This is a genomic window from Parvibaculum sp. (genome assembly GCF_049671045.1).
GTDB lineage: Bacteria > Pseudomonadota > Alphaproteobacteria > Parvibaculales > Parvibaculaceae > Parvibaculum.
This window is the reverse complement of the sequence record NZ_JBATUH010000018.1, coordinates 1-55,932: the sequence shown is the minus strand read 5'-3', so window position 1 is coordinate 55,932 and position 55,932 is coordinate 1. Positions and strand designations below refer to the sequence as shown.

The 55,932-nt window shown below is 65.0% G+C and carries 52 protein-coding genes, 1 tRNA gene and 1 pseudogene (1 of these 54 only partly in view); 26 read left to right on the top strand and 28 right to left on the bottom strand.

The window, feature by feature from the left end; genetic code table 11:
• Positions 1–1,305, top strand: partial view of an RtcB family protein gene (locus WBG82_RS02235; protein ID WP_424420827.1) — the 3' portion only. The gene continues 126 nt to the left of window position 1, outside the view; only the last 1,305 of its 1,431 coding nucleotides appear in the window; its start codon lies beyond the left edge, outside the window; its stop codon occupies positions 1,303–1,305.
• Between the two features lie 2 nt (positions 1,306–1,307).
• Here WBG82_RS02235 and WBG82_RS02230 read toward each other — a convergent pair whose 3' ends face one another.
• Positions 1,308–1,823 (bottom strand): hypothetical protein, encoded by a 516-nt coding sequence (locus WBG82_RS02230; RefSeq protein ID WP_424420825.1) that lies wholly within the window; start codon positions 1,821–1,823, stop codon positions 1,308–1,310.
• A gap of 147 nt (positions 1,824–1,970) precedes the next feature.
• On the opposite strand from WBG82_RS02230, the gene WBG82_RS02225 reads away from it, so the two are divergent.
• Positions 1,971–2,996 (top strand): hypothetical protein, encoded by a 1,026-nt coding sequence (locus WBG82_RS02225; protein WP_424420823.1) that lies wholly within the window; start codon positions 1,971–1,973, stop codon positions 2,994–2,996.
• Here the strand turns inward: WBG82_RS02225 and WBG82_RS02220 are convergent.
• From WBG82_RS02220 to WBG82_RS02205, 4 genes are read right to left on the bottom strand one after another with little or no spacing between them, the layout of a single operon-like run.
• On the bottom strand, positions 2,977–3,957 hold the full coding sequence (locus tag WBG82_RS02220) for a ribose-phosphate diphosphokinase (protein WP_424420820.1): 981 nt from the start codon (positions 3,955–3,957) through the stop codon (positions 2,977–2,979). The two genes, WBG82_RS02225 and WBG82_RS02220, sit on opposite strands and share 20 nt — an antisense overlap.
• A gap of 44 nt (positions 3,958–4,001) precedes the next feature.
• A complete protein-coding gene (locus tag WBG82_RS02215) occupies positions 4,002–5,156 on the bottom strand; it encodes a CapA family protein (protein WP_424420817.1) in 1,155 nt (384 codons plus the stop codon).
• Positions 5,153–5,824 carry a phosphoribosyltransferase gene (locus tag WBG82_RS02210; protein ID WP_424420814.1) on the bottom strand — a complete coding sequence of 224 codons (672 nt, stop codon included), beginning with the start codon at positions 5,822–5,824 and terminating at the stop codon, positions 5,153–5,155. Before WBG82_RS02210 ends, WBG82_RS02215 begins: the two co-directional genes overlap by 4 nt.
• Positions 5,825–5,837: 13 nt before the next feature.
• The gene (locus WBG82_RS02205) at positions 5,838–6,488 is read right to left on the bottom strand and encodes a dienelactone hydrolase family protein (RefSeq protein ID WP_424420811.1); all 651 of its coding nucleotides are present in this window, start codon (positions 6,486–6,488) and stop codon (positions 5,838–5,840) included.
• 238 nt (positions 6,489–6,726) lie between these two features.
• On the opposite strand from WBG82_RS02205, the gene WBG82_RS02200 reads away from it, so the two are divergent.
• Together WBG82_RS02200 and WBG82_RS02195 are read left to right on the top strand one after the other, a co-directional pair.
• Positions 6,727–8,178, top strand: a complete 1,452-nt coding sequence (locus tag WBG82_RS02200) for an MBOAT family O-acyltransferase (protein WP_424420808.1) — start codon at positions 6,727–6,729, stop codon at positions 8,176–8,178.
• A gap of 7 nt (positions 8,179–8,185) precedes the next feature.
• Positions 8,186–8,581, top strand: coding sequence for a hypothetical protein (locus WBG82_RS02195; RefSeq protein WP_424420806.1), 396 nt, complete (start codon positions 8,186–8,188; stop codon positions 8,579–8,581).
• Here WBG82_RS02195 and WBG82_RS02190 read toward each other — a convergent pair.
• From WBG82_RS02190 to gltB, 4 genes are all read right to left on the bottom strand, one after another.
• Positions 8,578–9,570 (bottom strand): Coq4 family protein, encoded by a 993-nt coding sequence (locus WBG82_RS02190; protein ID WP_424420803.1) that lies wholly within the window; start codon positions 9,568–9,570, stop codon positions 8,578–8,580. The genes WBG82_RS02195 and WBG82_RS02190 overlap by 4 nt on opposite strands.
• 61 nt (positions 9,571–9,631) lie before the next feature.
• Positions 9,632–12,268: an ATP-binding protein gene (locus tag WBG82_RS02185; protein WP_424420800.1), complete on the bottom strand. Its 2,637-nt coding sequence runs from the start codon at positions 12,266–12,268 to the stop codon at positions 9,632–9,634.
• A gap of 142 nt (positions 12,269–12,410) precedes the next feature.
• The gene (locus tag WBG82_RS02180; RefSeq protein WP_424420797.1) at positions 12,411–13,829 is read right to left on the bottom strand and encodes a glutamate synthase subunit beta; all 1,419 of its coding nucleotides are present in this window, start codon (positions 13,827–13,829) and stop codon (positions 12,411–12,413) included.
• Between the two features lies 1 nt (position 13,830).
• On the bottom strand, positions 13,831–18,495 hold the full coding sequence (gltB, locus tag WBG82_RS02175; RefSeq protein ID WP_424420795.1) for a glutamate synthase large subunit: 4,665 nt from the start codon (positions 18,493–18,495) through the stop codon (positions 13,831–13,833).
• Between the two features lie 532 nt (positions 18,496–19,027).
• Between gltB and WBG82_RS02170 the strand changes: the two genes are divergently transcribed.
• Positions 19,028–20,065: a threonine aldolase family protein gene (locus tag WBG82_RS02170; RefSeq protein WP_424420792.1), complete on the top strand. Its 1,038-nt coding sequence runs from the start codon at positions 19,028–19,030 to the stop codon at positions 20,063–20,065.
• 91 nt (positions 20,066–20,156) lie between these two features.
• Complete coding sequence (locus WBG82_RS02165) at positions 20,157–20,573, top strand: Hpt domain-containing protein (RefSeq protein WP_424420790.1); 417 nt, start codon at positions 20,157–20,159, stop codon at positions 20,571–20,573.
• A 27-nt stretch (positions 20,574–20,600) separates the two neighbouring features.
• Here WBG82_RS02165 and WBG82_RS02160 read toward each other — a convergent pair whose 3' ends face one another.
• Together WBG82_RS02160 and WBG82_RS02155 are read right to left on the bottom strand one after the other, a co-directional pair.
• Positions 20,601–22,331: a response regulator gene (locus tag WBG82_RS02160; RefSeq protein ID WP_424420787.1), complete on the bottom strand. Its 1,731-nt coding sequence runs from the start codon at positions 22,329–22,331 to the stop codon at positions 20,601–20,603.
• 175 nt (positions 22,332–22,506) lie between these two features.
• On the bottom strand, positions 22,507–23,415 hold the full coding sequence (locus tag WBG82_RS02155) for an alpha/beta hydrolase (RefSeq protein WP_424420784.1): 909 nt from the start codon (positions 23,413–23,415) through the stop codon (positions 22,507–22,509).
• A 128-nt stretch (positions 23,416–23,543) separates the two neighbouring features.
• Here WBG82_RS02155 and WBG82_RS02150 point away from each other — a divergent pair, with 128 nt between their 5' ends.
• Positions 23,544–26,246 carry a GNAT family N-acetyltransferase gene (locus WBG82_RS02150; protein ID WP_424420782.1) on the top strand — a complete coding sequence of 901 codons (2,703 nt, stop codon included), beginning with the start codon at positions 23,544–23,546 and terminating at the stop codon, positions 26,244–26,246.
• Positions 26,247–26,303: 57 nt separating this feature from the next.
• On the opposite strand, the gene WBG82_RS02145 is transcribed toward WBG82_RS02150, so the two are convergent.
• Entirely contained in the window at positions 26,304–26,765 is a 462-nt protein-coding gene (locus tag WBG82_RS02145) for an Hsp20 family protein (RefSeq protein ID WP_424420780.1), read from the bottom strand.
• 216 nt (positions 26,766–26,981) lie between these two features.
• Here WBG82_RS02145 and WBG82_RS02140 point away from each other — a divergent pair, with 216 nt between their 5' ends.
• The 9 genes from WBG82_RS02140 to msrA all read left to right on the top strand — a co-directional run bounded on the left by WBG82_RS02140 (position 26,982) and on the right by msrA (position 34,372).
• Entirely contained in the window at positions 26,982–28,205 is a 1,224-nt protein-coding gene (locus WBG82_RS02140) for an amino acid ABC transporter substrate-binding protein (protein ID WP_424420777.1), read from the top strand.
• Positions 28,206–28,212: 7 nt separating this feature from the next.
• Positions 28,213–29,115 carry a branched-chain amino acid ABC transporter permease gene (locus WBG82_RS02135; RefSeq protein WP_424420774.1) on the top strand — a complete coding sequence of 301 codons (903 nt, stop codon included), beginning with the start codon at positions 28,213–28,215 and terminating at the stop codon, positions 29,113–29,115.
• Positions 29,112–30,083: a branched-chain amino acid ABC transporter permease gene (locus WBG82_RS02130; RefSeq protein ID WP_424420771.1), complete on the top strand. Its 972-nt coding sequence runs from the start codon at positions 29,112–29,114 to the stop codon at positions 30,081–30,083. Before WBG82_RS02135 ends, WBG82_RS02130 begins: the two co-directional genes overlap by 4 nt.
• The gene (locus tag WBG82_RS02125; RefSeq protein ID WP_424420768.1) at positions 30,080–30,823 is read left to right on the top strand and encodes an ABC transporter ATP-binding protein; all 744 of its coding nucleotides are present in this window, start codon (positions 30,080–30,082) and stop codon (positions 30,821–30,823) included. Before WBG82_RS02130 ends, WBG82_RS02125 begins: the two co-directional genes overlap by 4 nt.
• Positions 30,823–31,680 (top strand): ABC transporter ATP-binding protein, encoded by an 858-nt coding sequence (locus WBG82_RS02120; protein ID WP_424420765.1) that lies wholly within the window; start codon positions 30,823–30,825, stop codon positions 31,678–31,680. The genes WBG82_RS02125 and WBG82_RS02120 overlap by 1 nt, the downstream gene beginning before the upstream one ends.
• A gap of 123 nt (positions 31,681–31,803) precedes the next feature.
• Complete coding sequence (locus WBG82_RS02115) at positions 31,804–32,151, top strand: hypothetical protein (RefSeq protein WP_424420763.1); 348 nt, start codon at positions 31,804–31,806, stop codon at positions 32,149–32,151.
• 173 nt (positions 32,152–32,324) lie between these two features.
• On the top strand, positions 32,325–32,675 hold the full coding sequence (locus WBG82_RS02110) for an SCP2 sterol-binding domain-containing protein (RefSeq protein WP_424420760.1): 351 nt from the start codon (positions 32,325–32,327) through the stop codon (positions 32,673–32,675).
• Positions 32,672–33,637: an alpha/beta fold hydrolase gene (locus tag WBG82_RS02105; protein ID WP_424420757.1), complete on the top strand. Its 966-nt coding sequence runs from the start codon at positions 32,672–32,674 to the stop codon at positions 33,635–33,637. Before WBG82_RS02110 ends, WBG82_RS02105 begins: the two co-directional genes overlap by 4 nt.
• Before the next feature lie 78 nt (positions 33,638–33,715).
• Positions 33,716–34,372: a peptide-methionine (S)-S-oxide reductase MsrA gene (msrA, locus tag WBG82_RS02100; RefSeq protein WP_424420754.1), complete on the top strand. Its 657-nt coding sequence runs from the start codon at positions 33,716–33,718 to the stop codon at positions 34,370–34,372.
• A 74-nt stretch (positions 34,373–34,446) separates the two neighbouring features.
• Here msrA and rpoH read toward each other — a convergent pair whose 3' ends face one another.
• A complete protein-coding gene (rpoH, locus tag WBG82_RS02095) occupies positions 34,447–35,349 on the bottom strand; it encodes an RNA polymerase sigma factor RpoH (protein ID WP_424420751.1) in 903 nt (300 codons plus the stop codon).
• A gap of 185 nt (positions 35,350–35,534) precedes the next feature.
• On the bottom strand, positions 35,535–36,542 hold the full coding sequence (locus WBG82_RS02090) for an RluA family pseudouridine synthase (protein ID WP_424420748.1): 1,008 nt from the start codon (positions 36,540–36,542) through the stop codon (positions 35,535–35,537).
• A 32-nt stretch (positions 36,543–36,574) separates the two neighbouring features.
• Here WBG82_RS02090 and WBG82_RS02085 point away from each other — a divergent pair, with 32 nt between their 5' ends.
• Positions 36,575–36,982, top strand: coding sequence for a hypothetical protein (locus WBG82_RS02085; RefSeq protein WP_424420746.1), 408 nt, complete (start codon positions 36,575–36,577; stop codon positions 36,980–36,982).
• Entirely contained in the window at positions 36,979–37,449 is a 471-nt protein-coding gene (locus tag WBG82_RS02080; protein ID WP_424420744.1) for a Mov34/MPN/PAD-1 family protein, read from the top strand. The genes WBG82_RS02085 and WBG82_RS02080 overlap by 4 nt, the downstream gene beginning before the upstream one ends.
• On the opposite strand, the gene WBG82_RS02075 is transcribed toward WBG82_RS02080, so the two are convergent.
• Positions 37,434–37,721, bottom strand: coding sequence for a hypothetical protein (locus WBG82_RS02075; RefSeq protein ID WP_424420741.1), 288 nt, complete (start codon positions 37,719–37,721; stop codon positions 37,434–37,436). The genes WBG82_RS02080 and WBG82_RS02075 overlap by 16 nt on opposite strands.
• A 223-nt stretch (positions 37,722–37,944) precedes the next feature.
• On the opposite strand from WBG82_RS02075, the gene WBG82_RS02070 reads away from it, so the two are divergent.
• Positions 37,945–38,020: transfer RNA gene (locus tag WBG82_RS02070), tRNA-Glu, on the top strand.
• Positions 38,021–38,125: 105 nt separating this feature from the next.
• Here the strand turns inward: WBG82_RS02070 and WBG82_RS02065 are convergent.
• Together WBG82_RS02065 and WBG82_RS02060 are read right to left on the bottom strand one after the other, a co-directional pair.
• Positions 38,126–38,962: a hypothetical protein gene (locus tag WBG82_RS02065; protein ID WP_424420738.1), complete on the bottom strand. Its 837-nt coding sequence runs from the start codon at positions 38,960–38,962 to the stop codon at positions 38,126–38,128.
• A 128-nt stretch (positions 38,963–39,090) separates the two neighbouring features.
• Positions 39,091–39,717 carry a DUF1134 domain-containing protein gene (locus WBG82_RS02060; protein ID WP_424420736.1) on the bottom strand — a complete coding sequence of 209 codons (627 nt, stop codon included), beginning with the start codon at positions 39,715–39,717 and terminating at the stop codon, positions 39,091–39,093.
• Between the two features lie 163 nt (positions 39,718–39,880).
• On the opposite strand from WBG82_RS02060, the gene WBG82_RS02055 reads away from it, so the two are divergent.
• From WBG82_RS02055 to WBG82_RS02045, 3 genes are read left to right on the top strand one after another with little or no spacing between them, the layout of a single operon-like run.
• Positions 39,881–41,518, top strand: a complete 1,638-nt coding sequence (locus WBG82_RS02055) for an intermembrane phospholipid transport protein YdbH family protein (RefSeq protein WP_424420734.1) — start codon at positions 39,881–39,883, stop codon at positions 41,516–41,518.
• 20 nt (positions 41,519–41,538) lie between these two features.
• Positions 41,539–41,739 (top strand): YnbE family lipoprotein, encoded by a 201-nt coding sequence (locus tag WBG82_RS02050; RefSeq protein ID WP_424420731.1) that lies wholly within the window; start codon positions 41,539–41,541, stop codon positions 41,737–41,739.
• 10 nt (positions 41,740–41,749) lie between these two features.
• The gene (locus tag WBG82_RS02045) at positions 41,750–42,097 is read left to right on the top strand and encodes a YdbL family protein (protein ID WP_424420729.1); all 348 of its coding nucleotides are present in this window, start codon (positions 41,750–41,752) and stop codon (positions 42,095–42,097) included.
• A 232-nt stretch (positions 42,098–42,329) separates the two neighbouring features.
• Here the strand turns inward: WBG82_RS02045 and cysQ are convergent, their stop codons facing one another.
• Positions 42,330–43,139 (bottom strand): 3'(2'),5'-bisphosphate nucleotidase CysQ, encoded by an 810-nt coding sequence (gene cysQ / locus WBG82_RS02040; RefSeq protein WP_424420727.1) that lies wholly within the window; start codon positions 43,137–43,139, stop codon positions 42,330–42,332.
• Positions 43,140–43,318: 179 nt separating this feature from the next.
• On the opposite strand from cysQ, the gene chpT reads away from it, so the two are divergent.
• Positions 43,319–43,954, top strand: coding sequence for a histidine phosphotransferase ChpT (chpT, locus tag WBG82_RS02035; RefSeq protein ID WP_424420725.1), 636 nt, complete (start codon positions 43,319–43,321; stop codon positions 43,952–43,954).
• 78 nt (positions 43,955–44,032) lie between these two features.
• Here chpT and ctrA read toward each other — a convergent pair whose 3' ends face one another.
• Positions 44,033–44,740: a response regulator transcription factor CtrA gene (gene ctrA, locus WBG82_RS02030; RefSeq protein WP_324298607.1), complete on the bottom strand. Its 708-nt coding sequence runs from the start codon at positions 44,738–44,740 to the stop codon at positions 44,033–44,035.
• A gap of 388 nt (positions 44,741–45,128) precedes the next feature.
• On the opposite strand from ctrA, the gene fliI reads away from it, so the two are divergent.
• The 3 genes from fliI (at position 45,129) to WBG82_RS02015 (ending at position 47,488) form a co-directional block, all read left to right on the top strand.
• Positions 45,129–46,463, top strand: a complete 1,335-nt coding sequence (gene fliI, locus WBG82_RS02025; protein ID WP_424420721.1) for a flagellar protein export ATPase FliI — start codon at positions 45,129–45,131, stop codon at positions 46,461–46,463.
• Positions 46,463–46,873: a flagellar export protein FliJ gene (gene fliJ, locus WBG82_RS02020; protein ID WP_424420719.1), complete on the top strand. Its 411-nt coding sequence runs from the start codon at positions 46,463–46,465 to the stop codon at positions 46,871–46,873. The genes fliI and fliJ overlap by 1 nt, the downstream gene beginning before the upstream one ends.
• A 129-nt stretch (positions 46,874–47,002) precedes the next feature.
• Positions 47,003–47,488: a YajQ family cyclic di-GMP-binding protein gene (locus tag WBG82_RS02015; RefSeq protein WP_324298601.1), complete on the top strand. Its 486-nt coding sequence runs from the start codon at positions 47,003–47,005 to the stop codon at positions 47,486–47,488.
• A 16-nt stretch (positions 47,489–47,504) separates the two neighbouring features.
• Here WBG82_RS02015 and WBG82_RS02010 read toward each other — a convergent pair whose 3' ends face one another.
• The 9 genes and pseudogenes from WBG82_RS02010 to WBG82_RS01970 form a co-directional block, all read right to left on the bottom strand.
• On the bottom strand, positions 47,505–47,819 hold the full coding sequence (locus tag WBG82_RS02010) for a hypothetical protein (protein WP_424420715.1): 315 nt from the start codon (positions 47,817–47,819) through the stop codon (positions 47,505–47,507).
• A gap of 157 nt (positions 47,820–47,976) precedes the next feature.
• On the bottom strand, positions 47,977–48,792 hold the full coding sequence (locus WBG82_RS02005; protein WP_424420712.1) for a MinD/ParA family protein: 816 nt from the start codon (positions 48,790–48,792) through the stop codon (positions 47,977–47,979).
• A 34-nt stretch (positions 48,793–48,826) separates the two neighbouring features.
• Positions 48,827–49,927, bottom strand: coding sequence for a hypothetical protein (locus WBG82_RS02000; RefSeq protein ID WP_424420709.1), 1,101 nt, complete (start codon positions 49,925–49,927; stop codon positions 48,827–48,829).
• A 31-nt stretch (positions 49,928–49,958) separates the two neighbouring features.
• Positions 49,959–52,016 (bottom strand): flagellar biosynthesis protein FlhA, encoded by a 2,058-nt coding sequence (gene flhA, locus WBG82_RS01995; protein ID WP_424420949.1) that lies wholly within the window; start codon positions 52,014–52,016, stop codon positions 49,959–49,961.
• Positions 52,017–52,139: 123 nt separating this feature from the next.
• The gene (locus WBG82_RS01990; RefSeq protein ID WP_424420706.1) at positions 52,140–53,513 is read right to left on the bottom strand and encodes a sigma-54-dependent transcriptional regulator; all 1,374 of its coding nucleotides are present in this window, start codon (positions 53,511–53,513) and stop codon (positions 52,140–52,142) included.
• 62 nt (positions 53,514–53,575) lie between these two features.
• Positions 53,576–53,929 carry a flagellar motor switch protein FliN gene (fliN, locus tag WBG82_RS01985; RefSeq protein WP_424420703.1) on the bottom strand — a complete coding sequence of 118 codons (354 nt, stop codon included), beginning with the start codon at positions 53,927–53,929 and terminating at the stop codon, positions 53,576–53,578.
• A gap of 9 nt (positions 53,930–53,938) precedes the next feature.
• Positions 53,939–54,616: a hypothetical protein gene (locus WBG82_RS01980; RefSeq protein WP_424420700.1), complete on the bottom strand. Its 678-nt coding sequence runs from the start codon at positions 54,614–54,616 to the stop codon at positions 53,939–53,941.
• Positions 54,617–54,656: 40 nt separating this feature from the next.
• The gene (gene fliG / locus WBG82_RS01975; RefSeq protein ID WP_324298588.1) at positions 54,657–55,682 is read right to left on the bottom strand and encodes a flagellar motor switch protein FliG; all 1,026 of its coding nucleotides are present in this window, start codon (positions 55,680–55,682) and stop codon (positions 54,657–54,659) included.
• Positions 55,683–55,693: 11 nt separating this feature from the next.
• Positions 55,694–55,932, bottom strand: a pseudogene (locus WBG82_RS01970) (flagellar basal-body MS-ring/collar protein FliF); the annotation flags it as partial.

Below are 55,932 nucleotides of genomic sequence, written 5' to 3'. Positions count from 1 at the left end.
GGTGAGCGGCTCGCCAATGTGGCGCGGCTGCCCGGCATCGTGCGCGCGGCCTATGCCATGCCGGATGCGCATTGGGGCTATGGCTTTCCCATAGGCGGCGTCGCGGCCTTCGATCCCGAGGAAGGCGGCGTGGTGTCGGCGGGCGGAGTGGGGTTCGATATATCCTGCGGCGTCCGCGCGCTCATCACCGGCGTCGAGGTGGCGCGAATCCGGCTGGTGCAGAAGGCGCTCGCCGATGATCTTTATACGAACATTCCGGTCGGGCTCGGCAGCACCGGCGCCATCTCGCTCGACCGGGACGCAATGGTGGCGATGCTCGAGGGCGGCGCGGGCTGGGCCGTCGGTGAGGGCTATGGGCGCGCAAGCGATCTCGAACGCATCGAGGAGGGCGGCACGATGCGCGGCGCGCGGGCGGACTGCGTTTCGGAACATGCGCGGGAGCGGCAGCGCCGCGAGATGGGCACGCTCGGCTCCGGCAATCACTATCTCGAAATTCAGGAGGTGCGCGAGATTTACGATGCGGACGTCGCCGCCGCCTTCGGCCTGCGCCTCGGGGAGGTGGTCATCTCCATCCATTGCGGCTCGCGCGGCCTCGGCCATCAGATCGGCACGGAATTTCTGCGCGACATGGCCGCCGACGCCGCGGCGCGGGGCTTTCAGCTTCCCGATCGCGAGCTTGCCTGCGCGCCCATCCGCTCGCCGATCGGCGAAACCTATCTCGGCGCGATGCGCGCGGCGACGAATTGCGCCTTCGCCAACAGGCAGATTCTCACCCACCTCGTGCGCCGCGTCTTCGGGCACTACTTTCCCGAAGCGCCGCTCGATCTTCTCTTCGATGTCTCGCACAATACCTGCAAGACCGAGATCCATCCCGTCGGCGGGCGGAAGCGCGAGCTCTACGTGCATCGCAAGGGCGCGACGCGGGCCTTCGGCCCCGGCCATGGGGACCTTCCCGAAGCGTTCCGGGTAACGGGTCAGCCGGTGCTGATCGGCGGCAGCATGGGCACGAGTTCCTTCGTGCTCGCCGGCACCGCGGCGGGCGAGGCGGCGTCCTTCAGCTCGGCTTGCCATGGCGCCGGCCGCAGCATGAGCCGCCATCAGGCGATGCGGCGCTGGCGCGGGCGCGCGCTTGTCGACGAACTGGCCGCGCGCGGCATCATCATTCGCAGCCCTTCGCTCCGCGGCATCGCAGAGGAAGCGCCCGGCGCCTACAAGGAATCCGGGGCGGTCGTCCAGGCGGCGGAGCGCGCGGGGCTTGCGCGGCGCGTCGCCCGTCTCGATCCCGTCATCTGCATAAAGGGATAGGTTCATCTGCCCTGCCGAGGTCTTGTCGCTTCGCGCCGGGCGGCTATGCCGCCGAAAATGCCGTCGACATCGATGGCGTTGCTCGAAAGCGGCGCGGCCAGCACCTCGATCCATTTGCGGCGCGTGCCGCTTCGCGCCTCGAACATGGCGGCGACGGGCTCGCCAGTCCGGGCCACGAATTCAAAGAGGCGCCTGAGCCGCACGGCGATGCGCGGCTCGGCGAGATCGGACAACGTGCGGCCGCGCGCCGTGAGGCCGATGAGGTCGGCGGCGTCGGCGCCAAGCTGCGCGGCTTCCCAATCCCGCCCGGGGCCCGGCAGGCGCCGGAAGAGAAAGGCATGAGCGGCGTGAGGTGGGGGCGGTGGCCCGAGATCGGCGGCCATGGGCAGGATGCGGGCGTTTCGCCGCGCAGCCCAGAAGTCGAGAAGCAGATGCAGCCGCTCGCTGCTCGCATCCGCCGCGTCGATGCGGGAGAAAAGGCGCGTCAGCCGGGGCGGCAGGACGGCGAATATGGTCATCTCGTGCCTCCGGGGACGGCCTTCCGCATATGGGCTTCAATGAGGATGGGCGCGCGGCGCGCCGCTTTCCTTGATCTGCGTCAACGATCCCGGTGCCAGATCGGCGATGCTCAACGGATCGGACAAACAGCGGAACACGTCGGAACATTGAACGGGCTTCCCGAAATCGCGATCGAGGACAAGGTGCGCTTCCTTCAGCGCCCGGAGGCTTATGGCCGCTCGGATGACGAAGTGCTCGCCGAGGAGACGCATATGTCCTGGGTCTTCCTCGTCGGCGACCGCGTCTACAAACTGAAGAAGCCGGTGCGCTATCCGTTTCTGGATTTCAGCACCATCGAGGCGCGCGAGCGAAACTGCCGGGAGGAAGTGCGGCTCAACCGGCGGCTGGCGCCTCACATCTATCTCGGTGTCGTGCCGCTGACCGCGACGCCGTCGGGCGAACTTGCGATCGACGGCGAGGGCGCGGCGGTCGACTGGCTCGTTCTCATGCGCCGCCTGCCGCGCGAGCGGATGCTCGACCGGGCGATCGGGGAAGGCGCGGTCCGCCGCGACGAGATCGTCACGGTCGCCGACCGGCTTGCGGCGTTCTACCGCGATGCCGAGCCCGCCGCGCTGACGGCCGAAGCCTTCGTGCAGCAATTCATCCATGAGCAGGCGACGACGAGAGCGGTGCTGACCAACCCGGCCTTCGGGCTCGACCACATGCGCGTTGCCGACATGCTCGGGCGCATCGAGGATGTGCTGCGCAACCGCGCCCACCTGCTCATGTCGCGGGTCGAGCAGGGGCGCGTCGTCGAGGGACATGGAGATTTGCGGCCCGAGCATGTCTGTCTCGGTCCGCCGCCCGTGGTGATCGATTGCCTCGAATTCAACCGCTCGCTGAGGCTCGTCGATCCGCTCGACGAACTCACTTTTCTCGGCCTTGAATGCAAGCGGCTCGGCGCCGGATGGATCGGCCCGCTGATCCTCGCGCGCTATGCCGAGCGCAGGAACGATCCGCCGCCGCAGCAACTCATCGCCTTTTACTGGCGCTACCGGGCCTGCCTGCGCGCGCGCCTCTCGCTCGTCCATATTCTCGAGCATGACCGGCGCAAGCCGGAGAAGTGGCTGCCGCTGGCGAAACAATATCTCGCGCTTGCCGAGGCGCCGGAACTCAGTCCTGCCCTTCCTTGAGGGCATTGATCGAGCCGCCTTCATGGAGCCTGCGAATGGCCCTGGAAAAGAGCGGTGCCGCGCTCACGATTTCGATGCGCCCTTCCTCTATGACGGATTTGGCAAGACGGAAGGGCGGCACCGTGTCGGAGATGCAGACGCTCGCAAGCGCCTGATTGCGCATGGCGGTGGACGCCTCGCCGGTGAAGAGCCCATGCGCGGCGAAGGCGTGCGTCGCGCGCGCGCCCGCTTCCCGGCAGGCTTCGGCGGCGCGCACCATCGTGCCGCCGCTGCTGATGAGATCGTCGATGACGAGCACATGCGCGTCCGCGACATCGCCGACGAGAAGATTTCCGCTCACCACGCCCGCGCTGCGGCGCTTTTCCATAAAGGCGCTGCCGACCGGGCGGCCGAGCGCCTCCTCCAGATATTCGCGGAATATCTGCGCGCGCTTGACCCCGCCCGGATCGGGCGATGCGACGACGACGGGGCCTGCGCCCGCGAGTTTCGCCGCCCGCGCGGCAAAGAGCCTTCGCGTATCGAGATGGATAGTCTCGCAGCGAAACGCATTCTGGAAGGCGACGACATTGTGCACCTCGAGCGTCATCACCCGGTCCGTGCCCACTGCCTCGAAGAGTTCGGCCATGTAGCGGTTCGTCACGGGATCGCGCGGCTTCGTCTGCCGGTCCTTGCGCGCATAGGCGAGATAGGGAATGGCGGCCGTGACACGGGCCGCCCCGTTCTCCTTCATCGTCGCTATGGCGAAGAGAAGGCGGCAGAGCTTGTCATGCGGCGACTGATCCGGCCCGCCATGAAGACTCTGGACGATATAGACGTCCTCGCCGCGCACACTGACGAGAGGCCGCGTCTTGTGCTCGCCATCCTCGAATTCGCGTTCTTCATGCGCGTCGAGCCGGACGCCGAGAGCGGCCGCGACCTTCTCGCCGAAAGCCCGGCTGGCATTGAGAGCGAAGAGCTTCATGTGGGAAGTCTAGGCCGCGGACCGGCGGCGCGGCATGATCTCGATCAATTTCGGCGCGGCTTTGCGTCCTGCTCCGGCCAGACGAGACGCAATGCCGCCTCGCCATTCTGTTCGACATCGGGGCCGAAGCGCGCACATTCGCGCGACAGCATGTTTTGAAGCCAGAGGCGCTCTTCGGCCGACGCCCGTTCGAGGCGGAACTTCCGCAGCCGGAAGGGAAGGAGAGAGAGCGCCTTGAGCGTTCCATCCGCCGGGTCGATCCGCGCCAGATAGCCGAGCACCAGATCGCCGCGAAACGCCTCGTAGCCGCCAATGCCTTCATAGTCGTTCACGAAATCGCCGCAGCCATAGAGAACGAGCTTGCCGTGGTGAACTTCGACCGCCTTAGGGTGATGAGATGAGTGGCCGTGCAGAATATCGACCCCGGCGCGGTCGATGAGGGCATGCGCGAAGGCGATTTCCTCGGGCGAGAGATCGTATCCCCAGTTTCCGCTCCAATGGAGCGAGAGCACGACGACATCGCCCGGCGCGCGAGCGGCGGCGATGCGCCGTGCGAGGCCATCGGCGCTCTCTTTGCTGAGATCGTCGATAAGGAAAAGGCCGGGGCGCGTCTCGCGTGCCGCCCAGCTATCCGGTGTGCCGCTCGACGCCATGGCGGCCGCGAAGAGAAGGACGCGCCCGCCCCGCGCCGGCATGAGGATGGCGGGGGCAACGGCCTCCGCCGCGCCGCGCCCCGCGCCTGCGGTTGCGATGCCGAGCCTGTGGAGCGTCGCCAGCGTTTCGATGAGGCCATCCTCGCCCCAATCGAGGGTGTGATTGTTGGCAAGCGAGCAGGCGTCGATCCTGAAGGCGCGGAGCGCCTCGGCGTTTCGCGGATGCATTCTGTAGTTGATGCCCTTGGGCAGCGCGCTGCGCGAGACAGTCACCGCGGTTTCGAGATTGACGATCCTGAGGTCGGGGGTGAGACGGTCGAGAGCCGCCGCCGCGTCTCCCCAGACATAGGCATGGCCCGCCCCGCGCGGGATCGTGCCATGCGCGGCTTCGGCGATCCGGACATATTCTTCGGCCGAGCGCATATGGCTTTCATAGATCCGTGGATCGCCGGGATGCGGCAGTATCCGGTCGACGCCGCGCCCAAGCATGACGTCGCCGGCAAGGAAGAGCCGGAGCGAGCCGCTGTCATCCGGCCGAGCGCTCATTTCGTTCCCGGCGCACCGCCCGCTCGCGGCGGCACAGGAGCGCGCGCCAGCAGCGTGTGCATCTCCTCGTCCTCGAGCTGACGGAAATCGCGATAATAGGGACTGATCGCCGTGAAATCGTCATGAGCCTCGAGGCAGACGACCTCGTCGGCTTCGTGCTTCAGCGCCGCGACCGTCTCGGTCGGCGCCACGGGCACGGCGAGCACGATCCTTTTCGGCTTCAGCGCGCGAATGGCGAGGATCGCCGCCTTGATGGTCGCGCCGGTCGCAATGCCGTCATCGACGATGATCGCGGTGCGCCCGGCGACATCGACGCGCGGCCGGCCGGCGAGATAGGTCTCCCTGCGGCGTCTGATCTCCTCGATCTGGCGCTGCTTCTCTTCCTCGATCCGGGCCTGTGAAATGCCGAGCTGCGCGACGATTTCGCGGTTGAGGACGAGTTGCGGCGGATCGCCATCGACAACCGCGCCGATGGCAAGTTCCGGCTGCCAGGGCGCGCCGAGCTTGCGCACGATGACGAGATCGAGCGGCGCCTGGAGGCGGATGGCGATTTCGAGCGCGACCGGCAGTCCGCCGCGCGGCAGGGCGAGCACGCAAGGGTTCTCGGTCTTGAAGCGCGCGAGCTTCTCGCCGAGCTTGCGGCCCGCTTCCTCGCGATTGGCGAACATGGGGCCTCTCCCCCTAGTGCAAATGAGTGAGGAACCAGTCCTGCGCCAGTTCGATGACCTGATCGAGCGTGCCGCGCTCTTCGAAAAGATGGGTCGCGCCGGGCACGATCTCGAGACGCTTCGTGCAATCGAGTTCTTCGAGTGCCGCGCGATTGAGCGCCAGCACGTCGGGATCGTGCCCGCCGACGATGAGGAGCGTCGGCGCCCTGACGCCGGAGAGACTCTCGCCCGCGAGGTCCGGCCGCCCGCCTCGCGAGACGACCGCCTTGAACATCTTGGGCTCGCCCGCTGCCGCAACGAGCGCCGCTGCCGCGCCCGTGCTCGCGCCGAAAAGGCCGAGCGGAAGCCGCTGCGCGGCCGTCCTTGCGGCGAGCCATTCGGCGGCTGCCGCCAGCCGCCCGGAGAGAAGGTCGATATCGAACACATGGGCGCGAATGTCGGCCTCCTCCTCGCTGAGAAGATCGAAGAGCAGGGTGCCGAAGCCCGCCTTTCGCAGCGCGCCCGCGACATGGATATTGCGCGGGCTGAGCCTGCTGCTGCCGCTGCCATGGGCGAAGATGACGATGCCGCGCGCCGCGCGCGGTATGTCGAGCGTTCCCGGCAGGCCGAGGGGCGGTATCCGCACCAGCTCGTGTGTCTCGGATGTGTCGCGATGGTCGGTCATGGCGGTGCCCATCTCGCCGCGGTTCCGGTGGAGAGAACGGCGAACCAATGACGCGCCATGACGGCGCTTGCCGCATTGATTTCGCTCAAGCGGCGCGGGGCGCGCGCCGTGGCGGCGGCGGCATTAACCAAAAATCAAGGCTGCGATTGAGGTTTTCAGGCCGCTGTCCGATATTGGCACATGCCGTTGAGCCTGCCCGGCGGGCGAGGCCGGGCGGGGCAAATGGGGCAATGGCGGCATGCTGTTTCCGACTCTTGAGTTCGGAATTTTCTTTCTGATCGTCTTCACGATCAGCTGGGGGCTGCGCTGGACGCCCGATCCCCGGAAATACTTTCTCGTCGGGGCCAGCTATTTCTTCTATGGCTGGTGGGACTGGCGCTTCACCGCGCTTCTCTTCGCGACGACGCTCATCAACTATCTGGGCGGCCTTGCGCTGGGCTCGCTCAGGCGGCCGGGGCTGAGAAAACTCGTCGTCGGGCTCACCGTGGCGGTCGATCTCGGCGTTCTCGCCTTCTTCAAATATTACGGCTTCTTCCTCACATCGCTCGACGAATTGCTGACGGCGCTGGGGCTCCAGCGCGATCTGCCCTTCATGGAAATCATTCTTCCGATCGGGATTTCCTTCTTCACCTTTCAGGGCATTTCCTATGTCGTCGATGTTTACAGGGGCCATGTGGCGGCCGAGCGGTCGTTGCTCGACGTGATGCTCTTCAAGTCGTTCTTTCCCCAGCTCGTCGCGGGCCCCATCGTGCGCGCGGCCGATTTCATTCCCCAGCTTCACGCGCCGGCGCGGCTCACGCGCGAGCATGTGGCCGTCGGGACCGTGCTCGTGCTGACCGGGCTCGCCAAGAAGATGGTGATCGCGAACTATCTCGCGACCGATCTCGTCGATCCGGTCTTCTTCGATCCGACGGCGGCAAGCTCGTTCGATCTGCTGATCGCGGTCTATGGCTATGCGATCCAGATCTATTGCGATTTTTCCGGCTATAGCGACATTGCCATCGGCATCGCGGCGCTTCTCGGCTATCGCTTCCGCGAGAACTTCAACCAGCCCTATCGCGCTTCGAGCCTTCAGGAGTTCTGGCGGCGCTGGCACATCTCGCTTTCGACATGGCTCAGGGACTATCTCTATATCCCGCTCGGGGGCAGCCGTTTCGGCGAAGCCAAGACCTATCGCAATCTCTTTCTCACCATGTTTCTCGGCGGCGTGTGGCACGGGGCGGCATGGAACTTCGTGTTCTGGGGCGCCTTTCATGGCGCCATGCTCGGCGTCGAGCGATGGGTGCGCGGCAGGCTCGACGAGCTGGCGCCGCCGCAGGCTGACTATCCCGGCCTGATGACGAAGCTCGGCAACCGGCTTCAGCATTGGATCGGTGTCGTCTGGACGTTCCACCTCGTCTGTTTTGCGTGGATCTTCTTCCGCGCCGACAGTTTCGAGACGGCGGGCGCCTATCTCGCCGGGCTCGCGGGCTCCGCCGCACAGAGCGCCCATGCGACGCCCTTCCTCGCCGGGCTCGTGCTTCTGGGGCTCGCCTTCCAGTTCACGCCGCGCGATCTCGGGCGCGAACTCGCGCTCGGCATCAGGCTTCTGCCGTCGCCGCTCCTCGGGCTTCTCCTCGGGGCCGGGATCGTGCTCATCTGGATGGTGGCGCCCGAAGGCGTCGCGCCCTTCATCTATTTCCAGTTCTGAGGTTCGGATGCTCGATCTTCTCGATGACCGGAACAGGGCCGATGAAAGGGTGGCGGCGGTGCGCGCCGCCGATCTCGAGGCCGAGGCGGTGACGCGCGGCAATGTCGCGCTTTTCACGCGCGCCATGTGGATCGCCGTTCTGATGCTGCTCCTTTTCAACAGCGCCGCCCTCGTCACCGTGGTCAACGGCTTCGGCGTGGGGCCGGTGCAGGATGGCGTCGTCGCGCTTTCGGCGACCTGGAACGAGCAGATGGAGAAGAACGGATTGTCGAAGCCCGGCACCGTCATCCGCAAGGCCGTCGAGCGCTGGCGGAATGTCGGCTGGGCCGAGCTTCAGGCAGGGCTCGACGGCACGCAGCCGCAACAGAACGCGCTCATGCTGCGGCGGGAGCCGCGAGGCTAGGCGGCCACGCGCAACTGTTCGATCAGGTCGGCCGGAAAAATGCTCTCGAAGGGGCGGATGCCGTGGCGGGCGCGGATCTCGGCAATGGGCAGGTGCCACTCCTTCTCCCATTCGATCGCCATGAAACAGGGCGCGGTGCGGCCATGCACCCATGCCTCGGCCGTGACCTGCATGATGAGGCTGAATGCCTCGCGCGAATTGAGAGCGGCGGAAGCCGCCGCCGTTGCCACGACCATGGCCGAATAATTGTGCCCGAACTGTGCGAGCTGAAAGGCCGAGATGCCGATCTCCTGCAGCACCGTCGTGCGGTAGCCGGCCATGAGGTGCCAGACATCGTGCATTTGCAGGATGCGCGTATTGAGGTAGCGCAACGCCGGCGGCAGGGTGGCAAGACCGATCGCCTCGCGGTCGAGCACTTCGAGATTGAAGCCATTGTCGAGAATGAGCCGATAGAAATCGTGGCCGAGCGAGCCTTCCGGTTGGGCGCCGAGGATGTCGAGCGTCAATGGCGGCGGAAGCTCGCGCGAGGCGGCGCCCGCCGCGCCGGGATGCGTTTCGGCGACCTTCAGCGCGCGGGCGCGGAAGCTCTCATGGAGAAGCCCGCCGAGCGATGCGATGCGCGCGGTCACTTCCTCGCCGCTGCCGGGGTTCGGATCGCCGACAAAGGCCCAGAAGGCCGCCCAGAAATCGGGATCCGGAAAGCCCGGCGCCGAAATCTCCGCAATCGCTTCCTCCGTCGCGGGTGTTCGGGGCAGGCTGCCCGGCGCGTGCTCCAGCCATGCCTCGGCAATGGCATCGAGAACGGGCGTGGCCGCGCCGGGTGTGACGAAGGCGATGCGCGCAATGGCGGCGGCAAGGCGCGTTGCGGCTCCTTCATCGCCTGATTTCGCCAGACGGGCCGTCTCCGCCAGCCGCTCTCCCGCGGCGCCGGCCGCGTCGAAACCTGCGACCAGCCTTTCAAATTCGCGCTGCCTTGCCGTCATGTCCATTGCCGCCCGCTTCTTTTCGGAGCGATGTTAGTCTTAAAATAGACCATGGTCTATTTTTATGTCAGGCGAAAAGCGCCTGCCGGATCTGGCGGGCGAGGTCGGCGCGGCGATAGGGCTTCGTCAGAAGCTGCACCCCCGCATCGAGCTTGCCGTTATGGACGACGGCGTTCTCCGTATAGCCGGTCGTGTAGAGCACCTTGAGGCGGGGATGCAGCGAGGCCGCCCGCTCGGCGAGATGGCGCCCGTTGAGCCCGCCGGGAAGCACGACGTCGGTGAAGAGAAGGTCGATCGAAGCCCCGTCCTCGCTCTCGAAGATGGCGAGGGCCGCTTCGGCATGAGGCGCCTCGAGCACGCGGTAGCCGAGGTCGCGAAGCTGCGCGCATACATAGGCACGCACGGCCTCCTCATCCTCCACGACGAGGATCGTTTCCTGGCCGTTGACATCCGTCTCCTGAACCGTCTCCGGGATTTCGCGGACCGCCGTTCCTTCGGCACTTTTCGGCAGATAGATGCGGATGGTGGTGCCCTGTCCGGGCTCGCTATAGATCTTGATATGGCCCTGCGACTGCTTGACGAAGCCATAGACCATGCTGAGGCCGAGGCCCGAGCCCTTGCCCGCGGGCTTGGTGGTGAAGAAGGGGTCGAACGCCTTCTCCATGACCGCAGGCGTCATGCCCGCGCCTGAATCCGAGACGGCGATGAGCACATAGTCCCCCGGCGCGGCAGCGGGATTGAGGGCCGCATAATCCGCATCGAGATGAACATTTCTCGTCTCGATCGTCAGCATTCCGCCATCCGGCATGGCGTCGCGTGCATTGAGCGCCAGATTGAGGAGGGCCGATTCCATCTGGGCGGGATCGGCGGACACATGCCAGAGACCGGGCGTGGTATCGAGCCGCACCCGCACATCCTCGCCGAGCGTTCGGCCGATAAGATCGGTCAACTGGGTGACGAGCGTGTTGACGTCAAGCTCGGACGGGCGCAGCACCTGGCGGCGCGCGAAGGCGAGCATGCGGTGCGTGAGTTCGGAGCCGCGCTGGGCGGCCTGTTCGATCATGCCCGCGAGATGGCGCAGATCCGGCCGGTCCGCCAGCCGCTCGACCAGAACTTCGGCATTTCCGAGCATGACGGTCAGCAGATTGTTGAAGTCATGCGCGACGCCGCCGGTGAGCCGGCCGATCGATTCCATCTTCTGCGCCTGCACGAGTTGGGCCGCCGTTTTCAGTTCCTCGGTCTTGTCGCGGCTGATCGCGATATAGGCGTGCGGCGCATCGTCGGCGAGGCGAATGGCGGCGGCATGGGATTCGATCCAGTGGCGCTCGCCATTGCAATCGACGAGCTGATAGGTGATCGATTCCTTCCTGCCGTCGATGACGGAAAGAATATGCGCCCTGAAGCGTTCGTGATCCTCCTCGGCGACGAAATCAAGGACATCGGCGCCGCGCACGCTTTCGATGTCGGGCGCGCACATGAGTTCGGCGCCTGCGCGGTTGATGTCGACGAAGCGCAGGTCGCGGTCGAGAATCTTCACGCAGCCGGGCTCGGTATCGAGTATCCGCCTGAGGCGCTCGCTCGTCTGGCGCAGATTGGTGTCGCGCTCGGCAAGGGCGCTGGCCATCTCGTTGAAGCTGTTCGAAAGAGTGCCGATCTCGTCTCTCCGGGTGGTGGCCGGAAGGCGGACGGAGAAATCGCCCCGCCGCAACTGACGCGCGGCTGCGTGTATCTGCCGAATGGGGCGCAGCATGGTACGCGAGAGAAAGACATAGGTGCCCGTCAGTATGAGAAGGAAGACGAGGCCGATTGCGGCGCCTGATGCCTTGAGCGGCGTCAGGAGCGTGGCGATGTCGCGCTTCGCCGGCACGCCGATGATGATGGATATGGACTTTGTCGGCTGCGTGGCGATGCCGGGGATGAGCGCGCCGCGCGCATAGATGCCGGTCGAGGCGTAGAACCGGCGAGCGCCGTCGAGCCCTGTGCCCTCCATGACGAAACGGGTTGCGGCGGCGGCGGCGCGCGCCGCGATAGGCCAATGGGTCATGTTCTCGCCCGGCGCCGCGGAACCGGCCGGGTGATCGATGAGCAGGTTTCCGTCCTGATCGATGACAGTCACGGTGGAGCCGGCCGGAAGGCTCGGCAGACGGATCACGCCCTCGATATAGGCCGTTTCGAGCGACGCGAAGATGATCTGGGCGATCGAGCCATCCGGGTTCTTCAGCGGCATGCTGAAGGTGATGATCTGCCTGCCGTTGACGGGGTTGGTCTGGAAATTGCCGACGGCGGGGGCGCCTGTCTCGATCGTGCGCCTGAACCAGAGGGAATCCCGGTGATTGACCGGGTGGGGGGCTGTGAGCGCGCTGCAATAGAGATCGCCAGCAGGCGTGACGGCGCCGATATTGGAATAGCCGAGCGAGCTGTTCAGAAAGAAGCGGGAGACATCGCTGCAATCCTTCGGGTTCATGCCCTGCACGCGCTGGAAGCCCGACATGGCCTGCAGCGTCGAGAAGCCGTTGCGCACGATTTGCGTGCCGATCGAGCCGGTGAAGTCGCCAAGGCGCTTCGAGGACTCGAAGGCCAGCTTCTCCGCGACCTGCTGGTACTGCTCGATGGTCCAGACACCGACAAGCCCTCCCAGCGCGAGACAAAGCCCGAGAAAGCCGAGAACCCTCGCCGTCACGCCCGCCTTGAAATATGCCAGCACCTTGCCCCCCGAATGCTGTCTTCCCCTCGTTAGTGAAGGCGGTTCGGGAGAAACTGTCCAGTGGGTCTGGGCAATCGCGTGGCGGCGGAAAAAAGCCCCGCCGTTTCCGGCGGGGCTTCGGCATTGTACGGACGGCCCGGGATCAGCGCGGAAGCGTCGTCTCGCCCATCAGAAAGAGATCGACCTCGCGCGCCGCCTGGCGGCCCTCGCGGATCGCCCAGACGACGAGCGACTGGCCGCGGCGCATGTCGCCCGCCGAGAAGACCTTGTCGAGCGTCGTCCTGTAGGTCGCCGTGTCGGCGGCCACATTGCCGCGCTTGTCGAGCGCGACACCCAGTTCCGCGAGCATGCCTTCATGGAGGGGATGGACGAAGCCCATGGCGAGCAGAACGAGATCGGCCTTGAGGTTGAACTCGCTGCCCGCGATCGCCTGCATCTTGTCGTCGAGGCGGACGCATTCGATTGCCGTCACCTGGCCGCCCTCGCCGATGAGGCGCCGCGTCATGACGGAGAAGTCGCGCCCCGCGCCCTCGGCCTGGCTCGACGAGGTTCGCATCTTGAGCGGCCAGTCGGGCCATGTCAGGAGCTTGTTCTCCTTCTCGGGCGGCGCGGGCATGATCTCGAGCTGCGTCACCGAGAGCGCGCCCTGACGGAACGAGGTGCCGATGCAGTCGGAGCCCGTGTCGCCGCCGCCGATGACGACGACATGCTTTCCGCCTGCAAGGATCGGCTCGATGTTCTGAAGCGGCTCGCCGGAATTGCGCCGGTTCTGCTGCGGCAGAAAATCCATGGCGAAGTGAACGCCGCGAAGATCGCGCCCCTCGATGGGGAGATCGCGCGGATGCTCGGAACCGCCGGCGAGGACGACGGCGTCGAACTCGTCCAGCAGCGTCTTCGCCTTCATGGTGACGCCGATATGCGCGCCATAATGGAAGCTCGCCCCTTCGGCCTCGATCTGGGAAAGGCGCCTGTCGATCAGGTGCTTTTCCAACTTGAAATCGGGGATGCCATAGCGGAGCAGGCCGCCGGCCTTCGCGTTCTTCTCGAAGACATGAACCTCGTGGCCCGCGCGGGAAAGCTGCTGCGCGCAGGCAAGCCCGGCAGGACCCGACCCGACGATGGCGACCCTCTTGCCCGACCGCCTGGCGGCAGGCTGCGGCGGAAGCCAGCCTTCTGCCCAGCCGCGATCGACGATCGCGCATTCGATCGTCTTGATCGTGACCGGCTGCTCGATGAGGTTGAGCGTGCAGGCCGCCTCGCAGGGGGCGGGGCAGATGCGGCCGGTGAACTCGGGAAAATTATTCGTCGAGTGAAGGTTGCGGCAGGCCTCTTCCCAATTGTCGCGATAGACCAGATCGTTCCAGTCGGGGATCTGGTTGTTCACGGGGCAGCCATTGTGGCAGTAGGGAATGCCGCAATCCATGCAGCGGGAGGCCTGATCCCGCACGGCCTTTTCGCCGAGCGGAATCACGAACTCCTTGAAGTGACGAATGCGGTCGGAAGCAGGCTGATACTTGCGGTCCTGCCGGTCGATCTCCAGAAATCCGGTAATCTTTCCCACGTTACTCTCCTGCCACGGCGATGGCTTCAGGGGCGCTTTGCTGCGCGCGTTCCATTTCCTTCAGGGCGCGCCGGTATTCGACCGGCATGACCTTTCGGAATTTGGGGAGCATTGCGGACCAGTTGCCGAGTATTTCCTTCGCCCGCGACGAATTGGTGTAGCGGGCGTGATTTTCGATGAGCTGGCGGAGCCGCTCGGCGTCGAAGCGCGTCATGTCGGACATGATGTCGACGAGGCCGTGGCTTTCCAGATCGCTGCGCTGGTGGTGGAGCTTTTCCATCAGCGCGAGTTCCGATTCCACCGGCTCCAGATCGACCATCGCCATGTTGCAGCGCTTTTCGAACATGCCGTCCTCGTCGAGGACATAGGCGATGCCGCCGGACATGCCGGCCGCGAAGTTGCGGCCCGTCTGTCCGAGAACGACGACGATGCCGCCGGTCATGTATTCGCAGCCATGGTCGCCCGTGCCTTCGACGACTGCGATGGCGCCGGAATTGCGGACGGCGAAGCGTTCGCCCGCGACGCCACGGAAGTAGCACTCGCCGGAAATCGCGCCGTAAAGAACGGTGTTGCCGACGATGATGCTCTTCTCGGGCACGATCCTCGTATTGGCCGGCGGGTAGACGATGAGGCGCCCGCCGGATAGGCCCTTGCCGACATAGTCGTTGGCCTGGCCTTCGAGTTCGAGCGTCACGCCATGCGCGGCCCAGGCGCCGAAGCTCTGGCCGGCCGTGCCGTTGAGCTTCACATGGACCGTATCGTCGGGAAGCCCCGCATGGCCATGACGCCTGGCGATGGCGCCCGAAAGCATGGCGCCGACGGTGCGATCCGTGTTCCCGACCGAGGTTTCGATCCGGACGTGCTTCTTCCGCTCGATGGCATCGCGCGCTTGCGTGATGAGCTTGCGGTCGAGCACGCTGGCGATCTTGTGATCCTGCGTCTCGGTCCGGTAGATGGCGACATCCTTGCCGGCTTCCGGCTTGTGGAAGAGCCGCGAGAAGTCGAGACCATGCGCCTTCCAGTGATCGACGACCTTGCGCTTGTCGAGCATCTGGAGTTGGCCGATCATCTCGTTGAAGCTGCGATAGCCGAGCGAGGCCATGTATTCGCGCACTTCTTCCGCGACGAAGAAGAAGTAGTTGATCACATGCTCCGGCATGCCGACGAAGCGCTTGCGCAGTTCCGGGTCCTGCGTCGCCACGCCGACGGGGCAGGTGTTCAGATGGCACTTGCGCATCATGATGCAGCCTGCCGCGATGAGCGGCGCGGTGGCGAAGCCGAACTCGTCGGCGCCGAGCAGCGCGCCGATGACGACATCGCGGCCGGTTCTGAGACCGCCATCGACCTGCACCGTGATGCGGCCGCGCAGGCGGTTCAGCACCAGGGTCTGGTGCGTTTCGGCAAGGCCGATCTCCCAGGGGCTGCCGGCATGCTTGATCGAGGTGAGGGGCGAGGCGCCCGTGCCGCCCTCGAAGCCCGAGATCGTGACGTGATCGGCTCGCGCCTTTGAGACGCCGGCCGCGACCGTGCCGACGCCGACTTCGGAGACGAGCTTCACCGAGACGAGGCCGTCGGGGTTCACGTTCTTCAGGTCGAAGATGAGCTGGGCGAGGTCCTCGATCGAATAGATGTCATGATGCGGAGGCGGCGAAATGAGGCCGACGCCCGGCGTCGAGTGGCGCACCTTGGCGATGACGGCATCGACCTTGTGGCCGGGTAGCTGCCCGCCTTCGCCGGGCTTTGCGCCCTGCGCCATCTTGATCTGCATCATGTCGGAATTGACGAGATACTCGGCCGTCACGCCGAAGCGTCCGGATGCGACCTGCTTGATGGAGGAGCGCATGGAATCGCCATTCGGCAGCGGCTTGAAGCGGTCGGATTCCTCTCCGCCTTCGCCCGTATTGGAGCGGCCGCCGATGCGGTTCATGGCGATTGCCAGTGTCGTATGCGCCTCGCGGCTGATCGAGCCGAAGGACATGGCGCCGGTGGCGAAACGCCTGACGATCTCCTTGGCGGGCTCGACCTCCTCCAGCGGCACGGGCTTGCGGCCGTCGGCTTCCGCGGTCTTGATCTCGAAGAGGCCGCGAATGGTCAGAAGCCGCCTGCTCTGATCGTTGATGCGCCGGGCGAACTCGCGATACTTGTCCTGGCTGTTGCCGCGTACCGCATGCTGAAGATCGCGCACCGAGTCCGGATCCCAGGCGTGTTCCTCGCCGCGGAAGCGGAAGGCGTATTCGCCGCCGACATCGAGCGCGTTGCGCAGGACCGGCGCGTCGCCAAAGGCGAGCTGATGGCGGCGGAACGTCTCCTCGGCGATTTCATGGCAGCCCGCGCCCTCGATCACCGAGGCCGTGCCCGTGAAATATCTGGTCACGAAATCGGAGTTGAGGCCAATCGCGTCGAAGATCTGCGCGCCGCAATAGGACTGATAGGTCGAGATGCCCATCTTGGACATGACCTTGAGCAGTCCCTTGTCGATCGCCTTGATGTAACGCTTGGTGATCTCATAGGCGGTGAGCTTCTCGTCGAGCGAGGGAAGCATCGCTTCCAGCGTCTCGAAGGCGAGATAGGGGTTGATCGCTTCGGCGCCATAGCCCGCAAGACAGGCGAAGTGATGCACCTCGCGCGCCTCGCCCGTCTCGACGACGAGGCCGACCGAGGTGCGAAGCCCCTTCGCGATGAGGTGGTGGTGCACGGCCGATGTCGCAAGGAGTGCCGGGATCGCCATCCGTTCCGCCGACACCTTGCGATCGGACAGGATGATGATGTTGAAGCCCCTGGCCACCGCTTCCTCGGCGCGCTCGCAGAGTCGGCCGAGCATGGTTTCCATTTCGTCCGCGCCGCGCTCGGCCTTGTAGGTGATGTCGAGCGTCTCCGATCTGAAGTGATTGTCCGGGACCTCGCCGATCATGCGGATCTTTTCGAGATCCTCATTGGTGAGGATCGGCTGGCGCACCTCGAGCCGCTTCACGCTCGACATGCCCTTGAGATCGAGCAGGTTCGGTCGCGGGCCGATGAAGGAGACGAGCGACATGACGAGTTCTTCGCGGATCGGGTCGATCGGCGGGTTCGTCACCTGCGCGAAGTTCTGCTTGAAGTAGGTGTAGAGCAGCTTCGGCTTTTCCGAGAGAACGGAGACGGGCGTATCCGTGCCCATTGAGCCGATCGCTTCCTGACCCTCGATCGCCATCGGCGACAGGAGGAACTTGATGTCTTCCTGCGTGTAGCCGAAAGCCTGCTGGAGATCGAGAAGCGCGGCGTCATGCGGCGGCTTTGCCGCCTTCGTGGCGGGCGGCATGTCCTCGAGCACGATCTGCGTGCGTTCGACCCACTTCTTGTAAGGGTTGAGCTTCGAGAGCTTCGCCTTGATCTCGTCATCGGCGATGATGCGGCCTTCCTCGAGATCGATGAGGAGCATCTTGCCCGGCTGAAGGCGCCACTTCTCGACGATGGATTCTTCCGGCACGGGCAGCACGCCCATTTCGGACGCCATGACGACGTTGCCCTCGTCGGTGACGAAATAGCGCGCGGGCCGCAATCCGTTGCGGTCGAGCGTCGCGCCGATCTGGCGGCCATCGGTGAAGGCGACCGCGGCGGGTCCGTCCCACGGCTCCATGAGCGCGGCGTGATATTCGTAGAAGGCGCGGCGATCCTCATCCATGAGCGGATTGCCCGCCCATGCTTCGGGAATGAGCATCATCATCGCATGGGCGAGCGAATAGCCGCCCATCACGAGGAGTTCGAGCGCATTGTCGAAGCAGGCGCTGTCCGACTGGCCTTCGACCGCGATCGGCCAGAGCTTCTTCAGATCGTCGCCGAGAATCTCCGACTGCATGGAGGAATAGCGCGCCTGAATCCAGTTCACGTTGCCGCGCAGCGTGTTGATCTCGCCATTGTGGCAGATCATCCGGAAGGGATGAGCCAGCCGCCAGGTCGGGAACGTGTTGGTCGAGAAGCGCTGATGGACGAGGGCGAGCGCCGTCACCATGCGCGGGTCGCGCAGATCCTTGTAGTAGGAGCCGACCTGCGCGGCGAGCAGCATGCCCTTGTAGACGATGGTGCGCGAGGAGAGCGAGGCGATGTAGAGATCCCGGGGCATCCTGCCCGTTTCGCGGAAGATCGTGTTGAAGATGCGCTTGCGGATCACGAAGAGCTTGCGCTCGAAGTGATCCTGATCGCCGATGCCGGGCCCCTGCGCCACGATGAGCTGACGATGGAACGGTTCGGTCGGCTTCACCGAATGGCCGAGATCGGAATTGTCGACGGGCACGTCGCGCCAGCCGAGGAAAACCTGACCTTCCTCGACGACTGTCTTCTCGACGAGTTCGACGATCTTGGTCCGTTCCGCCTTGTCGCGGGGCAGGAAGAAATGGCCGATGGCGTATTCGCCGGCAGCGGGAAGCGTGATGCCGAGAGCGGCGCATTCCTCGCGGAAGAAGGCATCGGGGATCTGTATGAGGATGCCGGCGCCGTCGCCCGCCTTGGGGTCCGCGCCTACCGCGCCTCGATGTTCGAGGTTCTCGAGGATCCTGAGGCCGTCCTCGATGATCTTGTGGGATTTTCGATTATGGATGTTCGCCACGAAGCCGATGCCGCAGGCATCGCGTTCATTGCGCGGATCGTAAAGACCCTGCGCATCTGGAAGCCCCGCCGGTACTGCCGCCATGTCCTCAAACGACGTGGCGACGACCGCGGGGCGCTCCCCGCTCTTGGGCGTCCGGCCTCGAGCCTTCTCCATCTTGTCCATCGTTCCTCGCCTATCCGCTCCCCATGCGCGGGAGACGGACCGTTCCTGTTCCGTCGGCGACTGGATCGCGCACCGGGCGCCCTTCAGGGCGCCAGAAAGCCACGTTTCGCTCAACGGATCGCACGTCTGGTTGTTAAATAAAGTCCCGCAGGGCAATGGGTCGCATCGCCGTGCAAGGTCGCCGGCCCGTCCCGGCCCGCCCGATGAGGCGCACCGCAAACGGGGCCTTTGCTTTCCATGGGCATTTTCTCTCGTCGGAACCCGATGCCCATCTTAGCCTGAAGATCATGCCGAAAGTCCGGGGCTGAATCAAGCAAATACGACAGGTATGCTGACCTAAAAAATTTGGGCCGGAAATCAGAGGGTTAGGCGGCGCCTGACGGGATCTCGCGCAGGCTTTCGTCATCTTTTCTATATTGTCCGCCCTATCGGGAGGCGGATGGCAGGTAGCATGATTTTCACAAGCGACAACGCGTTCGGCGTGGCGGCGGAAATTCTCGAGGCGATCGGGCGCGCGAATGAGGGCGCCGTTCCGTCTTATGGCGAGGATGAGATCACGGCGCGGCTTCAGCTGCGCTTTGCGGAGGTGTTCGAGCGCGAGGTCGCCGTCTTTCCGGTGGCGACCGGCACGGCCGCGAATGCGCTGGCGCTTGCGGCGCTGACGCCCTCCCATGGCGCGATCCTCTGCCATGAACAGGCCCATGCGCATGCCGATGAATGCGGCGCGCCGGAGATGTTCACGGCCGGCGCGAAGCTCATCGGCATTCCGGGCGGCGAGGGCAAGATCGACCCCGAGGCGCTCGAGGCCGTTCTGAACTCCCTTCCGGCAGGCGTCGTTCACCACGTTCAGCCCGCGACCCTGACGGTCACGCAATCGACGGAGGCCGGCACTCTTTATAAGGCGGACGAGCTTGCCCGCCTCGTCGCGCTCGCGCGGGCGCGGAATCTCGCGGTCCATATGGACGGGGCGCGGTTCGCCAATGCGCTCGCCGCGACGGGCCTCACGCCCGCCGAAATGACATGGAAGGCGGGCGTCGACGTCCTCTCCTTCGGCGCGACGAAGAACGGGGCGCTCGCCGCCGAGGCCGTCGTCTTTTTCGATCCCGGCCGCGCCGCCGACTTCGCCTTTCGCCGCAAGCGTTCCGGGCACCTTTTTTCGAAGATGCGATTTCTCTCCGCGCAACTCGAGGCCTATCTGGCCGACGGGCTTTGGCTGCGCAACGCGGCCCATGCCAATGCCATGGCGGCGCGGCTTGCGAGCGGCCTCCGCCTGCTCGACCGGGCGGCCATCCGCTTTCCGGTCGAGGCCAATGAGGTTTTCGTCCGGCTTCCGCGAGACGTATTGCGGCGCCTTCGGGAGGCGGGAGCGCGGTTCCACCCCTGGCCGATGGCAGGGGATGACGGGGAGGCCATGACCGTCCGGCTGGTCGCCTCGTTCGCGACGCATGAGAGCGATGTCGATCGCTTCCTTGCGGTTGCGCGGGGTTGAGTTCAATACGGAACAGGCTTCAGCCTTCGTTAAGCGTGATCTTCTAAACTTGCCCGAGGCTCCCCATTCGGAGCCGGAGATAGGGGATCGCATGGCTGGTGCGAAATCGACGCCCGACTATGAAGCGATGATCGCGCATGCGGAAGCCGCGGTGGCGGCCCTGCGCGACAGTTTCCGCGAGACGCTTGCCGAGGACATTGCGAGCCTCGAGGAAATCTTCTCGCGTCTGGACAAGGGTGTTCCGCCTGCGGATGTGCTCAAGGACATCCACTCCATCGCGCACAATATAAAGGGGCAGGGCGGTTCCTTCGGCTATCATCTCATCACGTCGATCGGTGCGTCGCTTTGCGACTATCTGCGCACGGGCGACCGGACGTCGAAGCGCTCGCTCGACATCGTGAATGCGCATATCAAGCTGCTGAAGCTTGTGAGCGACAACGACCTCTTCGGCACGGGCGGCGATACGGGCGCGCGCATCGTCGAGAAGCTCGCCACGCTGACGGCCTGACGCTTCCCTTTCTGGTCCGCTCCCCCGTCAGCCTATCAGGCCGTCGATCTCGTCCAGCATGTCGGAGAGCGCATTCCCCGGCCCTTGCGGATTATCCGCGCGGCTGGTGGCGACGACGCGGGTCATCTCGGCGATCAGCAGGTCGATCTTGAAGGGCTTGGCGACAAAGCCGTCCATGCCGGCCGAGAGATAGGTTTCGCGCTGGCTTTCGGCCGCATGCGCCGTCAGGGCGACGATCGGCACGTTCCGCCAGGCTTCATCCGCGCTTCTGATGAGCTTCGTCGCGTTGATGCCGTCGAGTTCCGGCATCTGAATATCCATGAGCACGACATCGAAGGTCTGGCGCTCGAGAAGGCGCAGCGCCTCGATGCCGTTATTCGCGATCGTCAGATGGTGGCCGAGCCGTTCCATGACGGCGATCATGAGTTTCTGGTTGACCGGCTGGTCCTCGGCGAGCAGCACATCGAGGCTCGTGGCTCCGGCGACCTGCGCCGCCGTCGCGCGGCCTTCCTGCTTGGCGGCCGGTTCTGCATCTGCCTGCGTATCGCTGGTGCGTCTTGCCGCAAGTTCGGTGTTTGCCTGCTGCAGGTCGTCGGTGCGTGCGCGCAGAAAACTCCGGCTCTCGTCCAGTTCGGCTTTCAGTTTCCTGGCTCGCGAGATGTCATATTCGATGACGATGAATTTGCCGTGTTTTCCGGCGGCCTCGGCGATCGGGTGAACCTCAATCGAGGCCCAGAAGTCGCGCCCGTTGCTCGCGTGATCGACGGTCTCGACCTTGTAGCCATGGTTGAAACGCACCGCCTGCCGCAAGGCCGACAGCGCGCCGATGGGCTTGCAGTGTCTCGAATAGATATTGTCCAGGCTGCGGCTTTCCATCTCGGCGCGGGAAAAGCCCGTCATGCGCTCGAAGCCCGCGCTCGCCCAGACGATCCGGCCCTCATCCGTCGCGATCAGCACGCCGGCGTCGAGCCTTTCGATGGCCTGAAGCAGCACTTCGTTTCGCTCCATGCAGCCATCGAGGCTCAGCAGCAACTCGTCGACCCGCTTTGCGAGCGCGCCGATTTCGTTCGGCGGCAGTTCGGAGGAAAGGTCGAGCGCGCCGCCCGCGCCGCTTCGCGCGAGCGCGTCGCCGAGACGCGAGATCGGCCGCAGAACGGACGATTGCACGAGCCAGTAGAAGGCGGCGAGAAGGGCAAGAAAAAGCGCGCTGCGCGCCGCGAGCGCGGAGACGATGGGGCCGGCTATCCTCTCGCGCGACACGCCCTGGTCGACCACAAAGAGTGCGTCGAGGCCGAGAGGCGCGACATAGGTGACATGCAGCCAGAAGGCGGGATTGCCACCCGAAAGGCCGATATTGCGGCCCGTCCGGCTTTCCATGCTCGTCGCCACACCGTCCCGGACGGCCGGGCTCTTCAGAATGGCGGCATCGATCATCTCGCCGGGGCGCATGGCCTTGTCGACGAGGCGGCCCTGCGGATCGACGAAATAGACGCCGACGAGATCGGAGAAGTACCGCGTCTGCCAGTTCACATGGCGGATCGCGTCCGGAAGCGAGAAGGAAGGTTCCCGCTCGGCATGCATGAGCAGGTTGCCGGAAAGCATCGCGGCCCGGTCGGCCAGATGATCCAGAAGTTCCCGCTTGGCATGAAGATATTCGAGAGAAAGCTGGCAGAGCGCCAGAAGCAGGGCCAAGGCGACAAACTTCAGCCCGAACTGACGCGTCAGGCTCCTGCCCTGGCCCTCGTTACCCATCAGCATTTTGCCGCGCCTCGTTTACACGACGCGGCGCAGATGATTTTCCATCTCGATGTCCGATCGACGAACTCCATCCGCCTTCTTCGCCTTCATACCCGGTTCAACATGATTTTCTAGCCTTCCGGGGGTTAAATCCCTCCTAAGGCGAAATTCGTGTTTCATCGGAAGTGGAGTGGCTTCAGGGCGCGGCCTTCATGCGCGCGTCGAGAAATTCTCCCAGTTGCCCCAGCGACGATCTTGCTTCCGGCAGGAAGCTCGCGGCCTGAAAGACATGGGGCAGGCCGTGCCAGACCTTCAGATCGACAGCGACCCCGGCGGCCCGCGCCTTTTCCGCCAGACGCAGCGAATCGTCGAGCAGGATTTCCCGGTCGCCGACATGGATGGTGAGCGGCGGCAGCCCTTCGAGGCGGCCGAAGAGCGGCGAGGCGAGAGGCTCGGTAGGCAGCGCGCCCTGAAGGTAATGGCGGGCGGCGAGCAGCAGCCCGTCCAGCCCGAGCATCGGGTCGAGGCGGGCATGGGTGACATGCGTCCAGCCGGAAGCGGCAAGGTCGGTCCAGGGCGAGAGAAGCGCGGCGCCGGCCGGCAAGGGCTCGCCCCTGTCCCGCAGGGCGAGAAGCAGGGCGAGCGAGAGGCCGCCGCCGGCGGAATCGCCCGCAATGGTGATGCGCGCGGGGTCCGCGCCCTGCGAGAGGAGCCAGCGATAGGCCTTGAGCGCATCCTCGACCGCGGCGGGAAAAGGGTGCTCCGGCGCGAGGCGATAGTCGATGACGAGTGCGCGCGTTCTTGCCGCTCTCGCCATGTTCGAGACGATGTTGCGATGGGTTCGCGGGTTGCAGAAGATGTAGCCGCCGCCATGCAGATAGAGCAGGAAGCGTCCCGGAATCTCCGTATCGGGAACAACCCATTCGGCGGCGATGCCCTCGACGTCGAGCGGCTCGGCGCGGGCGTGGCGCAGCGGCCGGTTGAAGCGCTCGATCAGGCGGTCGAGCCTCTGGCGCAGGAGGCGCGGATCTGCGTTGGGGTCGAGCCCGCGCGCCGTCAGGATGCGGAGCAGGCGGTTGAAAAGCTTGGCTCTCGTGCTCGACATGAAGCCTCCGCTGCCGGTGCGGCGAAATGGTGGAAGCGTTCGCCCCGTTCCTTCATATTCTTGGGGTAGTTTAAGGGCGATGCCGGTCTTTCGCCATATTGCAGGCCGCCAGGGGGAACTCTCCGCCTATGACCATCCGCAATCTCGACAAGATGTTTGCTCCGCGTTCCATCGCATTGATCGGGGCAAGCATGAGGGCAGGCAGCGTCGGCAATGTCGTGCTGAAGAACCTGACCGGCGGCGGCTATGGTGGAAAGATCTGGGCGGTCAATCGCCGCGCCGCGGAGTTTGGCGGACGCATGTGCGATGTCGACGCCGTCGCCAGTGTGAGCGATCTTCCCGCCGCGCCCGATCTCGCTGTCATCGCGACGCCGCCTCAGGGCATACCCGATCTCTTGGCGGAGCTCGGTTCGCGCGGCACGCGCGCGGCGGTGGTCATCACCGCGGGCTTCGGGGAGCTCGGCGAGGAAGGCAGGGCGCTTCAGGCGCGCATGCTCGCGGCCGCCCGGCCATCGCTCATGCGCATCGTCGGCCCGAATTGTCTCGGCGTCATGGTGCCGGGCGTGGGGCTCAATGCGTCCTTCGCGCATATCGCGCCGCTCAAGGGCAATATCGCCTTCGTGTCGCAATCGGGCGCGGTCATCACGGCGATGCTCGACTGGGCGGCGACGCGCGGGATCGGCTTTTCCCATATCGTTTCGCTCGGCGGCATGGCCGATGTCGATTTCGGCGACATGCTCGACCATCTCGCCCAGGATCCGCAGACGCGGAGCATCCTTCTCTATGTCGAGTCGATCGAGCACGCCCGCAAATTCATGTCGGCGGGCCGGCAGGCCGCGCGGCTGAAGCCCGTCATGGTGATCAAGGCCGGGCGGCATGCGGCGGCGGCGAGGGCGGCCGCCTCGCATACGGGCGCGCTTGCGGGCTCCGACGCGGTTTACGAAGCCGCCTTCCAGCGCGCGGGCATGCTGCGCGTGAAGGGGCTCGACGATCTGTTCGAGGCGATGGAAACGCTCTCCACCCGGCCCGAGCGCAAGCCGCTCGGCGGCGAACGTCTCGGCATTCTCACCAATGGCGGCGGGCTCGGCGTGCTGGCGACGGATTTCCTCATCGAGGAAGGCGGGCAGATGGCGGAGCTTGCGCCCGAGACGCTGGCCCAGCTCGATGCCGTGCTGCCGCGCACCTGGAGTCGGGGTAATCCTGTCGATATCGTCGGCGACGCGCCGGCGGAGCGTTACGCGGCGGCAATCGGCATCATGCTGAAGGACCCGAACACTGACGCACTGCTTGCCATCAATTGCCCGACGGCGGTGGTGGACAATGTGGCGGCGGCGCGCGCGGTGGCCGATGCGGCGGAGAAAAGCGGCAAGCCCGTCTTCACGAGCTGGCTCGGGGATCTGAGCGCGCGGGCGGGGCGCGAGGTTTTCCTCTCGCGCCTCGTGCCGACCTATGACACGCCGAGCCAGGCGATCACCGCTTTCATGCACCAGGTGCGCTATCGCCAGAACCAGCGGCTCCTGATGGAAATTCCCCCGGCGGGCCCGGCATGGCCGGATCGCGATCTCTCTCGCGCGCGCGAAATCGTCGGCCGCGTGCTTGCTGAAGAGCGCGAATGGCTCAACGAGCCCGAAGCGAAGGCGTTGCTTTCCGCCTATGGCATTCCGGCGGTCGATACCCGTATCGCGCATGACGGAGAGGAGGCGGCGCGGATCGCCGCCGAAATCGGCTTTCCGGTGGCGCTCAAGATTTTCTCGCCCGACATTACACACAAGACCGATGTCGGCGGCGTCGCGCTCGGCCTTGAAAGCGCCGATGCGGTGCGCGAGGCGGCGGGCCGCATGCTCACCATGGTGAGCGCGGCGGCGCCGGGTGCGCGCATCGAAGGCTTCACGGTTCAGCGCATGGTCAGCCGTCCGAGCGCTTTCGAGCTCATTCTCGGCGTGGTGGACGACGCGACCTTCGGTCCGGTCATTCTCTTCGGGCAGGGCGGCACGGCGGTCGAGGTCATTCGCGACAAGGCGATGGCGCTGCCGCCGCTCAATCGCGTGCTCGCCGAAGACCTGATACGGCGGACGCGCATCTCGCGGCTGCTCGAGGGCTATCGCGACCGGCCGCCCGCCGATTTCGATGCCATCGCCGGCACGCTCATGGCGCTTGGCGATCTCGTCGCAGATCTGCCGGAAGTGCTCGAACTCGACATCAATCCGCTATGGGCGGACCATCGTGGCGTCGTCGCGGTCGATGCGCGCATCCGCGTGCGGCCGGCGGTTTCCGTCGGCACCGAGCGGCTCGCCGTGCGTCCCTACCCTTCGGATCTCGAAGGCGTCATCCGCGACCGCAAGGGCAAGACCTATCCCATGCGGCCGATCAAGCCGGAGGATGTGACGCTCATCGACGATCTTCTCGCGCATACGGACCCGGAAGATCTGCGCATGCGCTTTCTCTCGCCGCTGCGTCAGCTCCCGCGCCAGCTCGCCGCGCGCCTGACACAGATCGACTATGACCGGGAGATGGCCTTCGTCATCTTCACCGACGCCTCCATGCGCGAGATTGCGGCCGTGGGGCGTCTGTCGGAAGACCCGGACCGGGAACGCTCCGAATATGCCATCCTTGTGCGGACGGATCATCAGGGGATCGGGCTCGGCTACACGCTGATGCAGCATCTCATCAACTATGCGCGCATGCGAGGGGTTGGCATCGTCTTCGGCCATGTGCTGCGCGAGAACCATCACATGATCGATCTCTGCGCGGCGCTCGGCTTCGTGCGCGAGCATATCGAGGGCGAGCCGGGCGTGGTCGAGATGCAGCTTCCCCTGCGCCGGACGGCGTAAGAAAAGCGCCCCCGGGCTTGTCCCGGAGGCGCTCTCATTCATCTGCCTGGTGTGGCGTTATTCGGCAGCGGCGAGGTTGCCCTCGATCGTCCGCGCGTTCGACACCGAGGACTTGATCGCGATCTGGCGCGGTTTCAGTTCCTCGGGAATGCGGCGTACGAGATCGACATGGAGCAGCCCGTTCTCGAGCTGCGCGCCCTTCACCTCGACATGGTCGGCAAGCTGGAAACGGCGCTCGAAGCTCCGGCCGGCAATGCCCTGGTAAAGGTAATTGGTGTTCTCGGGCTCGGTGCGCTTGCCGGAAATGGTGAGCACGTTCTGCTTCACCTCGATCGAAAGATCGTTCTCGGAAAAGCCGGCAACGGCCATGGTGATGCGATATTCAGCCTCGCCCAGACGTTCGATGTTGTAGGGGGGATAGGTCGGGGTTGCGTCCCGGGTCACCGAGTCGAGCAGCGACTGGAGCTGGTCGAAGCCGACCGTGGAGCGGTAAAGCGGGGAAAAATCGAAGGTTCTCATGGGCGTTACATCCTTTTAAAGCGATGGAAAACCAGCGGACGAAAGGCTTTAATGCCGCCTCGGCGAGGCCGGCCGGAGCCCTTCACCCCCGGACCCGCACATGCGGCGTCCGGCGTTCTGGAAGTAGGAATTGCGGTCCGCCAGTTCAAGATGGGGATATCTTCCGCGCCGCCTGCCGGAGAGGCGTCACGGAGGCGGGTGCCAGAGGGGATGATGATGAAATTGCGATCATGGGCGCGGGCCGTTCTGATGGCCGTGGCGGGCTTTGGGGCCCTAGCGCAAGCGGCGCAGGCGGAGGAAGCCGGCACGATCAGGCTCGGGGCGGCCGTCTCGCTGAGCGGCAAGTACTCGACCAATGGCGTCTATACGCGCAATGGCTACGACCTCGCCGTCAAGGCCATCAATGAGCGCGGCGGCGTGAAGGTCGGCGGCAAGAGCTACAGGCTCGAGATCCTCTATTACGACGACGAATCGACCCCCGCGCGCGGCGCGCAGCTTGCCGAACGGCTCATCCAGCAGGACAAGGTGCAGTATCTGCTCGGGCCCTATTCCTCCGGGCTCGCCGAGGCCATGGCGCCGGTAAACGAGAAATACGGCGTGCCCATGGTCGAGGCGAATGGCGCGGCCATCTCGCTCTTCCGCAAGGGCTACAAATACCTCTTCGCCGTCCTCTCGACCACGGATCAATATCTTCAGCCTGCGGTGCAGCTCGCCGCTTCGCGCGCCGCCGACCCGACGAAGCTCAAGGTCGCCATGGCCTTCGAGAACGATCCCTTCTCGCAGGATGTGCGCGAGGGCGTGACCGCCGATGCGAAGCGCTATGGCATGAAGATCGTCATCGACGACAAGCTGCCGCCCGAGCTCAACGACATGTCGGCGACGCTGACCAAGGTGAAAGTCCTGAAGCCCGATCTTCTCATCGTCTCCGGCCATGAGAAGGGCGCGGCGACCGCCATCCGCCAGCTTGCCGATCAGCGCGTCTATGTGCCGCTTCTCGCCATGACGCATTGCGACTCGGCGCAGATCGCGGAGAAGTTCGGCAAGATCGCCGAATACACGCTTTGCGGCGCGCAATGGGCGCCGTCGCTCTCCTATTCGGACGCGCTCTTCGGCAAGGCGAGCGATTATGCCGCGCTCTATCAGAAAACCTATGGCGAGCCCGCGCCCTATCAGGCGGCGGAATCGAGCGCCGCCGTGCAGGTCTATGCCGATGCCTTCGAGCGTGCGGGCAGCCTCGACCCCAAGGCGGTGCGCGACGCGCTCGCGGCAACGGACATGCAGACCTTCTACGGGCCGATCAAGTTCGACGAGACGGGCAAGAACGCCGGCAAGCCCATGGTGCTCTTCCAGGTGCAGGACGGAAAATATGTCGTCGTGTGGCCGGAGAAATGGGCCGAGGCGAAGCTGCGCGCGCCAGCGCCCGGCTGGGACGAGAGGTGAACGCCAAGTGATCGACAATCTTCTCCTCCTCGTCCAGAACCCTTCCTTCGCGCTCGATGTCGTGCTGAACGGCCTTCTCGTCGGCGCCATCTTCGCGCTCGCCGCCTATGGCATGTCGCTCGTCTGGGGCGTGCTCAACATCGTCAACATCGTGCAGGGCGAACTCGTCGTCCTTGGCGGGTTCATCGCCTTCGCGCTGGCGAGCCATGGCGTGCCGCCGCTCGCGGCGCTGCCGCTTTCTGCCGCCCTGATGTTCTGCGTCGGCTGGCTTCTCTATCGCGTCGTCGTGTTCCGCGTGGTGGACAAGGATCTTTTCATTTCCATTCTCGCCACCTTCGGCCTTTCCATCCTCATCCAGCAGCTCATGAACATGGTCTTCGGCTCCGATGTGCGCAGCATCGACACCGGGCTCGGCTCGATCCACATGCTCGACGGCGCGGTGACGCTCGCCTGGATCAAGATCATCGCTTTCGTACTGGCGCTCGCGGCGGGTGCGGCGCTCTGGCTCTTCCTGCGCCATGCGCGGATGGGGCAGGCGATCCGCGCGACGGCGCAGAACGCGCGCGCCGCGCATGTGCTCGGCATCGACACCGATCGCGTCTATGTCGTCACCTATGGCATCAACGCGGCCCTTTGCGGCGCGGCGGGCAGCCTCGCCGTCATGGCATGGACCATCCATCCCTATATCGGCCTGCCCTATACGGTGCGCTCGTTCCTCATCGTCGTCGTCGCCGGGCTCGGCAATGTCGCGGGCGTGGTGGCGGCCGGGCTCGGGCTCGGCGCGGTCGAGAATGTGGCGGGCTTCGTCCTCGGTGCCGAATATCAGATCGCCTTCGTCTTCGCGCTGATGGTCGCGATCCTCGTCTGGCGCAATCTGCGCGCCGCCCGCAGCAGAAGCTATCTGTCATGATGGACGCATTCATCGACAGGGCGCGGCGGCTGCCCGAGCCCGCGCTGCTCGCCGCGATCGCGCTCGCCTCGCTCGCCGCGCCTTTCCTCATGCCGGGGCTCGTCACCCAGCTCGCCTTCTTCTGGCTGATGGTGGTGCTGGCGCAGAGTTGGGACATGCTCGGCGGCCAGATGGGCTACAACTCCTTCGGCAGCATCGTCTTCTTCGGCATCGGCTGTTATGCCTGCGCGGTCGTGCAGCGCGATTCCGGTCTTCCCTATTTCGAGGCGCTGGCGCTCGGCATCGGCGTGGCGGGTGTTGCCGCGCTTCTCTTCGCCTTCCTCTCCGGCGCCGTCCTTCTCGGCATTCGCGGACACTACTTCGCCATCGCCACGCTCGGGCTCGGCATCGCGGCGGGCGAGATCGCGGCGGGCTGGGATTATGTCGGCGCGGGCTCGGGCATGGCGATGCCGCTTTATCCGGGCGCGCTCGGCGGGCGCGAACTCTTCTTCTACTTCCTCCTGTTCCCCATCGCGGCGCTCTGTTTTCTCACGCTGCGGGCGATCTACAGGACGCGCTTCGGGCTTGCGCTCAATGCGATCCGCGACGATGAGGACAAGGCCGAGGCGATGGGCCTCCAGACGACCCGCATCAAGACGGCGGCCTGGGCGATCTCTGCCTTCTTTCTCGGGCTTGCGGGCGCCGTCACGGGCAACATGCTCGGCTTCATCGATCCGCGCGACGTCGCCTTTTCGGGCGCGACTTTCGGCGTCTGGATGGTGCTGATGGCGATACTCGGCGGCAAGGGCACGCTCTGGGGTCCGGTCATCGGCGCCGCGATCTTCCACCTCACCAAGGAACTGTTCTGGGCCTATCTGCTCGGCTGGCAGCGCGTCGCGCTCGGCCTTCTCATCGTCGTGATCGTGCTTTTCTTCCCGCAAGGCATCATGGGCTTCCTCGCCGCGCGCAGATCGGGAGCGCGCGCATGAGCCCGCTCCTCGAAGTCCGCAATGTGACGAAGCGCTTTGGTGGCGTGGTCGCCAATGACGATGTGTCGCTCGCCGTGAAAGCGGGCGAGATCGCCGGTCTCATCGGCCCCAACGGCTCCGGCAAGACGACGCTTTTCGGCTGCATCACTGGCGCCTTTCCGGTCGATGGGGGCGAGATCCTGTTCGAGGGCAGGCCGATCTCGAGCCTCCGCGTCGGCCCGATCGCCCGCGCGGGCCTCGTCAGGACCTATCAGCAGACGCATGTCTATGGCGAGATGAGCGCCATGGAGAACATGCAGATCAGTTCGCGCGATGCGCATGGCGGTGTGCTGGCGCTCTTGCGCCCGCGTCCGCGCGGCCTCGATCAGCACGCGGAGGAACTGCTCGCCTTTGTCGGCCTACATGAAAAGCGGCACCATAAGGCGGGGAGCCTGAGCTTCGGCCAGCAGAAGCTGCTCGAATTCGCCATGGCGCTGATGAGCGAGCCGAAGATTCTGCTTCTCGACGAGCCGACCGCCGGCATCAATCCCACGCTCATCAACGGGCTCATCGACCGGCTGAGAAAGGCCAATGAGGAATTCGGCATCACGCTGCTCGTTATCGAGCACAATATGCGCGTCATCATGAACCTTGCTTCGCGCATCACCTGTCTCGCGCATGGGCGCGTGCTCGCCGAGGGCACGCCGGACGAGATACGTGGCGATGCGCGCGTGCTCGATGCCTATCTCGGAGCGCAATGATGGTGGGCGATCGCAAACGGGCGGGTGGTTATGGCGAGGGCGGCATCGCGCCGGCGCTTTCGGTCGCCGACATCGCGCGCGAGGCCGAGGCGCTGGGGCAGGCGGTTGCGCGGGAGGAGCTTCTTGCGCTTGCGAGCGGCGAGCCGGTGCTCGAGCTTCGAGGGCTCCATGCTGGCTATGGCGCGATGGAGATCCTGCACGGGATCGACCTTGCGGTAGCGCGAGGGCAGGGGCTCTGCCTTGTAGGCCCGAACGGCGCGGGAAAGTCGACCGTGCTTCATTCGATCTTCGGCTTCACGAGGATCACGGCGGGCGCGGTCATCGCGCAGGACCGCGACGTAACGCGCCTCTCATCGAGCGCGAGGCTGAAGGATGCGGGCATCGCCTATATCCTTCAGGACAATTCGATCTTTCCCGACATGACGGTGGAAGAAAACCTCCTGATGGGCGGCTATCTTCTCGCCGACGGGCGGGCGGCGCATGAAGCGGCGGAGCGGGTCTTCGCGCGTTACGAGCGGCTCGCGAAGCGGCGGCGGGAGCGGGCGGGCGTGCTCTCCGGCGGCGAGCGGCGGCTACTCGAGATCAGCCGCGCGCTCATCATGGACCCGGACATCCTGCTGGTCGACGAACCCTCCATCGGGCTCGAGCCGCGCATGATCGACATGGTGTTCGAAATTCTCACCGAGCTGCGCGACGAGCAGGGCAAGACCATCGTCATGGTCGAGCAGAACGCACGCAGGGGGCTCGAATTCGCCGATCTCGGCTATGTAATGGTTTCAGGCCGCGTCGCGCTGGCTGGCAAGGGAGCAGAGCTTCTGGAAAATCCGGAAGTCGGCCGGCTCTTTCTTGGCGGTTGATCGGCCGCGCCGCTGAAAGCTGAACAGGCGATGAACGGTCGGGCCAGTATGGGTTCAGCCGCCATCGCGCATTCTCTGCCTCAACGGATCGATACCCGGTTCGATTTGCCAAGGAGGCAGCCCATGAAGAAGTTTCTCGTCCTTGCCGGCCTTGCGGCGGCGCTCTTTGCAACGGTTCCCATGGCCGCGCAGGCCGACAATTACCGGCACGACGATCGCCGCGTCTATCGCGACCATGGCAAGCGCGACTGGGGCCGCGGCAGCTACGATCGCAGGCACGATTACCGTCATATGAAGCGCCGCGATTTCGGCTATTGGAGGCCGCGGCTTGAGCGGGCGCGCTACCATCATTTCGGCCGGCCGATCTTCTATGATCACTATTACCGCGTGCCCTGCCGCGATTATCGCGGCCGCCTGGTGATGCTGACCGTCAATGCCTATACGGGCGCCATCATTTCGGTTGGCTTCTGAGAGGCGGTCTGACGCCGTGATCCCGGGCTCGTCCCGGGATCAAGGGGCCACCGGCTCCGAGCGCGCCGCTCTGGCCCCCGGCATCCACATTTGTTCGCGCATCATCGCTGTTGAGCGCGGGCGGCCAAGGTGGTGATATGGCGCAACGTCATGCCGCGCCGGACATCCGCCCCATGAAAATCGTTTCCTCACCTTCCAGAGCGCCCGAAATCGTCGGCGAGATCGCGGCGCTTCTGCGCTCCTGCCTGGAGGGCGAAAATCTGGGCGCGAAGCTCAAATTCGACTATGGCGAGGCGGGCGTCGTCTTCATCGACGGGCGGCGGATGCCCAACAAGGTGCATACGCGCGATGAGCCCGCCGATTGCACGGTGAAGCTCGACCCCTTTCTTCATCTGCGCATGCTGCGCCAGGAGGTCGATCAGGTCACGGCCTTCCGGCAGGGAAAGATGCGCATTTCCGGCGATGTCGGCATCGCGGTGCGGCTCGGGCCCATCGTGCTCAGAAAGAGCGGCCGGACGAATTGAGCGCACCCATCGTTTTCACCACCGGCAATCCGATGCCCATTGGCGGCCATGCGCGCTGGCTCGAGGCGAGCGACGGCGTGCGGCTGCGCGCCATCCTCTGGGAGCCGCATGCGGCGGGCCTTGCCGCCTGCCGGGGCACGGTATTCCTTTTCGGCGGGCGCACGGAGTTTGCCGAAAAATATTTCGAGGTAGCCGGCGAGCTTATCGGCCGGGGCTTTGCCGTCGCCACGCTCGACTGGCGGGGACAGGGGCTTTCCGACCGGCTGCTTGCCGATCCGCGCAAGGGGCATGTCGACGACTTCACGAGCTTCGGCCGCGATCTTGCGGCCTTCATGACCGAGGTCGCGCCCGCATTTCCGAAGCCTTGGATCGCGCTTGCCCATTCGATGGGCGGAAACATTCTGCTGCGCGCCGCGCATGACCGTCCGGACTGGTTTTCGGGGCTCGCGCTTTCGGCGCCCATGCTGGGCTTGCGATTTTCGGGCGCGGCGGCGAGCGCGCTGACGCGGGCGATCGCCGTTTGCGGTGCGGCGGCCGGGCTCGGGCCGCGTTATGTTCCGGGCGGCAATGCGAAGGCGGCGGACGAGGTGGCTTTCGCGCGCAATGTTCTCACCCATGACGAACGGCGCTATGCGGCCTATCAGGCCATGATCCGCGCCGATGGGCGGCTTGGCCTCGGCTCGGCGACGCTCGGCTGGCTCGCGGCCGCCTTTCGCAGCATGGATGTGACGGCGGCGCCCGCCTTTCTTGGCGGGATCGAAACGCCGATCCTGATCGCGCTGGCGGCGGAAGACGCGCTGATCGACGGCCGGGCGCTTCATGCCGCCGCGTCGGGCCTGCCCGATGCCCGCCTCGCCGAAATTGCAGGCGCGCGCCACGAAATCCTGATCGAGCGCGACGATCTTCGGGCGCAGTTCTGGGCGGCCTTTGACGGCTTCGCCGGGCGGATCGCGCCTTTGTGATCCGTTGCGACGCCTGACAGGGCGCGCGCGGCGGCGTAGGATCGCCCACAGGAAAATTTCACCTCCAAGGAGGACAGCATGTTCAGTCTGCGCAAGAAGATCGAGATGCCCGCGCCGGAAGAGGCGCTTCCGGGCCGCGATGCGCCGCTTGGAACGGCGGAGCGGCACTTCATCAATGGCGCGCCGCTCAAGGGGCCTTATCCCGAGGGCAGCGGGAAGGCGATGTTCGGCCTTGGCTGCTTCTGGGGCGCGGAGCGGAAATTCTGGCAGGTGCCCGGCGTTCTCGTGACCGCGGCGGGATATGCGGCCGGCTACACGCCGAACCCGACCTATGAGGAAGTCTGCACCGGGCGGACGGGACACAACGAGGTCGTCTTCATCGTCTACGATCCGAAGAAACTCTCCTACGAGATGCTGCTCAAGATCTTCTGGGAGAGCCACGACCCCACGCAAGGCATGCGTCAGGGCAACGATATCGGCACGCAGTATCGCTCCGGCATCTATGTCTTCGGCGAGGCGCAGCGCAAGGCGGCCGAAGCCTCGAAGGCGGCCTTTGAGCGCGCGCTTGCCGCGCAGGGCTACGGCGCCATCACTACCGAAATTCTCGACGCGCCCGAATTCTATTTCGCCGAGGATTATCACCAGCAATATCTCGCGAAGAGCCCCAATGGCTATTGCGGCCTTGGCGGCACGGGCGTTTCGTGCCCCATCGGAACGGGCATCGCGGCGGACTAGATTTTCCGGACGCAAGACAGAGAAAAGGCCGCCCCTCGGGGCGGCCTTTCCAGTTTCGTCCGTGTGCAGAGCGATCAGACGTTGGCCATCGCCTCCTTGCGCGCATCCGCCTGGTCGCGCATCGCGGCGCGCATGGCCTTTTGCAGCTTCTCGAAGGCGCGCACCTCGATCTGGCGCACGCGCTCGCGGCTGATGCCATATTCCTGGCTCAGATCCTCGAGCGTCGCGGGCTCGTCCTTCAGGCGGCGCTCGGTCAGGATGTGCATTTCGCGCTCGTTCAGGGTCTGCATGGCCTCGGCCAGCATTTCCTGACGCACGCTCAGTTCCTGACGCTCGCCGAGCGCGGTTTCCTGATCGGCCGTTTCGTCGACCAGCCAGTCCTGCCATTCGCCGCCTTCCGAATCCTGGCGCAGCGGCGCGTTGAGCGAATTGTCGGGGCCCGAGAGGCGCCGGTTCATGGAGATGACCTCGGCCTCCGTGACGCCCAGACGGTCGGCGATCTGCGTCACCTGATCCGGGTGCAGATCGCCGTCCTCGATCGCCTGAATCTGGCCCTTCACCTTGCGCAGGTTGAAGAAGAGCTTCTTCTGCGCCGCGGTCGTGCCCATCTTCACCAGCGACCAGGAGCGCAGGATGTATTCCTGGATCGAGGCGCGAATCCACCACATGGCATAGGTCGCGAGACGGAAGCCCTTTTCGGGATCGAAGCGCTTGACCGCCTGCATGAGGCCGACATTGCCCTCGGAAATCACTTCGCCGATGGGAAGGCCATAGCCGCGATAGCCCATGGCGATCTTCGCCACGAGACGCAAATGGCTCGTCACCATCTTGTGGGCCGCTTCGGCGTCCTCATGCTCGCGCCAGCGTTTGGCGAGCATGTACTCTTCCTGCGGCTCGAGCATCGGAAACTTGCGGATCTCCTGCAGATAGCGGGAGAGCGACGCTTCCGGGCTTGGCGCTGGCATGAGCTTGGACATGTGCATACCCCTCGATAACGGAATGGATACGTACGGCGGAAGAATTCAGATCCGTCGGTTCGCCGTCGCTTCCAGGCGGCCCCCTTAGGCCGGTGCCGGTCCGCGAATTCCGGAGCGGGCCGGTCGGATATCTGCCCCTATATAGGCGCGGATTCGGGCCAAAAAAGGACCGCCATGGAATGAGATTATATCAATTCCAAACTGTGTATCAAGTCATTAATGTCGCTAGGTAAGGATGCGTCAAATCTGAGTCTTTTTCCGGTCGTCGGGTGCTCGAATCCGAGGTGATGGGCGTGAAGCGCCTGCCGGCCGAGCCTTTCGAGCGCAGCCCTGGCCTCGGGCGAGAGCTTCGATTTTCGCGTCTTCTGGGCACCGCCATAAGTCGCATCGCCCAGCAGGGGGTGGCCGATCGAGGTCATGTGAACGCGGATCTGGTGTGTCCGGCCGGTTTCGAGGCGGCATTCGACGAGCGACACGAGGCCGTCGCCATAAACCTCCTTCACCTGATAATGCGTGATCGCCTCGCGTCCTGCCTTGTGCGCTGTCGCCATCTTGGCGCGGTTGCGCGGCGAGCGGGCGATATTGGCCTCGATGGTTCCCCTCCTTGGCTGGGGCACACCCCAGACGAGCGCGGTATAGGCGCGGGTGAGCTTTCCGTCCCGCCCATGCGAGGCGAATTGCGCGGCGAGCGCCTGATGCGCGCGATCGTTCTTCGCCACGACCATGAGGCCCGACGTGTCCTTGTCGAGGCGATGGACGATGCCGGGCCGCTTCTCGCCGCCAATGCCGGAAAGGCTGTCGCCGCAATGGGCGATGAGCGCGTTCACGAGCGTCATGTCGGGATTCCCGGCGGCTGGGTGGACGACGAGGCCCGCGGGCTTCATGACGACGATGAGATCGTCATCCTCGTAAACGATGTCGAGTGGAATGGCCTGCGCCTCGGGCGCGGCCGCGACGGCGGCCGGCACGGTGACGATGAAGCGCTCGCCCGGTTTCACGCGATAGGACGCATCGGCCAGGGCGCGCGCGCCCGCAGGCGCGTCGATCGCCACATGGCCGTCATCGATCAGCGCCTTCAGTCGCGCGCGGGAGAGGGCTTCAGCCTTGTCGGCGAGCGCTTCCGTGAGATACTTGTCGAGACGGGTGCCGCCTGCTTCCGGCGGCACCGTCACGGCATGGCATTGGCTGGCCAAAACTTTCGCCCATTCTGTCGAGTGAGGACTAAATGTCTGAGGATACCGCCGCGCCCGCTTCCGTGGAACGGCCAAAGCCGCCCCTTTCCAATGGCGTCAAGGCGGCCATCATGCTGCTCGTCACCATGGGGCTCATTCTGGTGGCGGGGATTATCTTTGTGGCCGTGGTGGTGATGAAGCGTGCCTCCCAGCCCGCGGCCACGGAGCCGAGGGTGGGAATCGGCGGGCGCTTCGGCGTCAGCGACATTCACGTGGCGCCTGGCGAGAGCGTGAAGAGCCTCGTCATGGCCGATGACAGGATCGCCATTCACACGGTGACGACGAAGCAGGGCGCGGCCGCGCAGGAAGAGATCATCATCGTCAGTACCAAGACCGGTGTCGAGCTTGGGCGGATTCGCCTGCGGCCCCTCAGCGACTTCGCGGAGAATCAGGGCCGATGACGGCGGGGCTCGCCGCGCTGACGATCGGCCGGGCCGCCTACAACCGCATTGCCGCACACGCGCTCAAGTGTTTTCCGGAAGAATGCTGCGGCGTTCTGGTCGGCACCAGACGCGCCGGGCGCGTGCATGTCGCGCATGCCGTGACGGCGGCGAATGTGCTGCCGAAGCGGCTGCGCATGCGGCATTTCGAGATTGATCCGGCCGTTCTCTTCACGCTCCAGCGCACGCTGAGGGAAGGGCGGCACAAAAGACTGCGCGAGCGGGTCGTGGGTTATTTTCACTCCCATCCGCTCGGGGTCGCGAGCCCTTCGGGCGCCGATCTCGCTGGCGCGCATGAGGTCGGGCTCGTCACGCTGATCGCGGCGCCGGAGCAGCGCACCGGGCGGGTGACGATGCGGGCCTTCCTGCGGCTCGGGGATGGGGCGGCACGCCGCTTCCGGCCGTTGCGGCTTCATATCGAAGGCTGACGCGCGGCGGGCGCAACGAGCCTGGCGATCACTTCAATTCCGGGGAGGGGGAGGGTGCCGCCCGCGCCGGGGGGAGGAGGGAGGAGGGCGCGGGCGGCAACTACTGAAAGTCTTCGATCGGGGAGGAGATCGATCAGCCTTTCTGAGGCCTGTATCGGCCTTTCGTGACAAAATGTCAAATCTAAAATGCTGCGTCGCAATATTTCTATGGACTGGGTGCCGACAACAGAATTTTTCACAAGATATTGATTATAAAAGGAAAATTTGATCATTTCTCAAAATCATGAATAGGCACACTCTTTTGCTGCGCCGGTTTGCCGCAGCGCAGGGCAAGGATTTAGGGCAGGCACCCTATGGCCGGTAGCCCGATCGCCTTCGCGCTAGGGCGTGGCCGCGGGCGAACGTCGGCAGGCGGCGCGCGGAGTTGCCGGTTTACCGTCTTTATGCTTGATCGCGGCGCACAACCGTCCTATACGGAGCCCCCGAACTGGTCCCGTCCCCTTCGTCTAGCGGTCCAGGACGTCGCCCTCTCACGGCGAAAACAGGGGTTCGAGTCCCCTAGGGGACGCCATTCGCTGAAATCCGGACATTTCAGTTTGTGCAGCTTCCCGGACGCTTAGGCGGCCAGGGGCACCTTCGCGCGCACTCCATCCGCATAGAGACGATTTTTCGCCCGTCAGCGATGGGGCGCGACGCCCGCTTCGAGCGCGCGGATGCGCTCGGCAAGGAAGCTTTCATTCGGCAGGGGTGCGTCCTCGTCCTGCTCTTCCGCATCCTCATCGGATACCGCAAACGGCTCCACGCTCTCGCTGAAACTCGCAAGCGACGCCTTGATCGCGTCGAGTTCGCGCATATCGCTGCCGCCTTCCGCTTCGCCCGGATAGGGCGAAAGCGTGGCGGGCTCGTCGGCCGGGTGCGCTGTGCCGCTCGCCTCCGATGCGGCCATGGCGGAATGAAGCCCCGTCGCCTTCGCCGCATGCTCGAAAGCCTCGTTCATTTCGGAGACGAGGCGCGTCGCGCGCTCGCCAAGCTGCCTGAGCTGCGCTTCGACCTGCAGCTGGCGGTTGATTTCCGCCGTGGCGGCGGTCTCAAGCTCCGCAACGCGATGCCGCAATCCGTCGATCTCGGTTTGCAGCGCCGCCGCATGGGAGTGGAGCGCGGCCAGCTCCTCGGCCTGGCGGCGAGCCTCGCCCTGGGCGGTTTCATATTGCGCATGGAGATCGGCGATCTCGCCCTGCATCACCTGCGCTTCGGCGGTGGCCGTCGCCAGCCGCTCTTCGAGTTCGGCATTGCGGGCGGCGAGTTCGCTTGCCTCGCCACGCTTGTCTTCGAGCTCGGCTTCGGCTTCGACAAGGCGCGCGGCCGTCTGCTCCATCTCGTCGAGGTTGAGTTCGTCCCTCATCTTGTCGGTGGTGACCGTGACGGCGCGCCGCCAGGCAAGTTGTACCGCCACGATCGCAAAGAGCGTCGCTGTGAGGAAGCCGAGTGCAATCAGCATCAGGCTTTCGGCCATGGGATCCCCGTCGGGCTGGCGTTGTAGACATCTGGCGGATGACGGCTCCGGTCACCCTGCCAGAAATAAATCCGGGCTTCTACCGCTGAAACACACCGGCCCCGCTGGCCGATGCCACGCGCCCCGCGTCAGAAGGGCAGCCATTCGCGGTCCTTGGTGTATTTGAGATAGCCGACCGAAGCCCCGAGCCGCAGGCCCACGCCCGAGCGCATGGGGGCCAGAATGATCTTGCCGCGCTGCTGATAGTTGATGCCAATGCCGCCGACGAGATAGGCGCTGCCCTCGACGCCGGGAAAGCGCTGGTAGATCGTCTGCCCGTCGGGGAGGTTGTAGACCAGCGTGAAAACCTTGACCGCATTGCCGCCGAAGTCCCAGCCGGCGCTCGGGCCCTGCCAATAGACCCTTTGCTGGCCACCATTCTTCATGACGAGCGTACCGGACCCGTAACGAAGCCCGAGGACGATGGCGCCGCTCGTTTCCTCGCCCTTGATATAGGCGTTCGGCTCTCCGTATCTCTTGAAGACGCTGTGGACGGCATCCGCCATGCCCTGGGCGGCGCTTCCGAAGAACTGGCCAGCCTCGTGCACGATCTCCTTCTCGCTATAGGTGTCGCTCGCATGGCTGCGGACGGCAGGCGCCTGCTGGTTGGATTCGGCGGCGCGGGCCGCGGTGGCGCCGGTTCCGGCGAGGAGAATGAGCAGGCCCGCCGCGACGGCCGCGTGGAGCCCGTGGAGCCTTTTCGGTCTGGTTGTCATCAGCGTTCGCTCCTCTTTGGCCTTTGCTTTCAGTCAGGCCCAAAATTGGCCCGATTCCGATGCCCGTATTCTACCGCGCTTATGGCCGACACTTTGTGGCGCCATAATAAGGCAGAGATGAGGCTCGCGGATTTCTCTCCACAAGGATATTTCTCTTCAGGTTATGGGCAATGACAAACCGGCGCTGAGGCGTCTCATATATCTGGGCGCCGCCGGGCTCCTGCTGCTCGCCCTCGGACTGGCCGCGCTGTGGCAGTCGAGGGTGGCGCTGGCCGAGCGGGCCATTGCCGATGTGCTGGCGGCGCGCGGCGTGGCGCCCGTCTCCTTCAGGGTTTCAATGCTCGGCCTCAGAAGCATCGAGATCGCGAATCTGGCGATCGGCCCCCGGGAGGGAGGCGCCAGCCGGGTTCCGGATGTCGAGGCTGGGCGGATTACGGTGACCTACCGGGTCGGCGAGCTTCTTTCAGGGCGCGTCCAGTCGATCGAGGTGTCCGGTCTGAGCGCCCATGCGCTGGTGGATGAGCGTGGCCTGTCGCTCGGCGCGGCGAGCAGGCTTCTTGAAGGGGGAGGCAGGGGTACGGCCGGCCCGCTTCCCGCCATTCATGTCGATGGCGCGCGGATCGAGCTTTCAACGCCACAAGGGCGCTACGCGCTCGACGGCAGCCTCGATCTGTCGCAGCCCGAGGCGGCGGCGCCCGTCGCCATTTCGCTTCCCTCGCTGCGCCTCTCCGATCTTGCCGCTCCCCTTCGCTTCGAACCTGTCGAATTCGTGGGGGCGGGCACGCTCGATGGCAGCAAGCTCGGTTTCAGCGCTGTGGTGCGGAGCGCCGCGCCCGGCGCGGGCGGCGCGGAGCTTGCGACGCTTGCGGGCAGCTATGATCTCGCCGGGCTGAAGGGCGCCATGCGCGCCAAGGGGGCGCTCAGCTTTGCGCCGGCAGGGCTCGAGCCGCAAACCCTGTTGCCAGTTCTGAAGGGTCTCGTCGCCAATGTTCAGGGCAGGGCGAATTATGAGGCGGAGCTTTCCTATGCGCCCGGGGCTTTAAGGAGTTCGGGGCGGGTCGTGCTTTCGGGCATCGGCTTCGAGGCCTATTCGGCGAAGTTCGGCGGGCTCGACGGCACGGTGATCCTTGACAGCCTCGCGCCGCCGCGCAGCAAGGGGATACAGACGCTCTCCGTCGGGCTCGTCCAGGCGGGCATACCGCTGAAGGATGGCCGTGTCGCCTTCGAGATCGGGAGGTCGGGCCTGCCGCATCTCGTCAGCGCGGCCTGGCCCTTCGCCGATGGCCGCCTCTCTCTCGCCTCGACCTCGGCCGGCGCCAACGCATTCGAACTTACGGTCGAGAATGTCGATGTGACGGCGCTCCTGACACTTGCCGATGTGCCGGGTCTTTCCGGCAGCGGGAAACTGAGCGGCACAATTCCGGTCACGATCGAGAACGGCAATCCGATCATCAGGGATGGCGCGCTCGCCGCTGCGGCGGGTGGCGGCGTCATCGTCTACAAGAGCGCTGCCGCCGAGGCGGCGGCAGGCAACGAGCAGACGAAGCTTCTCACGGAGGCGCTGAAGGATTTTCATTATACGGAGCTTAAGGCGACGCTCAGCGGAAACGCCAATGGCGAACTTCTGTTCCGTCTCCACTTCAAGGGCTCGAACCCGTCGCTCTATGGCGGCTATCCGATCGTCCTCAATGTCAATCTGCAAGGCTCGCTTGCGGACCTGATCCGGCGTGGTACGGTCGGCTTCCGGCCGATGGAACTGATCCGCAGCGAGGCCGCGCCGACGAAGAAGGCCACACCATGAATGCACGAGACAAATCGGGAATGACGAGACGGCGCGCGGCGAACGGGCTGATCGCGGCGGGGCTTCTCCTCGCCGCCGGGGCATGCAATCCGACCGTCAAGATCGAGGCGCCCGACAAGCCCATCGAAATCAATCTCAACGTCAAGATCGAGCAGGAGGTTCGCGTCAAGGTCGATCGCGAACTGGACAATGTGCTCGCCAAGAACCCCGATCTTTTCTGAGAGGAAGATCATGCGCCTCTTCAATTCCGCACTCGCCATTCTCTCCTTCATCTGCGCGCTCGCTCTCGCCGCGCCCGCTTTCGCGCTCGATCTCGACGGCGCGAAGGCGCAGGGGCTCGTTGGCGAGCGGCAGGACGGCTATGTCGGCATCGTCAGCGCGAGCCCGTCGCCCGAACTCAAGCGTCTGGTGGATGACATCAATCTGCGCCGCCGCGGGGCCTACCAGAACATCGTGACGCAGACGCCGGGCGCGACGCTCAACGCGGTGGAGAAGCTCGCCGCCGAAAAGCTCATCGCAAAGACGCTTTCGGGACAGTTTGTCCAGGATGCGTCGGGAAAATGGGTCAAAAAGCCCTGAAGCGTTCCGTTCCGGTACGTTGACGCTCCGAAATCTCCGGCACGAGGCTTGCTCCGATCCCGGCAGCGCCGCCGCTAGTATGCGTATCCGGCAGGCGAGGCCGGCGCGAGCCCGTAAAGCCGGGGGGTCAGGGGTTCGCGCCGGCCGCATATTCGTTTCGTTCGCGGCCTCGACGGCATGATTTGTGCGGCGCCTCTCTCATCGGAGGCGCCGTTTGCGCATCCGCGCCGCGCTATGCGCCGCCGCGCGCGACGAAGAACGGATTGTCGAGCCCGCGTTCGGTCTTGCCATAGAGAAGCGGCGCACCGTCGAGCTGGGTCACGCTGCCGCCAGCGGCGGCGAGAACCGCATGGCCCGCCGCCGTGTCCCACTCCATTGTGCGGCCATGCCGCGGATAGAGATCGGCTTCGCCCGCCGCGATCAGGCAGAATTTGAGCGAGGAGCCCGAGACGAGAAACTCCTTCACATTGTAGAGGTTGAGATATTCGTCCGTCTTGTGGTCGCGGTGGGTGCGGCTCACGACGACGACGAGGCCGGAGGAATCGGGTTTTCGCACGCCGATGCGATGCGCGGGTTCCGCGCCCGCAAACGCGCCATCCGCGCGCGGCGCAACTTTCCGCTCATAGGCTTCGGTGGAACCGGAAGCGTAGAAGAGGCGTCCGCTCGCCGGCGCGTAAACCACGCCCGCGACCGGCACGCGATCCTCGATAAGCGCGATGTTGACCGTGAATTCACCGTTCTTGCGCAGAAATTCCTTCGTGCCGTCGAGCGGATCGACGAGAAAGAAGCGCCGGCCGATATCGGGGATATGTCCGGCGGCGGCCTGTTCCTCGGAGACGACGGGAATGTCCGGCGCAAGACGATGCAGCCCGTCAAGGATGATGCGTTCGGCATCGTGATCGGCGGCGGTGACGGGGCTGTCGTCTTCCTTGCGGATCGCTTCGAGCCCGCTGTCGTAGTGAGCCATGATCGCGGCGCCCGCCATGAGCGAGAGGCGGCAGAGCCCGTCGATGAGTGTCTTGCGGTCCGGGGTGGGGCTCATCCGTTTCTCCTGGCATCGGCGGCGCGAGAACAGCACCCGGAGCGGGCAGGGTCAAGCATGGCGGGGTCGGGCGGGGTCGGGGCCGTCCGTCCGGGGCTGGCATAGTGGGCGGCGCGATGCTATCAGCGTTCGGGGCATTCGCGTTCAGGCGAAGATCGAAAAGCGGGGGCGGCGGAACGATGAGCGAGGATATTTCGGCGCTGGAGCTGGCGGCGCTTCTGTGCAGCCGCGTCTGCCACGACGTCATCAGCCCGGTAGGCGCGATCACCAATGGCCTCGAAGTGCTTGCGGACGACGACGATCCCGAGATGCGTGTTCACGCGATGGATCTCATCACGAAGAGCGCCGCGCAGGCTTCGGCGAAGCTGCAATTCGCGCGGCTCGCCTTCGGCTCGGCAGGCTCGGCGGGCGCCGAAATCGATCTTGCCGATGCGCGCGCCGTCGCCGAGGGGCTCATGCGGAGCGAGAAGGCAACGCTTTCCTGGCACGCGCCTCACGCTACCATGGGCAAGGACTATGTGAAGCTTCTGCTCAACATGCTGCTCATCGGCATTGCCGCTGTTCCGCGCGGCGGTGAAGTCGCGGTCGGCGTCGAGGGCGATCTTGCGAGCCCGCGTCTTAATGTGCGCTCGCGCGGGCAGGCGGCGCGCATTCCAGACGAGACGGCGCGGTTTCTGGGCGGGAGGGCGCCGGAGCAGCCCCTCGATGCGCGCGCGGCCCAGCCTTATTTCACCGGGCTCATCGCCCGTTCACTCGGCCTTGCGATCGAGGCGCGCATGGAGGGCGATGAATTCACGATCGAGGCCAGGGCGTAAGGATCATCCGCCAGCCGGCCAAACGAAAAGGGCGTCTCGCGGGAGACGCCCTTCGTCTTTTCATGCGCGCGGCCAGGATCAGGCGGTCGCCTGAACAGGCATCGCCCCTTCGACCGGATCGCGCAGCACATAGCCCCGTCCCCACACGGTCTCGATATAGTGTTCGCCGCCCGTGGACGCCGCGAGCTTCTTGCGGAGCTTGCAGATGAACACGTCGATGATCTTGAGTTCCGGCTCGTCCATGCCGCCATAGAGATGATTGAGGAACATCTCCTTGGTGAGCGTCGTACCCTTGCGGAGCGAGAGAAGCTCCAGCATCTGGTATTCCTTGCCGGTGAGATGAACACGCTGGCCGTCGACCTCGACCGTCTTGGTGTCGAGATTGACCGTGAGCTTGCCGGTGTTGATGACCGACTGCGAATGGCCCTTGGAACGGCGGACGACCGCATGAATGCGGGCGACCAGCTCATCCTTGTGGAAGGGCTTGGTCATGTAGTCGTCGGCGCCGAAGCCGAGGCCGCGAACCTTGTTCTCGATGCCGGCGAGGCCGGAGAGGATCAGGATCGGCGTCGTCACCTTGCCCATGCGCAACGACTTCAGGACCTCGTATCCGCTCATGTCCGGCAGATTCAGGTCCAGAAGGATGATGTCGTAGTCATAGAGCTTACCGAGATCGACCCCTTCTTCGCCAAGATCGGTCGTGTACACGTTAAAACCGTCAGACTTGAGCATGAGCTCAATGCTCTGGGCGGTTGCACTGTCGTCTTCGATGAGCAGAACTCGCATCGTCCCCCTCTTCGTGACGGAAGGCATGCCCCCCGCCACTGCGGCCCAAAAAGTTAAATCCACTAAGCCACATTATCGCCATTTGGTTAATAAAGGTTAACCGTGGACGAAAATTTTGAGAAAAATTTATATAAGCGGTTCACAGGGTGTTCACCGTACTGACCGAGGCGTGAATTCCGCGCCGATCGGGGCGCCCCCTGCCGCGGGCGAAACGTGCAGGGTTTCGCGCCGCCCGCTCCGTTTTCGTCGATATTTTCCCGGTTCCAAGGTTTACGCGCCCTTAAAGTCTTGCCGCCATGATGAACGCACGATGTGGGAGCAATGGTGATTTCTCCCATGTGGCAAGCCCCGGCGGGGCGAGGCAAGCAAGACGCGGGAGCCTTGAGAAGTGCGAGCTTTGTTGGCGGAGATCGGCGCGCTCTCCGAGATCAGGCATTACGGGCGTGTCGTCAGCGTTCAGGGGCTGATGGTGGAAGTGGCGGGCCCGCTTCACGCCATGGGCGTCGGCAGCAGGCTGACGGTCACGAGCCGCACGGGCGGCGACATCCCATGCGAGGTGGTCGGCTTTCGCGACGGGCGGGCGCTCTGCCTGCCTTTCGGGCAGCTTTCCGGCATCGGCGTCGGCTGCAAGGCGGAAGTCATCGCCGAGGAGCCGCATGTCTATCCTTCGAGCGCATGGCTCGGCCGCGTGGTCAACGCCATGGGCGAGCCCATCGACGGCAAGGGGCCGATCGCGCAGGGCGCGGAGCCCTATCCGCTGCGCAACATGCCGCCGCCCGCGCATACGAGGCAGCGCGTGCGCGGCAAGATCGATCTCGGCGTCCGCGCGATCAACACGTTTCTGAGCTGCTGCCGCGGCCAGCGCATGGGCATCTTCGCAGGCTCAGGCGTCGGCAAGTCGGTGCTGCTCTCCATGCTCGCCCGCAACACGGCCTGCGATATTTCGGTGATCGGCCTTATCGGCGAGCGCGGCCGCGAGGTTCAGGAATTCCTCGAAGACGATCTGGGGCCCGAGGGGCTCGCGCGCTCCGTCGTGGTGGTCGCGACCTCTGACGAGGCGGCGCTGATGCGCCGTCAGGCGGCCTATCTGACGCTGAGCCTCGCGGAATATTTCCGCGATCACGGCAAGGACGTGCTCTGCCTCATGGACAGCGTGACGCGCTTTGCGATGGCGCAGCGCGAGATCGGCCTTTCCGCCGGCGAGCCGCCCACGAGCAAGGGCTATACGCCCACCGTCTTCGCCGAGCTGCCCAAGCTGCTGGAGCGCGCGGGCCCCGGCACGGGAAGCGGCAGCATCACCGGGCTTTTCACCGTTCTCGTCGATGGCGACGATCACAACGAGCCGGTCGCGGACGCGGTGCGCGGCATTCTCGACGGGCACATCGTCATGGAGCGCGCCATCGCGGAGCGCGGCCGCTATCCGGCGATCAATATTCTCAAGTCGGTGTCGCGCACCATGCCGGGCTGCAACAGCGAGGAAGAGAACACGCTCATCCGCAAGGCGCGGACGCTGCTTTCGACCTATGACGACATGGAAGAACTCATTCGCCTCGGCGCGTACCGTCCCGGTTCGGACAGGCTCGTCGACGAGGCGATCTTCTATCAGCCTTCGCTCGAGCGCTTTCTCGGGCAGCGTAAAAACGAGGCGACGGACATGGCGTCGGGCTATGCCATGCTCGCCAATATTCTTTCGCAGACGCCTCCGGCGCGGGAGGATGACTGATGCGTAACCGGGATTCTCTCATCAGGCTTCACCGCTTTCAGGTGGACGAGAAGCGCCGCAAGCTCGCTGAACTCGAACTCATGCTTCAGGAATTCCGTGCCCGCGAGCGCGAGCTCGAGGCGCAGGTCCTGGCGGAGCAGGAAAAGGCCGGCATTTCGGACGTGGCGCATTTCGCCTATCCGATGTTCGCCAAATCGGTGATCCGGCGGCGCCAGAACATCCTCAATTCGATCGAGGATATCGAGCATCAGCTCAGCGTGGCGAAGGAGGAGCTGGCGAGCGCCTTCCGCGAACTCAAGAAATACGAGCTGATCGAGGACAACCGGAAACGCAGGCATCGCAAGGAAGCGATGCGGATCGAGCAGGCGGAACTCGACGAAGTCGCGCTCGGCATTCACAGGCGCGGCTGAGAGCGCTTTTCATCCTTCCTGTCCTGGAGTTTGCAACACGCTCGCATGGGTGGGCGCCAGCCGTTCAAATCCCGCCGGCGATGCTCTACAATGTCGGCCGTGTTTCCTAAGTTCAGGCGGAATTCCCCCATGCCTTCCTTCGACATCGTATCCAAGACCGATTTCGGCGAAATCGACAACGCGCTCCAGAACGTGGAGCGGGAGATCGCGCAGCGTTACGATTTCAAGGGGTCGCGCTGCACGATCGAGCGCAAGGAACAGGAAATCACCATCAACGCCGATGACGAACTGAAGCTCAAGCAGATGCATGAGCTGCTGCAGGGCCATCTCGCCCGCCGCAAGGTCGATCCGGGCGTGCTCGACTACAAGGAGCCGGAAAAGGCCGCGGGGCAGAGCGTCCGCCAGAAGGTCGCCATCCGGCAGGGCATCGACAAGGATCTCGGCAAGCGCATCGTCAAGGAGATCAAGGGATCGGGCCTGAAGGTGCAGGTCGCCATTCAGGGCGACGAGCTGCGCGTCTCCGGCAAGAAGCGCGACGACCTTCAGGCCGCGATCCAGTTCGTGCGCGGGCTCGATATCGAGCAGCCGCTTCAGTACGAAAACTTCCGCGATTGACGCCCGGCGCGGCGCGTCAGCTGCGGAAGAACAGTCGCCTGACGAAGTAGATGATGCTGATCGCGACGAAATAGCCGACGAAGCGAACCGCGATGAGTTTCAGAACTTCAATATCGGCGAAGTTCGGAACGGGATTGGCGTCGTGCGCGAGAATGTTGCGGACGATGTTGACCGCCTCATGCACGACCGTCGCGCCGATCGCCCAGCCGATGACGCGCCCATAGTTCCGCATCAGCCCGGCCGCGATCACCGCGATCACAATGCCCTGCACAGAATTCACGGTATCGAAGCCCTGGCGGGCCAGGGCGAGGCCCTGATTCAGATAGTCCATAAGCATTCCGTCCCCCAACTTCCCGACGCAGACATTCCCCCTCGCCCGACGCGGATGCCGTCACCCGCCTCGAGGCGGAGTACAGACTAGCTCAATTTGGGACAGCGTCCACCCTGATCGCATTGCAGCAAATCATTCGTGTGCGGCGCAATATGGCTCAGTCCTGTCCGCGCGCCGCCTTCACGGGCTCCTGAGCGGGCAGGGGGAGCAGGAGGTCGCGTGCGATCCTGCGCACCGCCTCGCTTGCCTTCGCCTGCGGATGGCGGAAGAGAAGTGGCGTCTGGCGGCGGATAGCGTCGCGCACCAGATCGTCGCGCGGCACGAAGCCCGCGAGCGGCGGATTGAAGCCGAGGAAGTTGCGGCAGGCATTGCTGAGCGCCGCGTGGGTGCGCCAGGCATGTTCGCGATCATTGGCGAAATTAACCACGATCCTGATGTCGGCCTGCGGCTCCTGAAGGGTGAGCAGCTTGATGAAGGCATAGGCATCGGTGAGCGAGGTCGGCTCGTCGGTCACGATGACCAGCGTGGTGCTGCCCGGCGTGCAGAGCGCCAGCACGGATTGATCGAGGCCCGCCGCAAGGTCGATGACGACATGGACATAGCGCGCCGAAAGCGAGACGAGATTGCGCGCGATGGCGGCGATCTCCGTCCTGGTCAGCGCGCTCAGCACGCCGGAGCCCGACTTGCCCGCGAGCACGTCGAATTTGAGGCCGCCGGCCGCTCCGCTCACGGAGGGGATTTCGTAGGTCGTGATCGCGTCCTCTATGCGGACGCGCCCCGCGATCACGGAGCCGAGATCGTGCTTCGGCGCAAGGCCGAGCTGGACATCGACATTGGCAAGGCCGAGATCGCCGTCGAAGAGGAGCACGTCCCGGTTCATGCCCGCAAGAGCTTCGGCAAGTGTGATCGCGAACCATGTCTTGCCGACTCCGCCCTTGCCGGAAGCGATCTGGATCATGCGCGGGTGAGACATGTGCAATCCTGACTGGAAGAGGGTGCTGCCGGCTTCATGATGCGGCCATGGCGTCCGCGCCGTCGGCGCGCGCTTCATGCGTGCCGAGGATGAGGCGGGCGCAGACGAGCGGGTTCATCGCCGCAAGGCCGCGCGCCAGATAGGGCGTGACGCTGATATGGGAGAGAGCGAGGCCCGCATGATCGGCGGCGGCGAGCACAGCGCCGATGCGGCGCGAAATATCGACCTGCGTCGCGATGAGGCGGCGCGCGCCGAGGCTCGAGAAATGCGATGCGGTTTCGCAGAGAAGCCGCGCGTCCCCGGCGGCGGAAAGAACGAGCACGGGCTCGGTGTCGGCGGCGAAGCGCGCGCCTTCGGCAAGGCGCCTCAGCGCGGCGAATTCCTGCCGGTCGAAGGGATTGACGCTCGCCGTGTCGATGAAGCAGGGGCGGGCGGCGCGATCGGCTGGTGCCGTCCCGCTTTCGTGCTCGTTGAGCAGCAGCGCGAGCCCGTCGATATCTTCGGCCGAGCGAATGTCGAGGTCGAGCAGCCGGCCATAGGCTTCGCCTTGCTGCGCGGCGCCGGCGCGGGCCGTATCCGTGGTGATGAGGTCGACGCTCACGCCCTCGATCACCGCGCCGGCCGCGAGCTTCGCCATGGTGACGGTCTTGCCGGAGCCGGGAAGGCCCACCAGCATGACGGGCGCAGGCGGGCAGGCGGGCAACGGATCGAAGGCGAAGCGGTCGCGGAGCGCGATGGCGAGGGCCGCCAGCGCGTCGTCATTGTCGAGAGTCGCGGCCGCCGCCACCAGCCCGTCGCGCAGATCGGCGGGCGCGCCTTGCGCGTCGAGCGCGCGGGCGAGAAGCGCCTCGTCGAAGGCGATGCCGGAATGGGGAGCGGGGGCAGGTTCGGCGTCGGGGTGATGGTCTTCGGGAGGGGCCGTGCGAAGCCGCTCGCGGAGGCTCGTTTCGAGCGAGGATTCGAGTTCGAAGAGGCTCAGCGGCCGCCCGGCATCGGGCTCGATCGCGGCGGTCACCTCGATGCTTCCGGCGTCGTTGGTGAAGCTCGAAACGATGATCGCCTCGGTGCCAAGCTCGTGCCGCACCGCCTCGATGGCTTCGGCCATGTCCGCCGCGATGAAAGTCCTGAGCTTCACCTGTTTCTACTCCGCCGCTTGCCGCCTCCGCTCAAACGGTTCCCAGCGTGCGCAGACGGATGCGCGGATGGATTTCATTCTGCGACATCACGAAGGTCTGCGGCCGGAAGCGTTCGATGATCGAGCGGACATAAGGACGGATGCCGGGGCTCGTCAAGAGAACGGGCACCTCGCCTGCGCGGCCCGCTTCCTCGAAGGTGTCGCGGACGGCGGCGATGAACTCCTGCAGCTTCGAGGGCTGCATGGCGAGCTGCTTCTCGTCGCCTTGGCCGACGAGGGATTCGGCGAAGGACTGCTCCCAGCGCGGCGAGAGAGTGACGAGAGGCAGCATGTTGTCGCGATCCACATTCGACGCGCAGATCTGGCGCGCGAGCCGCGAGCGTACATGCTCGGTGATGAGATTGAGGCTCTGCGTGTGGCCGACGGCCTCGGCGATGCCTTCCATGATGGTCGGCAGATCGCGGATCGAGATGCGTTCGGTGAGCAGCGTCTGGAGCACGCGCTGGATGCCCGTGATCGTGATCTGCGATGGCACGATGTCGTCCACGAGCTTCCTGTGCTCCTTGCCGAGCTCGTCGATGAGCTTCTGCACTTCCGCATAGGAGAGAAGATCGGCCATGTTGTCGCGGATGATCTCGGTGAGATGCGTGGTGAGCACCGTCGGCGGATCGACGACCGTGTAGCCGCGGAAGGAGGCTTCCTCGCGCAGTCCCTCGTCGATCCAGGTCGCGGGCAGGCCGAATGCGGGCTCCGTCGTGTGAAGGCCGGGAAGCTCGATGCGGCCGCCCTGCGGGTCCATGACGAGAAGCTGGTTCACATAGACCTCGCCATGTCCGGCCTCGACTTCCTTGACGCGGATGGCATAGCCGTTCGCATCGAGCTGGACATTGTCGAGGATGCGGACCGACGGCATGACGAAGCCCATATCGGTCGCGAGCTGGCGGCGCAGCGCCTTGATCTGATCGGTGAGCTTCTGGTGGTCCTTGCCGTTGATGAGCGGCAGCAGCGCATAGCCGATCTCGAGGCGCAGCTCGTCCATTCTGAGCGCGGTGCCGATCGGTTCCTCGGCGGCGGGCGCGGCGCTGGATTGGGCCTCTTCCATCGCGACGGCTTCGGCCGCTCTCGTCTTGCGCATCTTCGTCACGTAATAGGCAAGGCCGCCCGCGCCGCCGGAAAGCAGGAGGAACGGGATCATCGGCAGGCCGGGCAGGAGCGCCATGGTGCCCATGACGACGGACGACATGCCGAGCGCCTGCGGATAGCCCGAAAGCTGATCGAAAAGCGCCTGATCGGCCGCGCCTTCGACGCCCGCCTTGGAGACAAGGAGGCCCGCCGCGGTCGAAACGATGAGCGCGGGGATCTGGCTCACCAGGCCGTCGCCGACGGTCAGGATCGTGTAGGTGTGGGCGGCTTCGGCAAAGGAGAGATCGTTCTGCGCGACGCCGACGATGATGCCGCCGACGACATTGATGAAGGTGATGAGCAGGCCCGCGACCGCGTCTCCGCGCACGAATTTCGAGGCGCCGTCCATCGCGCCGAAAAAGGCGCTTTCGTTTTCGAGATCGCTGCGGCGCTGCCGCGCGGCCTTCTCGTCGATGAGGCCGGCCGACAGATCGGCGTCGATCGCCATCTGCTTGCCGGGCATGGCGTCGAGGGTGAAGCGCGCCGCGACTTCGGCGATGCGGCCCGAACCCTTGGTGATGACGATGAAGTTCACGATGACGAGGATCGAGAAGACGATCACGCCGATGACGAAGTTGCCCTGCATCACGAAGTGACCGAAGGCCTCGATCACCTTGCCGGCGGCGCCCGTCCCGTCATGGCCGTGCGAGAGGATGAGGCGGGTCGAGGCAAGATTGAGTGCCAGCCGCAGCATCGTCGCGATGAGGAGCACGGTCGGGAAGGAGCTGAATTCGAGCGGCCGCTGGATGAAGAGCGCCGTCATCAGCACGAGCACCGAAAAGGTGATCGAGATGGCGAGGGAGAAATCGAGCAGGAAGGCCGGCATCGGCAGGATGAGGACGACGATGATCGTCATCACGCCGACGGCCAGCGCGAGGTCGCCGCGCTTGGCAAGATTGCCGAGCATGCCGGCCGGTGTCAGGCCGGCGAGGCCGAGGCTGCCCAGCAATCCGCCGGAATTCGCATTCCCCACAGTCGCGTTACTCATTCGAACCAGTCCCCGTCATGCCCGATTGGCGTTCTTGCGAAATCAGCCGAAGTTGAGGCGCGCCTCGCCGCCCGGAACGGGCACGGCGATGCCGGATTCGCTGTATTCCTTGAGCTTGTTGCGCAAGGTGCGGATGGAGATGCCGAGAATATTGGCGGCATGCGTGCGGTTGCCGAGGCAATGGTTGAGCGTCTGCAGGATCAGGTCCTGCTCGACCTCGGCGACCGTGCGGCCAACAAAGCTGCGCGTTGCGGCATCGGCCGCGGCGGCGGCCTTCTGGGCGATGCCGAGGGACGGCGCGGGCTCGTCGAGGCGCGAACCGTCGGGGAGGCGGATCGCCTCGACGTCGATTTCGGGGCCCGTCGACAGCAGGACCGCGCGGTGGAGCGTGTTTTCAAGCTCGCGGACATTGCCCGACCACCGATGGCGGGTGAGGAAGCGGCGCGCCTCGAGCGAGAGCGGCTTCACGGGCAGGCCGTTCGCCTTCGCATAGCGCTCGGCGAAATGTTCCGTCAGCGCCAGAATGTCGGCCGGACGCTCGCGCAGCGGCGGGAGCTTAAGATTGACGACGTTGAGGCGATAGAAGAGGTCCTCGCGGAAGCGGCCCGCGCGCGCCTCGGCCTGAAGGTCGCGGTTCGACGTCGCCAGGATGCGGATGTTGACCTTGACGGGCGCCTTGCCGCCGACACGGTCGATCTCGCGCTCCTGAATGGCGCGCAGGAGCTTCGCCTGCAGGCGCAGATCCATCTCGCTGATTTCGTCGAGCAGAAGCGTGCCGCCGTCGGCTTCCTCGAACTTGCCGATGCGCCGGGCGACCGCGCCGGTGAAGGCGCCTTTCTCATGGCCGAAGAGTTCGGATTCGAGAAGGTTTTCCGGGATAGCGGCGCAGTTGACGGAAATGAAGGGCTTGTCGCGGCGCAGCGACTTCCTGTGCAGATAGCGCGCCATGATTTCCTTGCCGGTGCCGGATTCGCCGGTGATGAGAATGCTTGCGTCGGATGGCGCCACCTGGTCGGCGAGGCGGATCATCTCGACCATCTTCGGGTCCTTGAACACGAAGGCGTGACCGTCATCGGCGACGGCGGAGAGAACGGCGGCGATGAGCTCGGCATCGGGCGGAAGCGGGATATATTCCTTCGCGCCCGCGCGGATGGCGTTCACGGCGGCGCGCGCATCCGTATCGACGCCGCAGGCGACGACCGGAACGCAGATGTGCTCGTCCTGAAGCTGCGCGATGAGGGCGGCGATGTCGCAGCCGACATCGACCATCAGCAGGTCGGCGCCGCGGCCGGCGCGCAGCGTATCCATCGCCTGATCGGCGGTTTCCGTGTGCGTCACCCTGGCGCCCTTCGCCATGGCCATCTTGGTGGCGGTCGAGAGCTGGCCGTTCAGGGTTCCGACGATCAGAAGGCGCATGTGCCGCACTCCTCTTTCAGTGTTTTCTTATGCAGTTACAGGTTCGGGCGGGCGCGAGAGTTTCAGCTCGCGCTGCCTTTCACGATTTCGGTCATGGTGACGCCCAGGCGATCGTCCACCACCACGACCTCGCCGCGCGCGACGAGGCGGTCGTTGACGAAGATGTCGATCGCTTCGCCGACCTTGCGGTCGAGCTCGACAATGGTGCCGCGGCCGAGCTTCAGCAGGTTCGAGACTTCCATATGCGTCTTGCCAAGAACGGCCGAGACATTGACCGGCACGTCGAAGACGGCTTCGAGGTCCTGCGCCATGCGAATGCGCTCGGCATCGTCCTCTTCCTCGAGGCTCGCCTCGGCGGCAAGCGGCTCGGCATTTGCGAGATCGGGCAGGGGGATTTCATCATCCTGGTCGGCCATGGTCTGCTCCTAGAGTGCGTTCTGCTTCGGCGTTTCGGACATGGCGAGGCGCTGTTCCGCATTGCGCCGGCCAGACAGCGTTTCGATGTAGCGGGTCGTGACTTCGACGATTTCCTGTTCGAGCTCCTGGCGCGAGCGCACCACGCCACCATCGGCCCATTCGACGAGGCAATCGCCCTCGGCGACGTCGTTCTGGCCGATGAGGATGATGCGACCATCGAGGCCGCGTTCGCGCGCCATGCGCTCGACGGTCTCCTTCAGGCGTTCCATCAGCGTGTCGGCGACACGAAGAACGATGTGCGGCTCGCGGTTCAGATGCACGAGGCAGTCGCGAAGCACGGCCTCGATCTCGGCTTCCGGGCGCGAGGCGATGAGGGCGGGGGCAAGCTTGCGGGCGACGGCGAGCGCGAGTTGCGTCGCCTCGCCGCGGATCGAGATGCATTCCGCGTCGAGCGCGGCAAGGAAGCTCGCCGCATTGGCGACGAGGTCGCGCATGGCGTTGCCGATTTCCTCATCGGCGCGTGCCGATGCTTCCGCATGGCCGGCGGCAAAGCCCGAGGCATAGGCTTCGGCGCGGATGCGCTCGGCCTCCTCCTCGCTGAACTGCACCTTCGCAGGGTTGCGCGGCGCCGAGGGTTGCCCGTCGTCGAAGCGCGTATCGAAGGTGAATTTGACTGCCTGCTTCATGCTCATTCTGTTCATTCGGCCAAACGATGCGCGGCCCGCCTCAATAGATCAGTTCGTCTTCGTCATTGTTCTGGGCGATCAGGATTTCGCCCTTCTGCGCGAGATCCTTGGCGATGTTGACCATCATCATCTGGGCTTCATCCACATCCTTGAGGCGGACGGGGCCCATGAGTTCCATGTCCTCGCGCAGGATCTTGCCGGCGCGTTCCGACATGTTCGCGAAGAAGAGGTCGCGCAGCGTGTCGGAGGCGCCCTTGAGGGCGACCGCGAGCTTGTTCTTGTCGACCGCGCGCAGCAGCGTCTGCACCGAGCCCGGATCGAGCTTGCCGAGATCCTCGAAGGTGAACATGAGCGCCTTGATGCGCTCGGCGGCGTCGCGGCTGCGCTCTTCCAGCGCGGCGAGGAAGCGGCCTTCGGTCTGGCGGTCGAAATTGTTGAAGATTTCGGCCATCAGCTCATGCGCGTCGCGGCGATTGGTGCGCGAAAGGTTCGACATGAATTCGGCGCGAAGCGTCTGCTCGACCTTGTCGAGAATTTCCTTCTGGACCGATTCCATGCGCAGCATGCGCGTGATGACTTCGAGCGCGAAGTCTTCCGGCAGGTGGCAGAGAACGCGCGCGGCATGCTCCGGCCTCACCTTGGAGAGAACGACGGCGACCGTCTGGGGATATTCGTTCTTCAGGTAGCTCGCGAGCACCTGCTCGTTCACATTGCCGAGCTTTTCCCACATGGTGCGCCCGGCGGGGCCGCGGATTTCGTCCATGACGAGGTTGACGCGGTCTTCGGGAAGGAACTTCGACAGCAGGCGTTCGGTCGACTCGTAGGAGCCGATGAGAGCGCCCGTGCCCGACATCTTGGAGGCGAATTCGACGAGCAGCTTCTCGACGGTTCCGGCCTGCACCGTGCCGAGCGTCGACATGATCTGGGAGAGTTCCCGGATCTCGTCGTCGTCGAACATCTCCCAGAGGGAGGCCGCGTCGTCGGCGCCCATGGCGAGCATGAAGATCGCCGCCTTCTGCGGGCCGCTGAGGCTCTTGTCTTCCTGTTTCTTCGGTGCGGTTGCCACGATGTTGTTCCTCAAGCCGTTTCGTGCAGCCAGCTGCGCAGGATGGAAATGGATTCGTCGGGGTGGTTCGAGACGAGTTCGCCGATCTTGCGCACCGAGGAGTGCTTCACCTTGCCGGTGACCTGGGCGATGTCGATCATCATGTCGTCGTCGAAAGACTGGTTGGAGCCGGCGATGAGCGCGGCGGAAATGTCGTCGCCCGACAATGCGCCGTCCGGCCCCGGAAGCGCCGCGGCCGCATGGCCTGCCG

Excerpts from the sequence above, each read along its gene's own strand:
- WBG82_RS02060 (WP_424420736.1), bottom strand. The coding sequence starts at position 39,717 with ATGACAACCAGACCGAAAAGGCTCCACGGGCTCCACGCGGCCGTCGCG.
- fliJ (WP_424420719.1), top strand. The coding sequence starts at position 46,463 with ATGCGTAACCGGGATTCTCTCATCAGGCTTCACCGCTTTCAGGTGGAC.
- msrA (WP_424420754.1), top strand. The coding sequence starts at position 33,716 with ATGTTCAGTCTGCGCAAGAAGATCGAGATGCCCGCGCCGGAAGAGGCG.
- chpT (WP_424420725.1), top strand. The coding sequence starts at position 43,319 with ATGAGCGAGGATATTTCGGCGCTGGAGCTGGCGGCGCTTCTGTGCAGC.
- WBG82_RS02205 (WP_424420811.1), bottom strand. The coding sequence starts at position 6,488 with ATGACCGACCATCGCGACACATCCGAGACACACGAGCTGGTGCGGATA.
- WBG82_RS02215 (WP_424420817.1), bottom strand. The coding sequence starts at position 5,156 with ATGAGCGCTCGGCCGGATGACAGCGGCTCGCTCCGGCTCTTCCTTGCC.
- WBG82_RS02050 (WP_424420731.1), top strand. The coding sequence starts at position 41,539 with ATGACGAGACGGCGCGCGGCGAACGGGCTGATCGCGGCGGGGCTTCTC.
- WBG82_RS02170 (WP_424420792.1), top strand. The coding sequence starts at position 19,028 with ATGATTTTCACAAGCGACAACGCGTTCGGCGTGGCGGCGGAAATTCTC.
- WBG82_RS02150 (WP_424420782.1), top strand. The coding sequence starts at position 23,544 with ATGACCATCCGCAATCTCGACAAGATGTTTGCTCCGCGTTCCATCGCA.
- WBG82_RS02140 (WP_424420777.1), top strand. The coding sequence starts at position 26,982 with ATGAAATTGCGATCATGGGCGCGGGCCGTTCTGATGGCCGTGGCGGGC.
- WBG82_RS02200 (WP_424420808.1), top strand. The coding sequence starts at position 6,727 with ATGCTGTTTCCGACTCTTGAGTTCGGAATTTTCTTTCTGATCGTCTTC.
- WBG82_RS02075 (WP_424420741.1), bottom strand. The coding sequence starts at position 37,721 with ATGATCAAATTTTCCTTTTATAATCAATATCTTGTGAAAAATTCTGTT.
- WBG82_RS02085 (WP_424420746.1), top strand. The coding sequence starts at position 36,575 with ATGTCTGAGGATACCGCCGCGCCCGCTTCCGTGGAACGGCCAAAGCCG.
- WBG82_RS02015 (WP_324298601.1), top strand. The coding sequence starts at position 47,003 with ATGCCTTCCTTCGACATCGTATCCAAGACCGATTTCGGCGAAATCGAC.
- WBG82_RS02190 (WP_424420803.1), bottom strand. The coding sequence starts at position 9,570 with ATGGACATGACGGCAAGGCAGCGCGAATTTGAAAGGCTGGTCGCAGGT.
- WBG82_RS02120 (WP_424420765.1), top strand. The coding sequence starts at position 30,823 with ATGGTGGGCGATCGCAAACGGGCGGGTGGTTATGGCGAGGGCGGCATC.
- gltB (WP_424420795.1), bottom strand. The coding sequence starts at position 18,495 with ATGGCGGCAGTACCGGCGGGGCTTCCAGATGCGCAGGGTCTTTACGAT.
- WBG82_RS02125 (WP_424420768.1), top strand. The coding sequence starts at position 30,080 with ATGAGCCCGCTCCTCGAAGTCCGCAATGTGACGAAGCGCTTTGGTGGC.
- WBG82_RS02115 (WP_424420763.1), top strand. The coding sequence starts at position 31,804 with ATGAAGAAGTTTCTCGTCCTTGCCGGCCTTGCGGCGGCGCTCTTTGCA.
- WBG82_RS02160 (WP_424420787.1), bottom strand. The coding sequence starts at position 22,331 with ATGCTGATGGGTAACGAGGGCCAGGGCAGGAGCCTGACGCGTCAGTTC.
- ctrA (WP_324298607.1), bottom strand. The coding sequence starts at position 44,740 with ATGCGAGTTCTGCTCATCGAAGACGACAGTGCAACCGCCCAGAGCATT.
- WBG82_RS02220 (WP_424420820.1), bottom strand. The coding sequence starts at position 3,957 with ATGAAGCTCTTCGCTCTCAATGCCAGCCGGGCTTTCGGCGAGAAGGTC.
- WBG82_RS02080 (WP_424420744.1), top strand. The coding sequence starts at position 36,979 with ATGACGGCGGGGCTCGCCGCGCTGACGATCGGCCGGGCCGCCTACAAC.
- WBG82_RS02230 (WP_424420825.1), bottom strand. The coding sequence starts at position 1,823 with ATGACCATATTCGCCGTCCTGCCGCCCCGGCTGACGCGCCTTTTCTCC.
- WBG82_RS02155 (WP_424420784.1), bottom strand. The coding sequence starts at position 23,415 with ATGTCGAGCACGAGAGCCAAGCTTTTCAACCGCCTGCTCCGCATCCTG.
- WBG82_RS01980 (WP_424420700.1), bottom strand. The coding sequence starts at position 54,616 with ATGAAGCAGGCAGTCAAATTCACCTTCGATACGCGCTTCGACGACGGG.
- WBG82_RS01990 (WP_424420706.1), bottom strand. The coding sequence starts at position 53,513 with ATGCGCCTTCTGATCGTCGGAACCCTGAACGGCCAGCTCTCGACCGCC.
- WBG82_RS02065 (WP_424420738.1), bottom strand. The coding sequence starts at position 38,962 with ATGGCCGAAAGCCTGATGCTGATTGCACTCGGCTTCCTCACAGCGACG.
- WBG82_RS02005 (WP_424420712.1), bottom strand. The coding sequence starts at position 48,792 with ATGTCTCACCCGCGCATGATCCAGATCGCTTCCGGCAAGGGCGGAGTC.
- WBG82_RS02045 (WP_424420729.1), top strand. The coding sequence starts at position 41,750 with ATGCGCCTCTTCAATTCCGCACTCGCCATTCTCTCCTTCATCTGCGCG.
- WBG82_RS02010 (WP_424420715.1), bottom strand. The coding sequence starts at position 47,819 with ATGGACTATCTGAATCAGGGCCTCGCCCTGGCCCGCCAGGGCTTCGAT.
- fliN (WP_424420703.1), bottom strand. The coding sequence starts at position 53,929 with ATGGCCGACCAGGATGATGAAATCCCCCTGCCCGATCTCGCAAATGCC.
- WBG82_RS02110 (WP_424420760.1), top strand. The coding sequence starts at position 32,325 with ATGAAAATCGTTTCCTCACCTTCCAGAGCGCCCGAAATCGTCGGCGAG.
- WBG82_RS02210 (WP_424420814.1), bottom strand. The coding sequence starts at position 5,824 with ATGTTCGCCAATCGCGAGGAAGCGGGCCGCAAGCTCGGCGAGAAGCTC.
- WBG82_RS02055 (WP_424420734.1), top strand. The coding sequence starts at position 39,881 with ATGGGCAATGACAAACCGGCGCTGAGGCGTCTCATATATCTGGGCGCC.
- WBG82_RS02165 (WP_424420790.1), top strand. The coding sequence starts at position 20,157 with ATGGCTGGTGCGAAATCGACGCCCGACTATGAAGCGATGATCGCGCAT.
- WBG82_RS02195 (WP_424420806.1), top strand. The coding sequence starts at position 8,186 with ATGCTCGATCTTCTCGATGACCGGAACAGGGCCGATGAAAGGGTGGCG.
- cysQ (WP_424420727.1), bottom strand. The coding sequence starts at position 43,139 with ATGAGCCCCACCCCGGACCGCAAGACACTCATCGACGGGCTCTGCCGC.
- WBG82_RS02145 (WP_424420780.1), bottom strand. The coding sequence starts at position 26,765 with ATGAGAACCTTCGATTTTTCCCCGCTTTACCGCTCCACGGTCGGCTTC.
- flhA (WP_424420949.1), bottom strand. The coding sequence starts at position 52,016 with ATGCTCGGCAATCTTGCCAAGCGCGGCGACCTCGCGCTGGCCGTCGGC.
- rpoH (WP_424420751.1), bottom strand. The coding sequence starts at position 35,349 with ATGTCCAAGCTCATGCCAGCGCCAAGCCCGGAAGCGTCGCTCTCCCGC.
- WBG82_RS02130 (WP_424420771.1), top strand. The coding sequence starts at position 29,112 with ATGATGGACGCATTCATCGACAGGGCGCGGCGGCTGCCCGAGCCCGCG.